The sequence below is a fragment of the Ezakiella massiliensis genome (assembly GCF_059862345.1).
Window position 1 is genome coordinate 173,014 of the sequence record NZ_JCBCEO010000003.1, and the last position, 57,671, is coordinate 230,684.

39 protein-coding genes, 1 pseudogene and 2 riboswitches (2 of these 42 only partly in view) are annotated in these 57,671 nt (G+C 37.6%); of the genes and pseudogenes, 33 read left to right on the plus strand and 7 right to left on the minus strand.

All coding sequences use genetic code 11. The annotated features are described in order from the left end of the window. A pseudogene (locus tag AC6FXG_RS05700) lies at window positions 1-583 on the minus strand (aminopeptidase) (it extends 784 nt beyond the left edge of the window). 78 nt (window positions 584-661) lie between these two features. Here AC6FXG_RS05700 and AC6FXG_RS05705 point away from each other — a divergent pair. Both AC6FXG_RS05705 and AC6FXG_RS05710 read left to right on the plus strand, forming a co-directional pair. Continuing rightward, the gene (locus AC6FXG_RS05705; protein WP_500571893.1) at window positions 662-1,909 is read left to right on the plus strand and encodes a dihydroorotase; all 1,248 of its coding nucleotides are present in this window, start codon (window positions 662-664) and stop codon (window positions 1,907-1,909) included. 1 nt (window position 1,910) lies between these two features. Then, complete coding sequence (locus AC6FXG_RS05710) at window positions 1,911-3,017, plus strand: ATP-NAD kinase family protein (protein WP_500571894.1); 1,107 nt, start codon at window positions 1,911-1,913, stop codon at window positions 3,015-3,017. Between the two features lie 449 nt (window positions 3,018-3,466). Here AC6FXG_RS05710 and AC6FXG_RS05715 read toward each other — a convergent pair whose 3' ends face one another. Next, on the minus strand, window positions 3,467-4,084 hold the full coding sequence (locus AC6FXG_RS05715; RefSeq protein WP_500571895.1) for an S-layer homology domain-containing protein: 618 nt from the start codon (window positions 4,082-4,084) through the stop codon (window positions 3,467-3,469). Window positions 4,085-4,298: 214 nt separating this feature from the next. On the opposite strand from AC6FXG_RS05715, the gene AC6FXG_RS05720 reads away from it, so the two are divergent. Further along, window positions 4,299-6,290, plus strand: coding sequence for an S-layer homology domain-containing protein (locus AC6FXG_RS05720; RefSeq protein WP_500571896.1), 1,992 nt, complete (start codon window positions 4,299-4,301; stop codon window positions 6,288-6,290). A 136-nt stretch (window positions 6,291-6,426) separates the two neighbouring features. Here the strand turns inward: AC6FXG_RS05720 and AC6FXG_RS05725 are convergent, their stop codons facing one another. Together AC6FXG_RS05725 and mscL are read right to left on the minus strand one after the other, a co-directional pair. Then, window positions 6,427-6,837, minus strand: coding sequence for a flavodoxin (locus tag AC6FXG_RS05725; RefSeq protein WP_500571897.1), 411 nt, complete (start codon window positions 6,835-6,837; stop codon window positions 6,427-6,429). 92 nt (window positions 6,838-6,929) lie between these two features. Continuing rightward, window positions 6,930-7,364, minus strand: a complete 435-nt coding sequence (mscL, locus tag AC6FXG_RS05730; protein WP_500571898.1) for a large conductance mechanosensitive channel protein MscL — start codon at window positions 7,362-7,364, stop codon at window positions 6,930-6,932. A gap of 87 nt (window positions 7,365-7,451) precedes the next feature. Between mscL and AC6FXG_RS05735 the strand changes: the two genes are divergently transcribed. Beyond that, the gene (locus AC6FXG_RS05735; protein WP_500571899.1) at window positions 7,452-8,042 is read left to right on the plus strand and encodes a ribonuclease H1 domain-containing protein; all 591 of its coding nucleotides are present in this window, start codon (window positions 7,452-7,454) and stop codon (window positions 8,040-8,042) included. Between the two features lie 70 nt (window positions 8,043-8,112). Here the strand turns inward: AC6FXG_RS05735 and AC6FXG_RS05740 are convergent, their stop codons facing one another. Next, a complete protein-coding gene (locus AC6FXG_RS05740) occupies window positions 8,113-8,253 on the minus strand; it encodes a hypothetical protein (protein WP_157884918.1) in 141 nt (46 codons plus the stop codon). Window positions 8,254-8,399: 146 nt separating this feature from the next. On the opposite strand from AC6FXG_RS05740, the gene AC6FXG_RS05745 reads away from it, so the two are divergent. From AC6FXG_RS05745 to AC6FXG_RS05755, 3 genes are read left to right on the plus strand one after another with little or no spacing between them, the layout of a single operon-like run. Next, window positions 8,400-9,572: a hypothetical protein gene (locus AC6FXG_RS05745; RefSeq protein ID WP_500571900.1), complete on the plus strand. Its 1,173-nt coding sequence runs from the start codon at window positions 8,400-8,402 to the stop codon at window positions 9,570-9,572. Continuing rightward, window positions 9,562-10,443: a diacylglycerol/lipid kinase family protein gene (locus tag AC6FXG_RS05750; RefSeq protein ID WP_500571901.1), complete on the plus strand. Its 882-nt coding sequence runs from the start codon at window positions 9,562-9,564 to the stop codon at window positions 10,441-10,443. Before AC6FXG_RS05745 ends, AC6FXG_RS05750 begins: the two co-directional genes overlap by 11 nt. A gap of 8 nt (window positions 10,444-10,451) precedes the next feature. Further along, a complete protein-coding gene (locus AC6FXG_RS05755) occupies window positions 10,452-10,898 on the plus strand; it encodes a MarR family winged helix-turn-helix transcriptional regulator (RefSeq protein WP_075574782.1) in 447 nt (148 codons plus the stop codon). Window positions 10,899-10,996: 98 nt separating this feature from the next. Here AC6FXG_RS05755 and AC6FXG_RS05760 read toward each other — a convergent pair whose 3' ends face one another. After that, entirely contained in the window at window positions 10,997-12,337 is a 1,341-nt protein-coding gene (locus AC6FXG_RS05760) for an MATE family efflux transporter (protein WP_500571902.1), read from the minus strand. Between the two features lie 189 nt (window positions 12,338-12,526). Here AC6FXG_RS05760 and AC6FXG_RS05765 point away from each other — a divergent pair, with 189 nt between their 5' ends. The 7 genes from AC6FXG_RS05765 to AC6FXG_RS05795 all read left to right on the plus strand — a co-directional run bounded on the left by AC6FXG_RS05765 (window position 12,527) and on the right by AC6FXG_RS05795 (window position 28,910). After that, window positions 12,527-13,696: a M20 metallopeptidase family protein gene (locus tag AC6FXG_RS05765; RefSeq protein WP_500571903.1), complete on the plus strand. Its 1,170-nt coding sequence runs from the start codon at window positions 12,527-12,529 to the stop codon at window positions 13,694-13,696. Window positions 13,697-13,773: 77 nt separating this feature from the next. Beyond that, window positions 13,774-13,866: riboswitch (SAM riboswitch) on the plus strand. 65 nt (window positions 13,867-13,931) lie between these two features. Continuing rightward, window positions 13,932-14,939: a methionine ABC transporter ATP-binding protein gene (locus AC6FXG_RS05770; RefSeq protein ID WP_500571904.1), complete on the plus strand. Its 1,008-nt coding sequence runs from the start codon at window positions 13,932-13,934 to the stop codon at window positions 14,937-14,939. Beyond that, window positions 14,932-15,570, plus strand: coding sequence for a methionine ABC transporter permease (locus AC6FXG_RS05775; RefSeq protein WP_075574786.1), 639 nt, complete (start codon window positions 14,932-14,934; stop codon window positions 15,568-15,570). The genes AC6FXG_RS05770 and AC6FXG_RS05775 overlap by 8 nt, the downstream gene beginning before the upstream one ends. 79 nt (window positions 15,571-15,649) lie before the next feature. Beyond that, the gene (locus AC6FXG_RS05780) at window positions 15,650-16,453 is read left to right on the plus strand and encodes a MetQ/NlpA family ABC transporter substrate-binding protein (RefSeq protein ID WP_500571905.1); all 804 of its coding nucleotides are present in this window, start codon (window positions 15,650-15,652) and stop codon (window positions 16,451-16,453) included. A gap of 326 nt (window positions 16,454-16,779) precedes the next feature. Continuing rightward, window positions 16,780-19,680 carry a Cna B-type domain-containing protein gene (locus AC6FXG_RS05785; protein WP_500571906.1) on the plus strand — a complete coding sequence of 967 codons (2,901 nt, stop codon included), beginning with the start codon at window positions 16,780-16,782 and terminating at the stop codon, window positions 19,678-19,680. 572 nt (window positions 19,681-20,252) lie between these two features. After that, complete coding sequence (locus tag AC6FXG_RS05790; protein WP_500571907.1) at window positions 20,253-28,109, plus strand: Cna B-type domain-containing protein; 7,857 nt, start codon at window positions 20,253-20,255, stop codon at window positions 28,107-28,109. A gap of 12 nt (window positions 28,110-28,121) precedes the next feature. Beyond that, window positions 28,122-28,910, plus strand: coding sequence for a class B sortase (locus tag AC6FXG_RS05795; RefSeq protein ID WP_500571908.1), 789 nt, complete (start codon window positions 28,122-28,124; stop codon window positions 28,908-28,910). 594 nt (window positions 28,911-29,504) lie between these two features. Here the strand turns inward: AC6FXG_RS05795 and thyX are convergent. Next, window positions 29,505-30,209, minus strand: coding sequence for an FAD-dependent thymidylate synthase (gene thyX / locus AC6FXG_RS05800; protein WP_500571909.1), 705 nt, complete (start codon window positions 30,207-30,209; stop codon window positions 29,505-29,507). A gap of 139 nt (window positions 30,210-30,348) precedes the next feature. On the opposite strand from thyX, the gene AC6FXG_RS05805 reads away from it, so the two are divergent. The 19 genes from AC6FXG_RS05805 to rnr all read left to right on the plus strand — a co-directional run. Beyond that, window positions 30,349-30,630, plus strand: a complete 282-nt coding sequence (locus tag AC6FXG_RS05805; protein WP_500571910.1) for a DUF503 domain-containing protein — start codon at window positions 30,349-30,351, stop codon at window positions 30,628-30,630. After that, window positions 30,627-31,283 (plus strand): endonuclease III, encoded by a 657-nt coding sequence (gene nth, locus AC6FXG_RS05810; protein ID WP_500571911.1) that lies wholly within the window; start codon window positions 30,627-30,629, stop codon window positions 31,281-31,283. The genes AC6FXG_RS05805 and nth overlap by 4 nt, the downstream gene beginning before the upstream one ends. An 8-nt stretch (window positions 31,284-31,291) precedes the next feature. After that, window positions 31,292-33,085: an oligoendopeptidase F gene (pepF, locus tag AC6FXG_RS05815; protein WP_500571912.1), complete on the plus strand. Its 1,794-nt coding sequence runs from the start codon at window positions 31,292-31,294 to the stop codon at window positions 33,083-33,085. Between the two features lie 9 nt (window positions 33,086-33,094). After that, window positions 33,095-33,997, plus strand: a complete 903-nt coding sequence (cdaA, locus tag AC6FXG_RS05820) for a diadenylate cyclase CdaA (protein ID WP_157884921.1) — start codon at window positions 33,095-33,097, stop codon at window positions 33,995-33,997. Further along, entirely contained in the window at window positions 33,936-35,303 is a 1,368-nt protein-coding gene (locus AC6FXG_RS05825; protein ID WP_500571913.1) for a CdaR family protein, read from the plus strand. Before cdaA ends, AC6FXG_RS05825 begins: the two co-directional genes overlap by 62 nt. A gap of 865 nt (window positions 35,304-36,168) precedes the next feature. Then, a riboswitch (FMN riboswitch) is annotated at window positions 36,169-36,288 on the plus strand. A gap of 52 nt (window positions 36,289-36,340) precedes the next feature. Continuing rightward, window positions 36,341-36,985, plus strand: a complete 645-nt coding sequence (locus tag AC6FXG_RS05830) for an ECF transporter S component (protein ID WP_500571914.1) — start codon at window positions 36,341-36,343, stop codon at window positions 36,983-36,985. A gap of 72 nt (window positions 36,986-37,057) precedes the next feature. After that, complete coding sequence (gene glmM, locus AC6FXG_RS05835; protein ID WP_500571915.1) at window positions 37,058-39,688, plus strand: phosphoglucosamine mutase; 2,631 nt, start codon at window positions 37,058-37,060, stop codon at window positions 39,686-39,688. A gap of 1 nt (window position 39,689) precedes the next feature. Next, complete coding sequence (locus tag AC6FXG_RS05840) at window positions 39,690-40,517, plus strand: DegV family protein (RefSeq protein ID WP_500571916.1); 828 nt, start codon at window positions 39,690-39,692, stop codon at window positions 40,515-40,517. Between the two features lie 26 nt (window positions 40,518-40,543). Further along, window positions 40,544-41,476, plus strand: a complete 933-nt coding sequence (locus AC6FXG_RS05845; protein ID WP_500571917.1) for an adenylyltransferase/cytidyltransferase family protein — start codon at window positions 40,544-40,546, stop codon at window positions 41,474-41,476. Then, on the plus strand, window positions 41,473-42,606 hold the full coding sequence (locus AC6FXG_RS05850) for a GNAT family N-acetyltransferase (RefSeq protein ID WP_500571918.1): 1,134 nt from the start codon (window positions 41,473-41,475) through the stop codon (window positions 42,604-42,606). The genes AC6FXG_RS05845 and AC6FXG_RS05850 overlap by 4 nt, the downstream gene beginning before the upstream one ends. A gap of 194 nt (window positions 42,607-42,800) precedes the next feature. Further along, entirely contained in the window at window positions 42,801-46,490 is a 3,690-nt protein-coding gene (gene rpoB / locus AC6FXG_RS05855; protein WP_500571919.1) for a DNA-directed RNA polymerase subunit beta, read from the plus strand. A gap of 11 nt (window positions 46,491-46,501) precedes the next feature. Further along, a complete protein-coding gene (gene rpoC / locus AC6FXG_RS05860; RefSeq protein ID WP_500571920.1) occupies window positions 46,502-50,107 on the plus strand; it encodes a DNA-directed RNA polymerase subunit beta' in 3,606 nt (1,201 codons plus the stop codon). Between the two features lie 104 nt (window positions 50,108-50,211). Then, window positions 50,212-50,883 carry a zinc-ribbon domain-containing protein gene (locus tag AC6FXG_RS05865; RefSeq protein ID WP_500571921.1) on the plus strand — a complete coding sequence of 224 codons (672 nt, stop codon included), beginning with the start codon at window positions 50,212-50,214 and terminating at the stop codon, window positions 50,881-50,883. A 118-nt stretch (window positions 50,884-51,001) separates the two neighbouring features. Further along, window positions 51,002-51,226 carry a preprotein translocase subunit SecG gene (gene secG, locus AC6FXG_RS05870; RefSeq protein ID WP_296255447.1) on the plus strand — a complete coding sequence of 75 codons (225 nt, stop codon included), beginning with the start codon at window positions 51,002-51,004 and terminating at the stop codon, window positions 51,224-51,226. Window positions 51,227-51,254: 28 nt separating this feature from the next. Next, entirely contained in the window at window positions 51,255-53,270 is a 2,016-nt protein-coding gene (locus AC6FXG_RS05875) for a sodium-translocating pyrophosphatase (RefSeq protein WP_500571922.1), read from the plus strand. A gap of 61 nt (window positions 53,271-53,331) precedes the next feature. Further along, window positions 53,332-54,084, plus strand: a complete 753-nt coding sequence (locus tag AC6FXG_RS05880) for an alpha/beta fold hydrolase (protein WP_500571923.1) — start codon at window positions 53,332-53,334, stop codon at window positions 54,082-54,084. Then, entirely contained in the window at window positions 54,085-55,605 is a 1,521-nt protein-coding gene (locus AC6FXG_RS05885; protein ID WP_500571924.1) for a UDP-N-acetylmuramoyl-tripeptide--D-alanyl-D-alanine ligase, read from the plus strand. Window positions 55,606-55,614: 9 nt separating this feature from the next. Continuing rightward, window positions 55,615-56,757: a D-alanine--D-alanine ligase gene (locus AC6FXG_RS05890; RefSeq protein ID WP_500571925.1), complete on the plus strand. Its 1,143-nt coding sequence runs from the start codon at window positions 55,615-55,617 to the stop codon at window positions 56,755-56,757. 46 nt (window positions 56,758-56,803) lie between these two features. Next, window positions 56,804-57,671: the start of a ribonuclease R gene (gene rnr, locus AC6FXG_RS05895; protein WP_500571926.1), read on the plus strand. Its footprint extends 1,223 nt past the window's final position; the window shows 868 of its 2,091 coding nt (coding positions 1-868); its start codon is at window positions 56,804-56,806; its stop codon lies off the right edge, out of view.

Here is a 57,671-nt window from a genome sequence, read left to right on the forward strand (position 1 = left end):
TGCCTATGATGACATTCATTTGTTCACCTGTCAGAGCTTCTCTGGCTGTCTTTGCCATTTGGTCTTTGGATAGGTGGATTAGAAGGTCTGATACGCAGAAAACTGGATCTTTGTCATCGTCCCCAATGTTGATTTCGATTCTGTCGCCGTCTTTGTTAAAGAGGACGCCGTGAATTGCTAGAGGAATTGTGCCGTATTGGTATTTTTTAACTCCACCATAATAGTGAGTTTTTAATTTTGCCATTCCGTCTGAATCTTCATAAAGTGGATTTGCCTTGACGTCTAAGCGTGGGCTGTCGATATGTGATCCAACAATGTGCAAGCCGTTTTCGATATTTTCTTTACCGATTACAAACATCAATACAGCCTTGCCCTTTTGGTCTACATAAACCTTGTCGCCAGCCTTTAAGCTGTCAACTTCTTCAATGTTTTTAAAGCCTTTAGCCTCTGCTTGACGAATGATTTCGATGTTGGCAAGTCTTTCTGTTCTTGCAACATTTAAAAAATCAATGTAGCCGTCACAAAAGCTGTGAACTTCTTTTCTTTCTGTTTCATTTAATTTTAACCATGCGTTTTTTGTCATAAGATACCTCCACTTGTTATTATAACATAATTTTAAAAATAATCCACTATGGGTATATGTCCTATAGGAGGTTTTGCAATGCTAATTAAAAATGCTCGTGTAATTGATCCCTTGCAAGGGCTTGATGAAGTTTTAGATATACAAATTTGTGGAAAGACCATCAAGGCCATGGCCAAGGATTTAGATGTTAAAGATGAAAATATATTTGATGCTGATGGACTGATTTTAGCCCCAAGTTTTTTTGACCCTCACACTCACTTGAGAGACTTTGGTGAGGAGGGAAAAGAAACTTTTGAAAGCGGATCTATGGCTGCTCTTTGCGGTGGCTTTACAGACCTTGTTGCAATGGCAAACACTGTGCCGCCGATTGATTCTAAGGAAATGGTGGCCGAGGCAATGGAGAAAGTTAAAAATTTGCCAGTAAATATTTATATTTCTGCAAATGTTTCCAAGGGCATGAAGGGCAAAGAGCTGGTTGATTTTGAAGTCCTAAAGGAAATGGGCGTAATCGGTTTTACTGACGACGGTTTCCCTCTGGCTGATGTAGATTTTATGCGTAAAGCTCTAGAGGCAAGCAAAAATCACGATTTTATTATTAGCTTGCATGAAGAAGATCCAACTTATATTAGCCATCCGGGCTATGATGATACGGCTCCAAGAGAAGCTGAGATTTCTATTATAAAAAGAGATATAGATTTATTAAGAGAGATTGGAGGCCACCTTCACGTACAACATCTTTCATCAAAAGAAGGGGTAGAACTAATCAGGCAGGCTAAAAAAGAAGGCTTGTATATTACGACTGAAGTCAATCCAAACCATATTTCCTTTAACAAGGAAGATGTGGAAAAGTACGGAACACTTTTAAAGGTCAATCCTCCTATTCGTGAAGAGGCGGACAGGTTGGCACTTATTGAAGGACTTAGAGATGGAACTATCGATATGATTGGCACTGACCACGCTCCGCACACAAAGGCTGATAAAGAGCTGGGCAAGTATAAATCAAAATCTGGAGTGATTTCACTAGAGATTGCTTTTTCTATGCTCAATATGAAATTGGTAGACGAATCTGGCTTTGAGATGAGGGATTTGATTAAGATTTTGAGCACAAATCCTCGTAAACTTTACAATAAATCTTTAAAGTTAGAAACAGGACAGAGGGCAAACTTGGTTTTAATCGACCCTGATTACGAGTATTGCTATTCAAATTCTTTTTCTAAATCAAAAAACACCCCACTTTTAGGAACAAAGCTAAAGGGCAAGGTGATGATGACAATCAAGGACGGTTCTGTTAAATATATAGATTTTAAAGTTAAAAAAGGAGATTAAAATGAAAATAGGATTAATTGTAAATCCCTTGGCTGGAATTGGTGGCAGCGCAGGTTTAAAGGGCAGCGATGGTGACAAAATCGTAGAGCTGGCCCTGGAACGCGGGGCAAAACCAAAGGCCAACCAAAGGGCGAAGACAGTTTTTGAAATATTAAAAAGAGATAATAAATTGCCAGAAATAATTTCAGCACCAGGAGTAATGGGCGGAGACATATTAAAAGAGCTCGGCATAGACCACAGGGAAGTGGATAAGCTGAGAGACAAAACTTCGGCTGATGACACCATTAGGATCGCCAAGGAAATTATGGATGAGGGCGTTGACCTATTAGTTTTTGCTGGAGGCGACGGGACTGCCAGAAATATTTACGATGCTATTGGTGACAAAATACCGGCCCTTGGCATACCGGCAGGGACCAAGATGCACTCGGCAGTCTTTGCCAATAAACCTGAATCTGCTGCCCTGGTTATAGAAAGATTTTTAAAGGGCGAGGGGTATGAACTTCTCTTGCAAGAGGTTATGGACATTGACGAAGAGGCCTTTAGAAATGAAATTTTAAGTACAAAGCTTTATGGCTATTTAAAAGTCCCCTTTGTAACCGCCCTTGTCCAGGCCTTAAAGTCCACCAGGTCCCAAGGCCAACAATCAGACATCGAATCCATCTGCCAATACGCAGTTGATACCATGGAAGAGAACACACTTTATTTGGTGGGAACTGGTTCAACTTTAAAGCCAATTATGGATATCATGGACCTAAACGGGTCCCTCCTTGGAGTAGATGCAGTTTACAATGGAGAACAAATTGGCAAGGACATAGATGAAAAAGAAATTTTAAAACTCCTGGACAAATACGACAAGGCCAAGATTATTATTACAGTTATTGGCGGCCAAGGCTATTTATTTGGCAGAGGCAACCAACAATTTTCACCAGAAGTTCTAAGGCGGGTGGGCAAGGACAATATAATAGTACTCGCCACAAAGACTAAATTAAATTCCGTTGGCGGACCATTACTGGTAGATACCGGAGATGTGGAATTAAATGAGGAGCTCAAGGGTTATTATAGGGTTGTAACGGATTATGACTTTTATACGCTGAAAAAAGTAGGCTAATTTATTATTAAAATAGCGAATTTTTTCAGTGTTCGACTTTTTTCTCCCTGCGTAGTACCATCTGTACACCTCGGTCGTAAAAAAGTCTCAGCCTAAAAAAATTCATCTATTTTTCTTAATAAATCCGTGCAATGTATAGAATTGAGAATATTAAAATCGACATGTTATGTATGTCGGTTTTTTATTGCGAATTTTATCTTTGCATCGTCAAAAAATTCGTCCCGTTCAAATCTCATCAAATTTACCTGCTAAATTCCCTGCAATGTTTGGAATAGAGAATAAAAGTTTTGTTTGATTGGTTGCAAGCAATAAGGAAAAATTCGGTCCACATAAAGTGGACCCTACACGCTTCGCTAGATTTTTTCTTATTAGATAATAGGTTATAATCTCATACAAAATAATATGTAAACAAAAAAGGGCTTGCTTCATTTTAACTTTGCAAGTCCTTTTTAGATGTTAATATTTAAGATATCTTTTAATTTTAGGGTTGAGCCCTTGCACTCGATTGAAAGTGCATTAACGATGAGTTTTGAAAGCTCACCGCGATTTAGCTCTGGGTTTTTGCCCGATTCAATATTTAGGCCATCACGCAAGCCAAGTGAAAGGCTTAGGGGCTCGATTAAATTCCAAGTCTTAGCCTCTTCTTCATAGCCTAGGGTCCGAAGCAATATTACCTCAACTTCCTTGATGGTTACATTTTCGTTGGCGCCAAACTCTTCATCGCTAATTCCCTTTATCAATTTTTTCTCAACAGCCCAAGCTACATAAGAATAGAAGTAGTCATCTTTTTTTATATCATTAAATGATATCTTGTAAGTGGATTTCTTGGCCTTATCTTCTTCGCTGTAAAGCCGGGAAATAATTATAGGCAGATCCTTGCGCTTGAGATTTGCTTCTAGCTGGAGATTTTTTTCCTTGTCTCCCTTGATAATGCCAACTTTTTCAAGCGTGCGGGCTTCATTTTCGAAATATTTACTTGTATCTTTTGAATTGTCTGTTGCATAGGAGTTTTGAACCAACAAGGTTAAAACTACTAGGACCAGAGCAAGAATTTTTCTTAATTTCATACATACCCTCACTTACTTTATATAATATATGTAAAGTTCAAGCTTTTCAAGGAATTTTAATAAATTTAATATAAATGTAACATAAAGACCATAATGTAAAACAAATGTAATACGAATCTGTTGCCTTTTTTAGTGCAATGATGTAAAATATTTATATAAAGAAGAATTTCGAACAATTATTAGATTTTTGATAATTAGAGATAAGGAGGAAATTATGAAAAAGCTATTATCGATAATATTAGCTGCTTTGATGGTTGTATCTTTTTTACCAGTAAATATTGAAGCGGCTAAATTTAAAGATGTCCCAGACAGTGAATGGTACGCACCTTATGTTAACAAGGCTGCATCGGCCGGAGTTATCAAGGGCTACGGAGACGGGACATTCAAACCAAAAGGAAATATTGCATTTACAGAAATCACAAGCTTGCTTGCAAATCTTGTAAATGTTTCTGAGGCTGATCTAAAAGTTGCAAACGCAACTTACGGTAAAGATCTTGATGCCCTATTAAATGTTGTTAAACAACAAGGAAACCCAGGCATTGATTGGGCCAGACCAGCTATTTTAAAATGCCTATACGCAGGTGTTTATTCAATGAAGGGCTTAGCCCTAGCTGTTGAAGGAAAGATGCTTTTGGACACAAAACCTGCGCAAAGAAAACCTGTTGATAGAACCAACACAGCTGGCTTTATAGCAAATGCTTTGAAGCTAGATACCAAACAAGCTGTATCCTTACCATACAAGGACACAAGCAAAATTTCTGTTGACGCTCACTCACGCATCCAAGCTCTAATCGACATTGGAGTTTTGAGCAAAGAAGGAGACGGCACAGGAAACTTTAGACCTAACGATCCAATCGATAGGGCAAGTATAGCTAAGATGATTACAGTTGCTATGGATTATCTTGAAAAGAATCCAGCAAAGCCTGTCACACCACCAGAACCACCAAAGCCAGTTACCACTACAATTGAAGGTACTGTTGTAGACGTTACAGAAAATGGCGATGAAGTTATTGCTCTTATTAATACAGGAGCAAAGACTCAATCAGTTTTAGTTGGCTATGCAGCAGAGCTAATTATTGATGGTTCACCAGCTCTATTTGATAAAATTACCAAGGGCATGAAGGGTACTTTCACATACACAACAGAAACAGCCAAGGTTACAAAGGCAACTTTAAAATCAACAGAAGAAACAATCGAAGGTAAGATTTCAGCTATCTATTCAACTTATAGGTTTGAAATTGAATACCAAAGAGGATCAATTCTAAATAACAAAGTTGAGCTAGACTTAAGAGATGCTGATATTTATCTGGACGGATCAAAGGCTAATCTATCCGACCTAGATGTAAATTACGAAGTAAAAATTACCAAACTTGGCGACAAGGTAACAAAAGTTGAAGCAAAACGTGGAGACGCTTATTCAGATGGTACTTTCTATCAATTCGGTTATAGTAATGGTAAATATTATATGGATCTATATCCAAATGGAAAGAATCATACAGAATCAGTTGAATTAGCAAGCTCTTATATTAGAATTAATAATGACAGAGTTTATGTAGAGGACCTTGTTAAAAGTTCCAATACAAATAAGTATATAATTCAAGGTACACCAATCAAATTAACGTTTGATAGAAGTAGATATCTTACAGATATAGATACAGTTTTTGGCAAAGTTGAAAATGGGGTTTTACAAGGCTATGTATTTACTAGACCATCTAGAAATGACAATTATATAACTTTATCTCTAAGAAAGTCAGCAGATTCATATACTAGAGATAAAGTGGACTTAAAAGTGGACAACTATACAAAAGTATACTATTATAATAATTCAAGTAATTATAGACTCGATGACTTAAGGGTTGATGACCTGGTTAGGGTTACTATGAGAAATGGGGTTGTCGATAAGATTGAAGTGGATAGATACAGCAGTAGTAGAGATTCCGTATATATGGAAGGAGAAGTCTCTAGCCAATCTTATGTAAGCACATCTGGTATTGAAATTTATATTACAACTACAAATTCTAGGGAATTTAATAGAGGCTCTAGATACAATTTCAAATTTGATAGCAATACAACCTATCTCGTTAGAGGCGTGAGAAAGACACAATCAGATTTCGTTGGCTATGCTAGGGATAATGACAAGCTACAATTTGAATATAAGAAAGTTGGCTCCACTTATTATATAACAAGAATAGATAATCTTAACTAGCCAAAATTGAATACTGAATAAATTAAAAGAGACTTATTGATTTAAGTCTCTTTTTTGATTAGGAAAATTCATTTACTCTTATTAATTTCCCCAATAAAAAAACTCGTATTAAAACGAGTTTTGTAAACTTATTAACTTAGAAGTTTTTGCCGAGTTCCTTGCATTCTTCAAGGGCGTCTGCATCTGGATAGTCGAAAGCTTTTAGTGCTTCTACAATTTCAACACCGTTTTCTTCCATTTCTTTTTTCCAGTTTTCAATCCATTCGCCATCGTTCCATGCGTATGAACCAAAGATTCCAACTTTCTTATCCTTTAAATCTTCCATAACTGATTCAAGGAAAGGTCTAAATTCAAGGTCTTCGATTTCTTCGTCGCCTTTTGCAGGGCATCCGAATAGAACTGCGTCTGCTTCTTTTACATCAGCTTCTGATGCATCGTCAACAGCTAGTAATCTAACTTCTTTGCCAGCTTCTTCTGCGCCGTCTTTAATAGCTTCGGCCATAGCTTCTGTATTGCCTGTTTCTGTGTAATAAATAATTGATAACATAATCATACCTCCTAAAATTCATATACCCATTAGTTCTAGAAATAAACTAATGGGTATTTTTTAATGAAATTTCTTTTATTCTTTAAGCTCTCTTATTTGCTTAAGTCAGCTGTACAATGTGGACATTTAACAGCATCGATTGCAATTTCGCTCTTGCAATATGGGCATGCTTTTGTGGTTGGAGCTGGAGCTGGTTCTTCTTTTTTAGTTTTGTTAAATGCTTTAACCATCAAGAAGATACAGAAAGCTATTATCAAAAAGTCGATAATATTTTGGATAAAAGCACCGTATTTAAATAGAGCTGCTCCTGCTTCTTCTGCAGCTGCAAGACTTGCGTAGTTGCCTCCATCAAGGGCGATAAACAAGTTGGTAAAATCAACTCCACCCAAGATTAAGCCGATAAGTGGCATTAGTAGGTCGTTTACTAGTGATGAAACGATTTTACCAAAGGCTCCACCCATGATAACACCTACGGCCATGTCCATGACATTGCCTTTTGCAATAAATTCCTTAAATTCTTTGATCATAATAAAAAATCCTCCTTAAGGTACATATACCCCAAATACTTCAAATTATACAGTAATTGTGTTAAAATAAATTTTGGAGGAGATTTTATGAAATACTATGCAATAAAAAATGGCAAGACTCCGGGCATTTATACATCGTGGGATCAAGCCAAGGCTCAAGTGCACGGTTACAAGGGCGCTGTATATAAGTCTTTTAAAACAAAAGAAGAAGCCGAAAATTATATGATAGATAATAATACAGAGGATAAAATAATTTCAGTTCATGAGGATGGAGAAGCAATTGTTTATGTAGACGGCAGCTATTCAAAAGACAAAACTTATTCTTATGGTTATGTAATTATAGATGGGGAAGAAGAAATTAAAGGCGCGAAGAGATTTGATGATCCAAGATACCAGGACTACAGAAATGTTGCTGGCGAAGTTTTGGGAACCATGGCGGCTATAGACAGGGCTATTGAACTCGGCTATGAGAAAATATATTTGCACTATGACTACACGGGCATCAGGCACTGGGCCCTCAAAGAATGGAAGGCCAACAATATTTTAACCCAGAGATATAGGGATTATTTTGATACCATAAAAGATAAAATTGAAGTCGTTTTTGTAAAGGTTGACGCTCACACAGGCATTAAATATAATGAAATGGTGGATAAACTCGCCAAGGATGCAAAGCTATAAGATATTAAAAAGATACATTAAAAAATAAGTCACAGAATTTGTGGCTTATTTTTGTTTAGAAATTAATTTTTTATTTGCCGGTCATATAATATCCACCGTCATCGTCTGCGTCGTCATCTGATTTGCCTTTGCCGATTGTCGCTTTTAAAAATTTTATTACATATCCGGCTAGGCCTAGAATTAAAATTATGCCTAGAATTTTTTCAATCATAATTCACCTCGATTTTATTATGGCACAAGTGTGACCTAAGTGCAAGCTGGTGGTTTGATTTTTTGTCGATTATTTGTTATTATTGTCCTATAGAGATGAGGTTGATTATAGTGAAAAAACGCTTTATTTTATTAATTATTTTTGCCATGTTATTTACTGGCTGTAGCCAATTGGTTAAGCCAAGAGAAGAAAAAGTTGAGGTAGTGGAGCCCGAGGATCAAGAAGAAGAAGTTTTTATGGGCGATGATACCATGGATAGATACAGACGCAAGTATGTAAACGATGCTGTCGTGATTGATAGCGAAGAGCTTACAGACTTGGTGGCTGATTTTTGGTCTCGGATTACCCTTGGCGATATGAATTTTACAAATTTGATTTATCTGCCAGAGGAAAAAATGGAATCACTAAAGGCTATGATGGATACCGAAGACGGCAGGAGGGCAATAGCAAAAATGCTTGCCAAGTCTACTATTGAGGCCGATGGTATAAATGAAGCTGTATTTTTAAAAATAAATCTTGACAGCGAGGGCAATTGTTTTAAAAATGAAAATATGTCCAACATTGTCTACACTGGCGTAAGCCACAAGTATTTTTATGATATCCTCTCCATCGAGAGCAAGGAGCCAAAGACAATTGCAGAGGATTTGATTAAATATATTGAAGATTACAATAACTCTTACAAGGCTGTTGACCAAAATGATACCGCCTTTAATTTTGTATATGTAGATGGCAAGCCAAAGATTGATGGGGAACTCTTCTTTGGAATGTTTGGACTCTTTGATAAATTAGGACCCAAGCAAGAATACATCACAGACCTTGTAAAGGACGCCTATTATGAGGACGCAGCCGGCATGGGCGACATGGATAAGATGTATGAGCATTTTTCAAATGGAGAATACATTTGGATGTATGAGCTTCTTAGAAAGTCTGAACTCTTGGATGTAATTCCTTATTCACCCAAGGATTCCATCAGAAAACTCTACAGCCTATCGTCTGATCAAAGGTCAGATTTTATGGCTGAGATGAGGAGGCTGCCAAAGCCAATTTTAAGATTTGTAAAAAAGAACAACAAAGATTGCTTGCTTGGAGTTTATTTTTACAAGGATATGTATGGAGAATTTCCGACAGGCAATATAGTTGATGATTATTTTGAGATGGATGGGATCAAGAAATTTGATGGCGTGGTTATAGATAATGTTATCAAAAACCTTCTTTTGGTCCAAGGTATAAATGTGGATATATTCGACGGATCTGAAGCCCAAGAAGACACACAAGAAGAGACAAAAGAAGATGAAAATGGTGGCAAGGATGAGAATTAGGTTTATTATTAATCCTTCAAGCGGCAGAGAAAAAAGCCGAGAGACCATGATTGCGGTTTCCAAATTTCTTCTGGAAGATGGCCACGAGATATCTGCTAGGTACACCAGCAAAAAAGATGACGCTTGTTTCTTTGCAATCGATGCGGTCAAGGACGAAGTTGACCGGATTGTGGTAATTGGCGGAGACGGAACTGTAAATGAAGTTGTGGCTGGCATAGTTAGCCAGGACTCCAAGATTCCACTGACTATAATCCCCTGCGGGACGACAAATGACTTTGCAAAGTATATGAAACTTTGTAAGTCCAATTATGAAACTTATGAATCCATTGTCGGAGATAATTTCAAGGACATAGACGTGGGTATCTGCAACAATAAATATTTTATAAATGTTGGAGCAGTGGGAATTTTAACAGACGTTGCCCACAACACGCCCAAGTCCTTGAAATCAGTTTTTGGCAGGAGTGCTTATGTTTTAAAGGCCCTATCAGAAATCAACCCAGAAAATTTAAAGCCAATGAATATGACTATTGAGTCTGAAGAATTTTCAGAAGAGCTCATGGCTTATTTGTTTTTAATATCAAATACACAAAGCATTGGCGGCTTTGATAAGATGGCTCCGCTTGCAAGCGTTTCAGACGGCAAGCTGGATTGCATAATTGTCAAGGAGATGCCAATAGTTGACCTCATATCATGCTTTATGAAGATTAGAGACGGAAAACACATTAATCATGACGGCGTTGTTTACTTCCAAAGCTCAGATGTAAAATTGTACTGTGACCAGGAAGTGGAACTTGATGTTGACGGAGAATACTTTGGCGACCTGCCAGCACATTTTTCCGTTTGCAAAGAAGCCCTTAGGATAACATTATAGGAGTAGTTATGAACGATAAAAAATTTAATGATGACATTGTGGAAATAGAAGAATATATTAGGTATTTAGACTGGAAGATTAGACTAAAAGGTAGAACTATCCTGGCTGATGAAGATATAACTCCTCTGCAGTTTTATGCCCTGCAGATGATTAAGTACCAAAACGGCAAAGCTACTCCGAAATATCTGACCAATCTTTTAAAAATTGCCCCATCCACCGTTTCGGATATGATTAGAAAAATGGAGGAAACGGGTTACATCAAAAAAGAAGTTACAGAGTATGATAAACGTTCTTTTTATATTGATGTAACTGACAAGGGCAACAGGGTTATAGATGATGTTATCGAGGAAAGACACAAGTTTTTGCAAAAGTGTTTGGCTGATGAAAGTGACCAAGAAATTGAAAAAATAAGAGAGGGCCTCAAGCACCTCTACGAAGTTTTGAAGAAACAATAAAAACTATTAACTCCCAGAAATAATCTGGGAGTTTTTTGTTGGAAAAATAATTTTTTGCAAATAAAAATCCAAGGATAAAATATCCTTGGATAATAAATTTAAATTTCAATTTTGATCCAGCGCTTGGATTTAAATCTCAAGCTATTAAAAATAAATCTTGAGAATTGGTCTGAGAAAACGCCGATCCAAATTCCCGTTAGGCCGAGGCCCATAACTTTTACTAGGACATAGGTAACAACAGTTCTAATAATAGTAACACTGACTATTGTACTTAGAAGTGTATATTTTACGTCGCCTGCTGCCCTCAAAACTCCGCCGTAAATAATTTGTGAAATCTGCAAGAGGACTATGACCGTTATGAATTTTATAATTAAGAGTCCGTATTCAATTATATGGGCTTCGTCAAAGAAGAGTCCATAGAGCTTGTCGCCAAAGGTAAATAATAAAAGGGAAAGTATTACTGATATACCAAGGCCGATTTTTTGGCAGGCGTGGCCATACATGATTGCCTCGTCAGGTTTTTTGGCTCCAAGTGCTTGACCCGAAAGCGAAACTGCAGCTACCTGCATGCCATCAGCAAAGGCGAAACCCAAACTCAAAAACTGCATGCCTACATTGTGGGCAGCGAATTGTTCTGTGCCAAGACTTGCGGCTAGCATGGCTGTTGTTAAAAAACCAACCCTCATGGCAAAGTTTTCTATTAGCAGATTTGATCCCAAGAGGGAAATGCTTTTAAGAGCGTCCTTGCTTGGCTTTATTTTATTTTTAATAATAAATGGAATACTTACATAACTATTTTTCTTAAAGAGCGAGCGAATTGACATTAAAGCTGCCACAAAAGCACCGATAACTGTTGCGATTGCAGCACCTCTAATGCCGAGAGCTGGGAAACCAAAGCGGCCCTTGATGAGCAAAAAGTTAAAAGTAATATTTACAATTGTCGAAACAAAGTTGGTTGTAAAAGCGATTTTTGTGTTCCCGCTCCCGCGTTGGGCAGCGTTTATAGTAATGCTAATGGTATTAAAAATACAAAAGCCCATAATGATTAAGAAATATTCGTGGGCGATTTGGTGGGTGTCGGCATTTGATCCAGCTGCTCTTAAAATAGGATCGGCCCACACGCACATAACAGTGGTAATAATTACCGTTAAAATTAAAACAACTGTAAAGGCGGTTACCAAAATCTGGTTGGCGCCTTCTTTATTTTCCTGACCCTTTCGCCTGGCGACCAGGGCGGACACAGCTATACTTATAGAAAAAAATACAGCCAGTCCAATAAATTTTGGCTGGTTGGTCAGACCGACCGCAGCAATTGCCGCAGGTCCTAGGGCAGAAACCATAAGTGTATCAATCATGCCGGCCAGGGACAGGAAAAAACTTTCCAAGACAGAAGGCCAGGCCATCTTTAATGCTTTTTTATAAAAATTTTTCTTATCCAATTAATCATCTCCAGTTCATCTATATAAATTTCGTTCGATTTTCGTATAAGAACTATTGTATCATAATTAATTTAAACTTGCAAAACTGAGATAGACAGAAAATCCTTTATAAAAATGTTAAAAACCATGTAAATTATGGTATCTATAATATAAGAAAACAAATGGGAATAAATTCTTAAGGAGGATTTTATGAATAAATATTATGAACAAGCTAAGAAACTTCAAGCAAAAATGATTGAACAAAGAAGAGAGCTTCATCAAATGCCAGAGCTTGGACTGGACTTGCCAAAGACCAGCGCCTATGTAGTAGAAAAATTAAAGGCCTTGGGTCTAGAAGTTAAAAGATACGGGACTTCTGGTTTAAGTGCTACTATTAAAGGAGGCAAGGGCGAAGGCAAAACTATTTTGCTAAGAGCAGACATGGACGCCCTACCCATGGAAGAAATAAATGATTTGGATTTTAAAGCTGAAGGCACCTGTGCTCATACATGCGGCCACGACCTTCACACAGCCATGCTTTTGGCAGCAGCCGAGATTATTAACGACAACAAGGACGACTTCAAGGGCAATGTTAAACTTATGTTCCAACCTGCAGAAGAAATTTTCAAGGGCTCACGGATGATGATTGAGGAGGGGCTTTTGGAAGATCCAAAGGTAGACGTTGCCTTTGCCATGCATACAGGTCTTGACCATTTACCAGGTTCCATTTCATACAACACTGGATACATGACAACCTCTTGTGACAATTTCAAAATCGAAATCAAGGGCAAGGGGGCTCATGGGGCTTATCCACACACAGGTATTGACCCAATAAACGCTGGCGTCTTAATTTACCAACAATTCGCACAACTCATTAGCCGCGACAACACCCCACAAGCCACAACGACTTTAACCTTTGGTCAATTTTCAGCGGGCAGCAATTCAAATATTATTCCTGACACAGCTGTCATGCAAGGGACCATGAGGACTTATGATCCAGAAGTTCGCGATAGGTTAAAGAAAAGAATGATCGAAATAATTGAAGGCGCAGAAAAAGTTACAGGCACAAAAATTGATTTGGACTTTTTCTCTGGCGTTCCATCCACTTATTCAAATCCAGAACTCACAGGAGAATTTGTAGACATAATTAAAAATTCAAACCCAGATATAGAGATGATCGACGGCCTCCTCATAATGGCATCTGAAGACTTTGCTGTTATTGCAGAAAAAGTTCCTTCAGTCTATATTATGTGCAACTGCAAGGTCGAAGGCAATAATTTCTCCCACCACAATCCAGGAGTTTTATTTAACGAAGACGCCATGCCAATCGGTGCTGGGACTTTTGCTAGCTTAGCAATTGAATGGCTAAATAAAAATTAATTTTAAAAATCTTAATTAAGTGATTAAAATCACTTGACAGAAGATAAAATTTAATATATGATAGTGTACAAATCAAATATTCATCGAGAGAGGTGGAGGGACTGGCCCTATGAAACCCGGCAACCTATTTAATTAGGTGCTAATTCCAGCGGATAACCGAGAGATGAGTCAGATTAGTGCGATCGCTATTTTTTTAAACCCTCTCGAGAGGGTTTTTTGTTTTATGAGGAGAAAAATGATTAAAGTAAGTAATTTAAAAAAAGTTTATCAGATTGACGGTAAAAATTTTAACGCCGTGGATGATGTGAGCTTTGAAGTCGACAAAGGAGAAATATTTGGAATAATTGGTCTAAGCGGAGCCGGCAAGTCAACTGTTATTAGGTGTATCAACAGACTTGACGAGCCGACCGATGGCAAGATTGAAATTGATGGAGTCGAGATGACAAGTCTTAACAAAAATGAACTCTTGTCAAAGAGAAAAGACATAGCCATGATCTTCCAACATTTCAATTTGTTCAATCAAATGACAGTTTTTGAAAACGTGGCCTATCCACTGAGGCTTGCCAAGTGGACCAAGGCGGATATAGAAAAAAGAGTAGACGAGATGCTGGACTTTGTAGAATTAAAAAATAGAAAAAATTCTTACCCAGCAGAATTATCCGGAGGACAAAAGCAAAGAGTTGCAATTGCCAGGGCCCTGGCCACCAACCCCAAGATACTCTTGAGTGACGAAGCAACTTCAGCTCTTGATCCAAGTACGACCAAGGACATTTGCGACCTGATCAAACGCTCAGCCAAAGTCTACGGAACGACAGTAATAATTATCACCCACCAAATGGAAGTGGCCAAGGATATTTGCAATCGTATAGCTGTAATGGAAAACGGCAAAATCATAGAAGAAAACGAAGCCGAAGAGCTCTTTAGAAATCCACGGGAAAAAGTAACCCGGGCTTTTATCGAAGCAATTCCAATTTCTGAGGAAGCTAAGTACCACGACTATGAGAGCAAAGGCAGATTGGTCAGACTGACCTACGATGGAGCGACTGCGGATACGCCAATTATTTCGCAAATCTCCAAGGACTTTGATGTTAAGATAAATATTTTATCAGGCAACATCAACAAGCTTGTGGACACCAGCGTGGGCTACTTGATAGTAGAATTTATTGGCGAAGATGCAGAGATTGATAGGACTCTTAAGTATTGCAAGGACGGAGGAATTAATTTGGAGGTGCTAAATGTTTGATATATTAAAAACAGCCACATGGGAAACACTTGCCATGGTGAGTGTATCATCGTTTTTTGCAGTTCTAATAGGACTTCCAATCGGACTAGTCCTCTTTGCCACAAAGAAAGATTCCATAGCAGAAAATAAAGCATTTTATAAAATTTTAGATGTAATAATAAATATATTTAGATCAATGCCTTTTGTCATCTTGATGATTGTGGTCTTTCCACTGGCAAAACTTATCGTCGGCAAAAAAATCGGCATGGTCGCAGCCATGGTTCCACTTTCAGTTGCAGCTGCACCCTTTGTAGCTCGTATGATGGAAAATGTTTTCTCGGAAATCGATAAGGGCATCATAGAAGCTCTAAAAAGTATGGGGGCGACCAATTTTCAAATATTAAAAGTTGTTTTAAAGGAGAGTAAACCCGGCGTAATCGACGCCGTAACCATGACCATTATAAATTTGATTGGCTACTCAGCAATGGCAGGCGCCCTTGGCGGCGGAGGCCTGGGAGACATAGCCATCAGATACGGTTGGAATATGAACCAAACCGACATGCTCATGGCCGCAGTAGTAATAATAGTAATAATAGTACAAATAGTTCAACGCTTAGGAACCAACCTAGCAGAAAAATCAAATAAAAAATAAAAATGAAAATGACAATCGGTTTGGCCGAAATAAATCGGCTGCTACATGACCGATTGTCACAAAAATTAGGAGGAAGAAAATGAAAAGAACATTAACAATTTTAGCAATAACAATCGCACTCGCATTCACATTCGTAGGATGCAAAAAAGAAAGCGGAGACCTGACCAAAATTAAAGTTGGCGTATCTCCAGTACCACACGCAGAAATCGTAGAAGCACTCAAAGACGAATTCAAAGCCCAAGGCCTAGATGTAGAAGTAGTTACATTTACAGACTATGTACAACCAAACATTGCCCTAGCAGAAGGCGACCTAGACCTAAACTACTTCCAACACGAACCATATCTAAAAGAATTCTGTGAATCCAGAAATCTTGATCTAACAAGTATCGGTGCAATCCACCTAGAACCAATGGGTTTATATTCAAACAAAGTAAAATCTCTTGATGAATTCAAAGATGGTGACGAAATTGTAATTCCAAATGACCCATCAAATGGAGCACGTGCTTTGAGACTCTTGGAAGACGCAGGACTTATCAAACTATCTGACTATAATTCAGAAAGCATTACAGAAAAAGACATCGTTGAAAATCCAAAGAATTTAAAAATCACAGCAGTAGATGCAGCTACAGTTGCCAAAGCTTACGCAGACGTAGCAGGCGGAGTTATCAACTCAAACTTTGCACTTGGCGTTGGCCTAAACCCAAAGACTGACCCACTATTAATTGAAAAAACAGAAGGAAATCCAAATGCAAATATCATTGTAGCCAGAACAGCTGACAAAGACAACGAAGCTTACAAAAAATTCGTCCAAGTCTTAAAATCAGACAAAGCTAAAGAGTTTATCAACGAAAAATACGACGGATCAGTAATCCCAGTAGAATAAAATAAAGATTATAATGAAGACGCTAGCACAAAATTGTGCTGGCGTCTTTTTTGTGAAAAAATTGTATAATGTATAATTTAAAAAAATTTGTTTTCTACTATATGTAAATTATAATTAAAAAATTTTTGCAAAATTTTTTATGTTGCTTATCAAGGGTATTTTTACTTTCAATTAAATAAAACCACTATATATTGTTGGTGCAAGAAAATAGCTGCAGGGCAACTTGTGATTTTTCCTTGACTTTTAATATAATAAGAGTATAATAAGGTCAATATAGATATTAATGACCTATATTATAAATTTATGAAGGAAAGGAGGTGAAAATAGTGAAAAAAAGAGTTACATTAATTTTTTTAACTTTGCTTTTTACTATTCTAGCATTTGGTAAAGTTAACCTATATGCAGAAACAACAGATGAAGGAACAAATTTGGAGGAAAGTGCTCTAAGCGTTCAAGCATCAGAAACAAATGAAGAGCAAGAGGAAGCACCTCAAGAAGAAAATATAGAAGAGCAAGATGAAGAAGAAACAACAAAAGAAACTGAAAACCTAGAAGAAACTGAAGAAAAAATATCTGAGGGAGAAGAAGCTACAAAAGAAACTACACAAGTAGAAGAAACAAGAAAAGAAAAATCAGTAGAAGAGTCAGAAGATCAACAAACAGTCTCTGATGCAAAAGAAAACACTGTTGATCAAGAAAGCAAAGAAGAAATTACAAAAGACCAAGAAAGCGAAGAAAAATCTAAAGAAGAAGTCGAAGTTGAAAAAGAAACTGAAGTTGAAGAAAAAGCGGAAGTTGATGAAAAAAACGAAAGCGAAGAAAAAGCCGAAGATTCAGAAGAAACTAAAGAAGCAGAAAATGAAGAAAAAACTGATGAAGAAGTTGAAAAAGAAACTAATTTAGAGATTGGCGAAGAAAAAATATTTGAACAGTTGGCTGAAGGAGGCCAAGCACCTGACACCCTATATATTAATGGGGAAAAGGGTAGCGATAACAACGATGGATTGAGTGCTGAAGAGGCATTTAAGACTTTTGGTCATGCAAAAAACAGTATTACCGATATGATTAAAAATATTGTTGTAACTGGTACTATTTCTGTAGAAGGTGAAGTCAGTCTTGATGGTAAGAATGTTAAGCTGATTCGCTCTAAAGACTTTAATGGTTATTTGCTCAAGGTAGAAGAAGGTAAAAAGGCCACTCTTAAAAACATTATCATTGACGGAAATTCAGAGAATAATAAAAATATTGAAAAGTCATTGGTTTATGTGGATGGTGGTACCTTAAATATCGAAGAAGGCGCTATTTTAAGAAATAATGATATAAGCCCTGATCCTAAACTCAATCCAACTCATGGTGGTGCCATTAGAGCTAAAGATTCCACAGTCAATATGACTGGAGGAAGCATTGAAAACAACCAAGCAACTTACGGTGGCGGAATCCAACTTGATAATTCAACCATGTATTTCACAGGCGGTGCAGTTCAAAATAATCGATCAAATCTAGTATATGATAAGCCATATAATCAATACTATTCTGCTGGTGCTGGCATTATCCTAAGAAATGGCTCCGAATTATATATGTCTGGGGATGCCAAGGTATTAAATAATTTTGCGGCAGAAATTGGCGGTGGTATTTCAATAGGATCCAACAACCCTGAAAAAGGAAGTGTACTATATATGAACGGCGGCATAGTCGACGGCAATACTGCAGGATCTTCCGGCGGCGGAATTTTTATTCAGGCCAAGTATTATAGTGGCACTCAAGGAAAAGCTTACATTACAGCTGGAATGATTACCAACAATAAAATGGACGGAAGTGGAGTAACTAATAAGGCTTTTGGCGGCGCTGGCATTTATGTTAATGGTGCCAAAGAGACCATTAGATATATAGACAAGAATGGTAAAATTCAAGAACTTACTGTATATGGTGCTAATGCTGAACTATACATTAAAAATGTTTTGATTACAGACAACAAGTCCGAATGGGAAGGCGCTGGATATGCTAGCTGTCCTATTGGAAAAACTACTATTTATGTCAACAATGGAGTAGCTTTTAATAACAATAAAGCTGGAATGCCAGGAAATGATTTGTATATATACTCTAAAGAATACTATGATTTACATGGGGGATATGCCAAATATGATTTATCCAAGCGTATGCTAGGCGGCGGTCTCTTTAATTGGACCACACCAGATGGCAAAGCCTTAGCAGATGATAAACATAAAGGAACATTATTGATAGCTGAAGGCGATGAAGATGCAAAACTCGCTGTGAATTCTAAACCAGAGGATATTGAACTTGCAAAGGCTTTAGCTAAGGTTATTATCTCCGGCAACGTTTCTGCAACACGCGGTGGCGGCATAGGTAGTAACGGAACTGTTGTTTTTGGAACTGAAGATGATAAGACAGAAATAGATGTTGAAAAGAGATGGGATGATAACGACAATGCTTATAATAAACGTCCAGATACTATCGAAATTCAACTTTTAGCTAAAATTGGCGACAATGAATATCTTGTAGAAACCAAACAAGTAAAAGCTAAAGAAGACTGGAAGGCATATTTTAAAGATCTTCCAACTCTATTTGAAGGTGCAAACGTAAGCTACACTATCAAAGAAAAAGCTGTAGGCGGTTATAATTCTGAAATAACTGGTAATCCAAAAGATGGATTTATAATTACAAATAAGATTATTCCGCCAGAAACTCCACCTGAAGAACCAAAAACTCATATCAGAGTTAATAAGGTTTGGGAAGCTCTTGGTGAAACAGAGGTTATTCGAGTTCAACTCTATGTAAATGGTAAGGCTACCAATAAATTCTTAACATTAAGTGAAGAAAATGGATGGACTGCGACCTTCTATGATCTTGACATTGAAGATGGATTTGGTAATTACTATGTTTACACAGTTAGAGAAGTTGGCGACTCAAATGGTATTTACAAAATAGGGGACAGGGAATTTGAAGTTTCCTATGCAGGTAATATGGACAGAGGATTTACCATTACAAATAAGGAAGTCCCACCAGAAGAACCTGAAGAACCAGAAGAACCTGAAGAACCAGAAACTCCAGAACCAGAAGAACCAGAAGAAACAGAAACACCTGAAGACGAAGGTGGCGGAAGAAATATTATTCCAAAGACTGGAGTAAGAACAGATATTAAATCTCTATACCTGAGCTTGATTGCCTTAATAGCTTTGGTAATTTTGAGAAAAAAGAAATATAGTTAAAGGCCTAAATCAAATTTAAAATAAAAGTGTGCGAATGTTTTAGATTTGATTAGCTTAAAATTAATTTTATGAAATGACCTCCGGGCAAGTGCGAATGCCTGGGGGTTATTTTTATTTACAATAAAATGTGAATGGGAAAAAATTATTTGAATCAAAAAAATGTGATGCGATAAAAAAATCGGTCAAAACATTTCGCCAAAAATTATCAATCCGATGAAAATTGCCGTCAAAAAATTTTTTCATCGTGGCAAAAAAATGTTGATAAAAAATAAAAAATATAATTTAATGGACAAAATTTTTTGTTTGTTTAACAATCGATTAATATTTTTAAAAAACTTCTAAGTATTGCTATTATGCGAAAAAATTTAAAAAATATTTTAAATTAGCTCATCGGGCACTTTTTGCAAAATAAAAAGCAAAACACCACTACATATTGTTGTCCGACTTTAGGACTTGCAAAATAAATAGTAGATATTAGCTTGAATTTTAAATACAAATAGATATAATATTAGTATGTACAACTATTGCTTTATGGTTGTGCAAATATAATAATGAAAGGAGGGGAGAAAAAGATGAACAGAATTAATAAAGCAGCTGCATGGGCAGTGCTGTTGATCTTATTTGTACTTAGTGGAGTTATAGTTCACGCACAAGATGAAACTATGTCTACAAATACTCCCGAAAGTATATTAGAAGAAGCTTCGAAAGAAGCAATTATTGAAGAAGGTGGCAAAAGCGTAGAAGTACTCTTTGATACATCAAAAGATTTAGTAAATGAGGCAGTGCAAGCTGATGCAGCTAATGAAGGTGACAAAAACGCTGAAGGAAATGGAGAACAAGCAGAAGCACCTGCAGAGAAAGATGCACAAGGACAAACAGGAGACCAAACAGAAGAACCTGAAGCAAATGCTGAAGGAGAAGCTGAAATAAAACCTGTAGATCCAGCAGAAATTCCTGCAGAAGGTGAACAAGCTGATTCAGAAGTTAAAACTGCTGAAGGAAAAGAAACTCCAACACAAAAGGCAGAGGATCCAAAAACTGAAGAAGATAAAAAAGCTTTAGAAGATAGCGGAGACAAAAAACCAGAAGCTGTAGGAGAAGGAAATCCAGAAGGCGGTGCTACTGGAGAACCAAAACCAGGAGATCCACAACCAGCTCAACCTGAAGAAGGTGCTGGTGATAATCCAGAATATGATCCAAGCGGAAATGATGATCTGAATGAATTGCAAAAGCAAATTGACGAAGCGGAAAAAGCCAAAGATGAAAAGGCAAAGGCAGACCTGCAAGCTCAGTACAATAAAAAATACTGGGAAGAGCTCGGTAAATCTGAAAAGTTAGGCGATGAAATTTTAAATCGCATCACTGATGAAGATAAGACCAAACAATATTATGAACTCAAAGAAGAATATGAAGCTCTTAATAAAAAAGGTGCAGCGGGTACTCTTACAAAAAAAGAAATCGATGCATTTAACAAAAAACTTGGTGAATACAAGGTTCCGCGTTTGCTAGATGACGATGAAAAAGCGGCTGCAGAAAAGGTGCATGAAGCTCCGTCATTAAATGGACTTCAAGAAGGTGCCACTGAAGATGCCAAAAAAATTTATGATGATTATGTTAAGGCAAAAGAAGCACTTGAAGCTGTACTAAATCCTGACAATGATCGTACAACGACACCAGAGAAACTTGCAGAGTTAGTAAAAGCATTTAATGAGGCTGAAGCAAAATTCAAAGCTGGACTAGGAGATGGCTCAATAAAACCAAATTATACAAAAGATGGCACTCCAGAGATAAGACTTTATCCTTTCACAGGATCAGGTCAAGTTGGAAAAGAGCTTGATGAGGAAACTTACTATATACCTGACGGCACAGATTTAAATTTGTTAGTTCAAGTAAATAAGGACAAGGGTACGCCTGAAGGGGATTTTACCTTTAAAATCAAGACACTTGCTGATGAAGGACAAAGAATTCCAAAGGAAAATTTATCAAAGATAGCTTTTCTAAACGGCAAACCAGTAGACCTCGAATTTGATGAAGATGGTGGTTTCTATTATTTCAAAACTACCGCAGACCAAGATTTTGGTGTAGCACAAATCAAGTTCAACATGAAAGGTTTTAAGGGAGCTTTCCACAAGGGCTTTTCTATTACCATGTCAGCTGATGGAACGAAAGATGTTACCAAGAAATTTTGGTTGACCAAAAAAGGTTATGAAAATGATGCTGACATAAGTGGAATAGGAAACAAAGATGAAAAGAACCCACAAAAAGATGTTGACGCTGGAGATACAGAAAACGGTATCGTTAAAGAAGATACAGACAAGGTATTTGATTTCTTTGCATATCTGAAAAAGTCAAATATCTATATTGATAAGGTTCTTGTAAACTCTTCAAATGGGGAATCACTACCATTATCTTCTGTGGAGATTACAATCACGCTTCCAAAGTATAATGATACTGTTGCTGAATATATCCACAAGTCAGATTTGAAATACCATGACAACGGAAATGGAACTTACACTTTGAAACTTGATGCCAAAACATTCGAAGGCAATAAAGATTTTGAAGTTAAAGAAGGAAAACTTTATTATAAAGATACAGAACTAACCAATGAGAATATAACCAATGCCATACTTGAAGGCACAGACAAAAAAGTTTACATTGGAAAAGATTACAAAGAATATACAGTCTTAGATAAAAATATCTTAGAAGATAAAAATTCGGATTTTAAGGTAAAAGATAATCAACTTTATAAGAAAAATGCTGAGGGAACCTACGAAGAACTAGGCACTTTTGACAAAGATAAAAAAGTAACAACAAAAGACGGCATAACCTATGAACTTCGAGGCAATACACTTTTAAAATACACAGATGTTAAGGATGTATATAAAGGCAAGGTAACCAATGAAGGCAGTGGTGATACTGCAGTTGCTAGACCTGATATCAATGAAACTTATGACGGCAAGCAAGTAAAAGTTATTACAGAAGAAACAGATTCCGAAGGTAAAAAGACTACAAAAACTTCTTACGGTGGAACTATTGTAAAAGATAAAATCTTTGAAAATATTGCCGACAAGAAAGTTTACTTGATTGACCAAGGTAAAAAGAATTATACAGGTAAAGCTTTAGCATTAATTTCATCTGATGGTAAAAGGTTTGACACGACAGAAGAAATAACAGCTGAAGATATTCAAGCTGGCAAAAAAGATATCGGTGGTGTTGAATACAAGGTTGTTGAGAATGCAGTATTTAATCAAGCTGGTTATATCTTAGAAGGTCTAAGCTTTAGAGAAGGTTTAGCTCTTATTGATAAGTTTGGTAGACTAATGCCAGATATCAAGGTTACACATGATGAAGGCACTGGTAAATACACATTTGAAAAAGGTAAAGACAAAAAGACATCCGATGACTCAAAAATCAAAGTTGAAGAAGGCAAAGTTTTTGTAGACGGTAAAAATGAAGTTGTAACTGGTGATTATCATACATTTGTTGGTAAATACTATTACGATGGCAAAAAATTTGTTAAGGCTGAAGACGATAAAGTTAAAGATGGTAAGTTATATACTGGTCTAGAAGAGAAAGCCCTAATCAAGAAAATCGTTGAATACTATAAAAACGCAGATCAAGAAATTGAGTTGCCTAAAGGCGCAAAAAGATATTACGGCGGAACAAATAAAGCCAATATCTACAAAATTGGTGATAATTATTACTACAAAGTAGAAGATGGTCAAGGCACTTATCTGGTCGAGGCTGATGGAAAGGGAAAATTAGAAGTAATATCCGAAAATGGAGTTACAAAAATTATCCAAACTAAAGGTGATGACGAGTTCCTTACAAAAGAAACCGATATCTTTGAAGCTATTAAAAAAGCTCAATTTTCTCTAAAATTCCCAGGCTTCTTGGCAGGTAAAGATGTTGTATACCACTTAGATGCTAAGGTTGAAGCTAAGTATTTAGCACCAGGAAAAGATGAAGACGGCAATGAAACACTTGTGCCAACATCTATTTTCAAAAATGAAAAAGATGAATTAGTTGACTCAAAAGAGTTTAAAAAATACTTTACTCTTAAGAGAACTGACTTTAGTCTTGGTGATTTCTTTAAGAATGCACCTGATGAATTAAAGCAAAAGCTTGACTATAACTTCTTTAATATTTTCTTTAGAGATGATGAACATCAAAGCGAAAGAGATGAGTATGTTAAAGAATTGCTAAAGAAAGAAGAAAAAGGCAAATATGAAGACAAAAATCTTAATGATGAGTCTTTAAGTAAAGAAGATAAAGCTGAACTTGAAAAAGAAAAACACTTCTTGGACATTTTGAAAAAAGCACTTCAAAAAATTAAGCCTAATGCAAGATTCAAATATGATGATGATAAACTTTGGGCTGAATACGAAGATAAAGAAGGCAATGTTGTTAAAATCGATCGTTCACTTCTTTGGGAAATCGGCTTTAAAAATGAAGGCGGAATCTTGTTCCCAGAAGATACTGATACAGAAATCATTGTCGAAGACCATAGCATGGACAATCGTTTAGTATATGATGAAATCATCGTAAACGATACAAAAGAAAAATGGAATGAGCTAGAAGAAAAATTTAAAAAAGACGAAGGAAACAAAGACAAAAAATTTGGTAACAAAGAATACTTCTTCTTAGATCAAATTAAGGATATTCGCTTTGGTGTAAGCCCTGCTTATATCGACGGTCGTTTTGTTCCATTGGGAGCAGACTTCAAGATTACAAGTGACGAAATACTCGCTGCACTTGATGCTACAGCTACTGGTGAAATATCTTATGATAAAACTGATACTACTAAAAAGGTTAGTGTTGTTGTAGATGAAAAAGGCAGAAAATTCATCAAAAAAGGCGACATTCAATTTGAAGTAAGCCGTGATGAAACAAAGGGCCAAGTCAGAATTAAGGTCATGAACGCTTTCTATGCAAAAGCTGATGATGACGCTGCAAGCAAGTTCTTTAGCCCAGTCCAAAAAGCTTATCAAGACAAAATGAAGACTGTTTTGACCGAACTAGAAAAACTAGATTCAAGTAGTGATACAAAAGAACTTTCTAGTACAATGAAAAAGGTCATTGAAGGTCTGCATGCAGAAAAAACTGAATGCCATGGTATTTTAGTTGAGAGATTTGAAAAGCTTATTAAAGAAATTGATGAAATTTCAGATGAAACTGAAAAGGCAAAAAGACTTAATGAAGTTAAAGATAAGCTTCAAGAGGAAATCAAAAAGCTAAATCTAGAATATCTTGATAATTCAAAACCAACATATAATAACGATGATATGCGCTTCAACGCAATCCGTATTGGATTAAAACCAAATTTGGCAATTGGTGGAGCCATTGAGCCTATCAAAACCAAGAAATTTGGTCTGACATCAGTTATAGTTCCAGATGTGGATATTCCTTATACAGATGAATTTGGCAATGCTCTTACAAACAAAGACATGTATGTCAAAGAAGAGATTGAAAAAATTATTAGAGATAAAAAATTCATAGAAGCTAATAACATCACACCATTTGATAAAGACGGAAAACCAATTTGGGACAAATCCGAAGAAAGCTTTGTCAAGGTTATGAAAGAGGCCTACAGAAGAGTTAACGGAAGTAAAAATACTATCAAAGATCTTGTAGAAATTGCTACAAATAAAAAATATGGCCACGGCAAGTTTAAAGTTAAACAAGGCAGCGCCTTTGAATACAGAGATCTAGCTGTAGATGGTAAAGAAAGCATCAAAGACAGCAATGGTAATCCTATTAATCCATGGTGGATTGGTGAAGGAGATAAAGCTACAAAGTTAAGTGACAAAATCTCCAAGGATCTACAAGATAAAGACGAATACAAGAAATTAGCAGAAAGTCCAATTGATCTTGCAGCATACTATATGTCAAATAAAGGTTATGATAGAGCAAAATATGCAAACTTTGCTAACTATAAGTTGGATAAAGAAGAACAACTTCCTGGCATATTTGAAAAAGATAATTCTTGGAAGCAAAAGAAATGTTATCCATCAATTGGTTTCTGTATAGATCAAGCTGATGGTGGAGATAGCTCAACTGGCAATAAAGACGGTGGCAAATTTGGTGCTCAAGGCGAAACAAATAAGGATTTTGAATTGACCTATGAACCAACACCAAAAACTCCAGATGAAGAACATCCAGGATTAGATAAGAAATCTGAAACCAAGAGCATTGACCTGTCTGAAAAAGAAAAAGCCAAAGAAGGTGAAGAAGCCAAAGAAGGCGAAGAAAAATATAAAGAACATGACGTAAACTTTGAAATTGATATTACTGTTGACAAGAAAACCTATGATCAAAAGAGATTAGAACAACAACTAAAACCTGATGGTGAAGAAGTCAATGAAAAAGATTATAAAGATGGTTATTATATTTATAAAGATGCCTTAATTTTGGATATTCTACCAGATATCTTTAAAGTTACAGATAAGTTCACTTATGAATTAAATATTGATAAGGCTGGACTTATGAAAAATGGTGCCAATGCAGGCTTTAATAAAGATGAAACTTTCAACACTTGGAAAGATGGTATTGAATATCTATATACTGAAGATGTTCTTAAATATTTGGAAGGACTTAAAAAATCTAATCCAGATAGAGCTGCAGTCCTTGAAAAAGCTTTAGAAGCAAGAGGCGTAAAGGGTAAACAACAAGTTATTTTAGCTTGGCTACCTGAATTCCAAGCTCCACATGGTTCTAAGAATCAATTTAAGTTTAAGTTGAACAACTTACGTGTTGATAGGAAGAAATACAAAGAAGCTGAAGACCTAGCAAATGCAGGTCAGCCTTATACAAATCATGCAGTTTTTGGAAATAAAGCAGAATTCTTCTTTGGAAAGCATGACATCACAATAACTGATGGTCACAAGGGCAGGATTAACAAATATCTACAAATCCTTGATAAGGACGGCAAGGTTATAACTGATGATGAAGAAGCCCAAAAATATTACAAGGGTGGATATGAGCTTAAGTTTGGCGATAAGTTTAATTACAAGATTAAATACTATCAAGACAAAGGCTTGATTCAAACTCCAGCAAACCCATTTGCAGTAGATCAAAGTTGGTCTCTTGAAGATATATTTGCTAAAGTTGGCGATAAGGGATTAAGACCAGTTCTATTTGACTTTGTAAAAGTACCTGATGGTTTTGAGGTTATTTACACAGTTGGTAAAACAAACTATACTGAAAAAGAACTTAAAGATGCCATTGAAAAAGGAGAAGCAAGTCTCGATAAGGTTGAAAAAATCAATATAAAGGGTGATTATCCAGATAAAACTTATCAAGAATTTATTCTTCCAATGATGATTCCAGAGCTTGATGCTAAGATTGTAGACGATAAAGTTGTTTACATCGGAACAGATGGCAAGGAACATGAACTTGGTGATGCTAAAGATTTCTTTAACCTAAAGGATCTAACGGATAAAGAAAAGGATCTAATCGCTGAAAATACTGTTGAAGGCTCAAATACTGTTACTGTATATCTTGAAAAAGAAAGATTTATCAAAGTATTCAAGAAATTCCTTGAATCTGATGGTAAGACTGAAATCAAGAAAGACAGACCAGAAATTAGGTTTGACGTATATCAAATTATTGACAAAGATGGTAAGAAGACACGCGTTAAACTTAAAGATCAATTAATAGTTAACGAAGACAATAATTTTGAAGCTAAAATTGACAAGCTACCAATTTATAAAGAAACAAAAACTTTAAAAGATGGTAAGGCAGTAGTGGAAATTACTAATTATGAATACGAGCTTGAAGAAGTTGTTCCAGCTGGTTATGAATCTGAAGTCAAAAAGTTTGAAGATAAAGATGGACTTGGTTTTGTATGGAAGGCTACTAACACAGAAAAGCCAGATAAGCCTGAAAATCCAGGAGACAATCCTAAGGAAGAACCTAAGGAAGTTAGAGTAACTATTAAGGTTAACAAGGTTTGGAAAGTTCTAAATGGTGGTTCAACACCAAGCATTCAAGTTGAACTTTATGCTAACGGCAAGGCTACTGGCAAGATCATTACTTTAGGTGATGGCAACTGGAGCGCAAGCTTTAAAGATCTGCCAGCTAAGGATAAGGATGGTAAAGAAATCGTCTATACTGTAAAAGAAGTTGGCGAAGCTGATTATATTACCAAGATTGATGATAGAAAATTCGAAGTTTCCTATGTAGGAGATATTAAAAATGGATTTACTATTACTAACGAGGAAGTTCCACCAGAAAAACCTGAAGAACCTGAGGAAGAAGAACCTGACGAGCCAGACGAACCTGAAACTCCAGAAACACCTGAAGATCAAGGTGGCGGAAGAAATACAATTCCAAAGACTGGTGTAAGAACTGATATTGGATCAATTTTATTTAGCGGTATTTTGTTACTAGCACTTTTCTTTTTCAAAAGAAAATTTTTTAAAAACTAATGAGAGGTCGTTATGAAGAAGGGTAAGCTTTTATTAAATATTTTAATAATCGTAGTTGCAATATTTTTTGCCTACAAGCTTTACGACTTTCTTCATACCAAGGCCGATCAAAAGGAATCAATACAGATTTATTCTTCTTTGAAGGATTTAAAACCTGTCAAAGAGGAGGCCGCCGTCAAGGTGGACGAGGATGTTGAGGAAGAAGACGATGATTTTGACATCGACTTTGGCCAACTCAAATCTGTCAACGAAGATATAATTGCGTGGATATCTGACGGCGGTAGTATTGATTATCCGATTGTGCAGGGAAAAGATAATTATAAATATCTTTACACTGCTGCAACGGGTAAGAGAAATGTAGCGGGGGCAATATTTATGGATTACAGAAACATGAGTATTGCCGATCCGCTTGTACTTATTTACGGGCACGAGATGGATAACAAGACCATGTTTGGGACTCTCCATGAATTTAAGAGAGAGCCTGAGCATTTGGATTTTACTTTTACAACAGAGGATGGAGTCTTTGAGTCAAAGGCTGTAGTGGCGGGGATAATCTCGGGCGAAACATATATTAATCCAAAGGATTATGATTCTTTTGAAAAATTGAAAAGATTTTATAAACTGATCAAGGACAATGCGGTTTACGATTCTGGCTATGAGTTAGAGGAGGACGATAAGATAATCGCCCTTATAACCTGCACCTACGAAAGGAAAAACGTAAGGTTGGTTGTAGTGACAGTGTATAAGGATAAAGATGAGGACGATAAGTCGAAAGAAATCCAAGTCGAAGATGATATGTAGAGAGAGGGGGGGAGAGATAGAACCCCTCTTTTTTTATATTTAGGGATATTTAGGGTGTAAATTGCGATATTCTTGTGAAAATAATTTTCCTCTCCTCGATGTACATTTGAGTACACCTGCGTCGCTGAAAATTATATTTCACTTCGAATCTCATCAATTTATCCTCCTAAATATTATTTATATTGGGTTTAAATCGCGAAATGGTTGGGGAAATAATTTTCTCTCCTCGATTATGTTTGCGTTGTTCCGCAATCCCTCACCCCGTAAAGGGGATCGTGATTGTGGCGGTCCACATTCTCCTCAGATTGTTGCAACCAATCAAACAAAATTTTTAGGTAGCGTCCGATTTATTTCGGACAAAAATTTTGTTTTCTTGGGCAACAAGTTGCGTGAGTCACTGCTAGCCAATCGAGCGTCGTTATTACTCGCTCTCTTGGGCAGGGCTGCAAGTAGCCCCTACAGCCGCAGAGCGATTTTAAAACAAATGCCATTGGTAACAATAATATATTCAAAAAAATAATTCTCACACAAAATTATTACACACAAAAAGAGACAGCACATTATGTACTGCCTCTTTCTTTTACTTTTTCTATTTTATTTGTCCATGTCCAAGAAGGCTTGGATGCCGAGGGGGAATTTTTCCAAGGCGAGTTCTTTGACTGCTTCTGCGTAGAGTCTGATTTCGTATTGACTGTGGGAGTCTGTGCGTTGCTTGATAAAATGTGCAACTGATTGGAGACTGGCTGTCCAATACCAGGATACGTACATGCCGTAAGCTGGCAAAAATAGTCTGGCTTCTTCAGCGCAGATACCGCGTTCCATGGCTTCTTCGTAGAGGTCAACGCCTTCTTTGATGTATTTGTTTAATTTTTCTGTGAATTCTGCTCCGAGTTCATCATCGACTGGGCCAAGTGATCCCTGTTTGTTGTTGTCGGGTTTGCCCCTCCATTCGTTCTTGGTAGGCACATAGAAGGTTGGCTCCATGGTTACGTAGCGTCTGGAGGATTCGTTCCAAGCATTCATGGTGTCGCCGATGCCTTCTAAATGTGAGCTGCCAATAATATATTTCCACCATTGACGGGCCACCATTAGTGGGGCGTAGACTTCAAATTGCAACATGGCGTGTCTAAATGGTGATGTGTGGTCGTGTTTGGCCAAGTAGGCAATCAGCCTTTCGTCTTTTTCGTCTAGTTCTTTGCTTTCTTTGGCGAAGCTGGCTCTGGCTGCGTTTACAACAGTTAGGTCTGAGCCCATTGTATCAACTAAACGTACATAGCCTTTATCTAAAACATTAATCATATTAACCTCCAAGTCTTTTATTTTCTAACTTAATTGTATTATATATATATTTAAAAATCAAGGCAGAATTTTTTTGAAAAACTTGGTCTCTTGCTAGATTTTTTTTTGCCTTGATGTTATACTTATTATAGGGATAATTATGAAGGTTCTTGCAAGCGAAATTATTATTAGGCTTACGGATGTTCATTCTTTGAAAGAAAAGAGGAGTATTCGCGAGTCTCTAATAAGGAAGGTTCAAAACAAATTTAAGATTTCAATTGCCGAGTGTGATAGTCAGGATGATTTAAATTTTTTGACTATTGGTTTTGCGGCTGTGTCGAATTCGAACACGCATTTGAATTCTGTGAATGAAAATGTTATCAATTTTATTGAGATTTATTATGGTCTGGATATTGTATCAAAGGAGACTTATTGGTTATGAGGAGAAAATTAAAAAAAGCTGAGATCCAAGAGGTCACAGATATTTTGATGGACTTCCACGCTGACGCCGAGTGCGAGCTGGTCCATGAGTCGCCATTTGAACTTTTGATTGCGACGATTTTGTCGGCCCAGTGTACGGACGTCCGAGTCAACATGATTACCCAGGAGCTTTTTAAGGAGGCGAACACGCCCCAGGCTATTATCGACATGGGCATGGACAAGCTCAAAGATTATATCAAGACGGCAGGATTTTTTAATTCAAAATCCAAAAATATTATGGAGACCTGTCATATTTTGGTTGACGATTATGATTCTAAAGTGCCAGACACCATGGAAGAGCTGACCAAGCTGCCGGGTGTTGGGAGGAAGACGGCCAATGTTGTTTTGTCAAACTGTTTTGGTCTGCCGGCCATTGCAGTGGATACGCACGTCTTTCGAGTTTCAAATCGGATTGGTATGGTCCACGAGAAGGACGTTGAAAAGACTGAAGAGGCTCTGATGAAAGCTCTGCCAAAAGAAATTTGGACCAAGATGCACCATGTTTTAATTTTTCATGGTCGTTATATTTGCAAGGCCAGAAAGCCCATGTGTCACGAGTGCCCCAGTAGTCACTTGTGCCTTTATAATCAGAATAATATTAACAAAAGGAAGTAGGAGGAAGTATGGATTACAATTTTAAATCAAGAGATGAGATTGATCAAAAGTATAAGTGGAGTTTGGAAAAATTATTTACAAATGACGAGGACTTGGACAAAAAATTAAAGGAAATCGAAGGCAAGATAGAAGATTTTAAAAAGTTCAAGGGCCGAGTAGCTGAATCCGCAGATACATTTTTGGAAATGCTTAAGCTATACGAAGATATTGGGACAAATTTTGGCCTGGTATCAACTTATATTTCAAATAGATTTAACGAGGACAACCGCGATGCCAAGTATCAGGCCCTAAGTGATAGGCTATCAGCCTTATACACTAGCTATGGTGCTGGTTCATCATTCCTAGTGCCAGAAATTTTATCCTCAGACGTGGATAAGCTAAGGAGCTTTGTAGAAAAAGATGAGCTTAAAATTTATAAGCGTTGGCTGGATAATATTTTAAGATTTAAAGACCACACCTTAACAGAAGCTGAAGAGAGAATTATCGCAAGCTTTACTCCAGTTATCGATGCAGGGTCCAAGTCATTCTCAATGCTTACAGTTGCAGATATGAAATTCCCTGTGGTAAATGTTGATGGCAAGGATGTGGAACTCACAAGCGGCAACTTTGTTCCGTTACTAACAGAAGCAAATTTGGAAGACCGCAAGAATGTTTACGAAGCTTATTATAATGTTTACAAGGACCACATAAACACTCTGGCAAGCACACTAGATGCCAATACCAAGGCTATTGCTATTGAAGCATCTTTAAGAAAATACAAGTCAGCCAGGGAAGCAGCTTTATATGACAACACAATTCCTGTTTCAGTTTATGATAAATTGATAGAAACTGTAAATAAAGGCTTGGTAGAACTCCACGATTATGTTGATGTTCGCAAAAAAGTTTTGGGACTGGATGAAATTCACATGTACGACGTTTACAAAAACTTAGTCGAAGATATGGATGTGAAATTTACATTTGAAGAAGCCAAGGAAATTATCTTGGATGCATTAAAGCCACTTGGTGACAAGTACATTGCAGATTTGACCAAGGGTTTTGAAGACAGATGGTGCGACGTATTTGAAACACCAGGCAAACGCGGCGGCGCTTACTCAAGCGGATCATATATGACAGATCCTTATGTGCTCCTCAATTATCACGGAACCCTTGATGATGTCTTTACAGTTGCTCACGAAATGGGCCACTCTATGCACTCATTTTATTCTAGAGGCAACCAACCATATATCTACTCCGGCTATTCGATTTTTGTAGCTGAAGTTGCGTCGACCATGAATGAATCCCTTCTCACTTTTTATCTATTAGACAAGTGGAAGGACGATCCAAAGAAAAAGAAATTTATCTTGAACCACTTTATGGATTCAATCAAGGGAACACTCTTTAGGCAAACACAATTTGCTGAATTTGAAATGGAAATCTACAAGGCTTACGAAAGTGGACAAGCTTTGACACCAGATTTCTTATCCAGCAAATACGAAGAGATTAACCAAAAATACTACGGACCAAGCATGGAAAAGGATGACTTCATCAAATACGAATGGGCAAGGATTCCACACTTCTATTACAATTTCTATGTTTACCAATATGCAACAGGAATTTCTGCAGCTCTTTCATTTGCAAAGAGGGTTTTAAATGGGGGAGAAAAGGAAAGAGATATGTATCTTGAATTCTTGAGATCAGGCTCATCCTTGGATCCAATCGATGTTTTAAAACGCGCAGGAGTGGATATGAATTCACCTCAACCAATAGAAGATGCTATTGAACTCTTCAAAGAATTTAAGGATGAATTTAAAAAACTAATTTAGGAGATTACTATGGGTTTTTCATTAGAAAATACACTCTTGTCAATGAGAGAATCTATTAGAAATTTTAGATTCAATAATGTTATTGACATTTTGATAATAGCTTTTATCGTCTACCAGCTCTATGAGCTCGTCAAGCAAACGCGTGCCGAACAGTTGGCCAAGGGACTTGTAATTCTCTTGGTGGTGACCAAGCTATCAGAGTGGTTTAAACTTTATACTTTACGGTGGTTACTAAACTGGCTCTTGGGAGCTGGTTTGATAGCTATCGTTGTTATATTCCAACCGGAAATCAGGCGGGCTTTTGAGTCTATCGGTAGGAGCAAGATTATTGGCAAACGCTTTGGGACCAACAGTGACAACCAGTACGACGGAGTTATCGAAGAGATTGTCCAAGCTTGCAATTCTCTGTCCAGGCAAAAGATTGGAGCCCTGATTGTCTTTCAAAGGCAAATTGGTTTTGAGGATATTATTGAAACGGGGACCAAGATTGACGGCCTTGTTTCAATGGGACTTTTGATTAATATTTTTATTCCAAACACGCCACTTCATGATGGGGCTGTTATTGTGGATAGGGATATTGTAAAGGCAGCTGCATGTTTCTTGCCGATTACTGATAACAATAGACTGTCCAAGGAACTTGGAACAAGGCACAGGGCAGCACTGGGTATATCGGAGAGGTCAGACTGCATGGTTATAGTTGTCAGTGAAGAGACAGGTGGCATTTCTTGCTGCGAAAACGGAGAGATTGCAAGATATTTGGACGAAGAGACTTTGCGCAAAAAATTGCGTGAGGTTTATAATCCAAAGGAAGAAAAGCTAGGCTTTATTGCAAAGATAAAGGGTGAGTTTAATGAAGCTAAAGAAAAAGAAGAACAATCAAAAGAATCACAAGAATCAGAATCTGGTCGCTAAAATAATGTCCCTTGTCATTGCAGTTTTGCTTTGGTCCTATGTAATGACAATCGAAAATCCAGATGAGAGAAGGGTTATTAGAAATGTTCGCGTTAAGTTTTTAAACGCAGACTTGTTGAGGGACAGCGACAACCAACTCATGACCCAGGAAGACCAATTTGTAAATATTACCTTGCGTGGTAAAAAGAATGAGCTGGAAAAAGTTCGCGCTGATATGATAAATGCAAGTGTTGATTTGGAAGGCTACGGAGCTGGCAACACCAGGATTCCAATTGATGTTAACCTGGAAGGGGTCAGCAGCTTGGTTAGTGTTGATACTATTAGTCCGCCATCCATAATTGTTAATATCGATAAGATTGTTTCCAGAGATTTTGAAGTTCAAGTTGACACCAAGGGCAATCCAAAGGAAAATTATATGAAGGGTGACAATCAGTTGTCATCGCCAAAAGTTCAGGTAACTGGTGCTGCAAGTCAAATTGGAATTATTGATAGCATAAGGACAAATATAGATGTTGATGGCAAGGAAAAGGGCTTTACAGTTACAAATCCTCTTTACGCAGTGGATGCAAATGGCAACCGCTTATCTAATGTAAGTATCAAGCCAGATGTAGTTACAATTAGCGTGCCAATTTATAAGACGGCGGTTCTGGTAATCGAGCCGAGCACCGTTGGCAATTTGCCAGTGGATTTTGAAACTACGCTTATGCACGTCAACCCACCGACAATTGCGGTAAAGATTATAGATGAAAATGCTGTGGTGCCAAAGACCATTAAGACCGAGCCGATTAATATGGAAGAGTTGGTTTCAAGCGACGAAAAGATGCTCACTCCAATTATTCCTGAGGGCATGGAGGCCATTGATCCAAGTATCACATACTCATTGACCTACCAGATTCAAAAGTATACAACTAAACGCTTCGCTGTGGATAAGTCTCAAATAAAATTTGAAAATCTTCCAGAGCATTTAAACGTAGACCTTGGTTCACTTCCAACAATTGTGGATATAACTGTTCGTGGTTATGAAAAAGAACTCAAAGCTTTAAACACTGGCGATGTTGTATTGGCAGTTAACTTGGAGAATGCAGAACTTGGTGAGGATTCATACAATCTTAAATTGCAAATCAAGGATAAACCTTCGCTCAGCTTGATAGGGGCGCCAAAGATCAAATTAAATATCATAGGCAAAGAAAACTCTGAAGAAACGCCAGATGAAAACCCAAGTGATAAACCGGGTGATGAAAATGGAGAGGAAACAGAGGAAAATAACGAAAACAAAGATAATGAAAAACCTGATGAAAAACAATAAGTAAAAATATTAAAGGGCTTCTTGGCCCTTTTCTCATATTTAGGCATATTTAGGGTCTAATTTGCGGTTAAAATTGCGAATTTTTGCAGTGTTCGACATTTTGCTCATTCCGACGTACCCTTTAGTACGCCTCATTCGACAAAATGTCTCAAGCTACAAAAATTCATCATTTTTTCCTCGCAAATTCATTTCCAGCGTCCTAAAAAATTGTTTCACTTCGAATCTCATCGATTTATCCTCCTAAATATTATTATGCTAGGGTGTAAGTTGCGGTTAAAATTACGAATTTTTGTGAAATAAAATTTCGCGTAGCGTGTAGCGTCCGATTTATTTCGGACAAAAATTTTTATTTAACGTCGAAGCCCTAGCCCAAGAGGTCAATTTTCTGTAGAGGTCACCTTTATGGTGACCAAAAAAATGACCGATTGGATAGCAGGTCTCGTGTCAGAGGTTCCCAAGAGAGCGAGTTATAACGATGCTCGATTGGTGAATCTTACGGCACTCATCAATTTATCCTCCTAAATATGTTTTGCAATGGTGCGTAAATTGCGACATTCTCGTGAAACAAATTTTTCTTTATAAATATTTTTTAAAAGATTATTGAATTTGATTATTTTTAATTTATACTTTAATTACATAGACCATTTGAAACTGTTCAAGAGAGGAAGAAGAACAGGGTGGCCGAAATTCTATTTGAGATTGTTGCAGCCAATCAAACAAAATTTTTTGGCCGAAATAAATCGGCCGCTACCTGAAAAATTTGTTTGATGGAACATAAGAGTTTGAAGAATAATTTAAAGAGAAAAATAAATTTTACAATCCACCTTTTTTGCCTTGACATATGGACTCGTGAGTGCTATACTCAAATCATCTTCAGGGGGAGGTGCAATTCCTTTACCGGTGGTATAGTCCACGAGCGTCAGCTGACGCAGAACAGGTTAGATTCCTGTACCGACGGTTATAGTCCGGATGTGAGAAGAGGTCCCCTTGTATTTTGGGGCTTTTTTTATGCCCTCAATCAAAAGGAGGAAATGAAGATGAAAATGTCAACTAAAAAAATGACTGCACTTGCTATGTGTGCAGCAATCAGCTATCTTGTAATGGTTTTTGGTAGGATTCCAATTGTACTTTTTTTAAAGTTCGATCCTAAGGACGCGGTCCTTGCTATTACAACTCTAATTTTTGGCTTGGTTCCATCACTCTTGGTGACCGCTGTTGTGTGTTTGGTAGAATTTTTTACGGTTTCGGACACAGGCTTTTGGGGTTTACTCATGAACTTTGTAGGCTCAGCTGCCTTTATCGTTCCGCTTGCAACTATGGTTAATCGTAAGGACGACACCAAGTGGACAGCTTTAGCCCTACTTGTAAGTACTCTTGTGATGACTTTCATAATGCTTGCATGGAATATTGTTATCACACCAATTTATATGAAGGTCCCATTTGCAGAAGTTAAAAATTTATTGCTACCAGCTATACTTCCATTTAATATTTTTAAAGGACTTTTAAACTCTGCGCTTACATTTGTGGCTCTGCCAATTGTTCCGAGATTAAAAAAGACCTTGGACTTGCAGGACGAAGAGGCAAATCACATTGGCATTGGTCAAGTTGCTTGGATTTCATCCCTGCTTCTTGTATCAGCTCTCATAATTTATTATGCTTTAAACAGCCCTATGGGAAAATAATATATACCGATCGAAGATCCGCTTATTTTTTAAGCGGGTCTTTTTTTATGCACAGATGGGTATAAATTCATTATGATGGATGGATATGTATATAAAATTTTAAATAAAATTGAAGATACTGGAAATACAGCCTACGTAGTTGGTGGGGCAGTCCGTGATTATCTACTTAAAAGAAAAATTCATGACTACGATATCACCACGTCTTTAAATCCCAATGAGCTACAAAAACTTTTTCCAAATTCCATTATGGTAAATAAAAAGATGGGAACGGTAACTGTAAAGGGAATTGAGATTACCCCTTATAGGATTGAGTCGGCCTACGAGGATGGCAGGCGGCCAAGCAAAGTCCGTTTTTCAAGATTGCTCGAGGATGATCTGGTGAGAAGGGACTTTACTATTAATGCCATTGCAATGGATAAGGATGGCAATATTGTAGATAAGCTTTCTGGCAGAGATGATATGGATAAAAAAATAATCCGCTGCGTGGGAAATCCCGATCGGCGTTTTAGGGAAGACGCTCTTCGGATGCTAAGGGCCATTCGTTTTGCCTGTCAACTGGACTTTAGGATTGAGGGCAAAACTCTTAGGTCAATTCGTCGAAATGCAGATTTGATTTATAAACTTTCGACGGAGAGGATTAGGGATGAATTTAATAAAATTTTGCTGTCCGACAATGTTATCTTGGGCCTGGATCTTTTGAGGTCGACTGGACTTTTGGAGAGGATTATTCCAGAGTATAGAAATACTTACGATTATGACCAGCTCAACCACCACCACAAATATGACTTGTACAATCACATGATAAGGGTGGTAAAGTTTTCTAATAAGGATTTGCCGACCAGGCTGGCGGCCCTCTTGCACGATATTGAAAAGCCTTCCTGTCAAGAGGTTTTTGAGGATGGGAGTGCCCATTACTATGGCCACGATAAAAGATCAGCTGAAACTGCTAGGAGGATTTTAAAGGATTTAAAATATCCAAAGGCGACAGTTGATAAGGCAGGCAAGTATATTGAAAACCACATGAACGCCGACCCCAACATTGGCCTACGCGGCGTTAGACGGATGAGAAATAAATTTGGCGACGATATTTATAATTTTTTGTCCTTGCTCTATGCCGATTCGATGTCGGCGAGTGGCGAGGACCTTGAAAAAATTGACAAATTGCACAAAATGTTAGATAATATTAGCCAAGAAGAAGATTTTAATAAAGGGAATGAAATTTGCATTAACGGCAATGATTTAATAAATATTGGATACAAAGAGGGAGTTAAAATCGGCGAGGCTTTGTGTAAACTCAAAGACCTTGTTGAGCTGGGTTTAAAAAACAACAGAGAGACCCTTCTGAGTATTGCAAAGGAATTCCAAAGTGGAGGGAATATGAAAAAATATTTTGGCACAGATGGAGTTAGGGGAATAGCAAACACTGAACTTACAAATGAATTTGCATACAAACTGGCTAGAGCTGTTGGTAAGTTTATAGAAGGAAACAAGAGGGTTGTGCTTGGTATGGACACCAGGCTTTCATCGCCTATGTTTATGGCTTCTATTACCGCAGGGCTTATGGCTGAGGGTGTTGAAGTCGACCAGGTGGGAGTTATATCTACACCGGGTGTCGCTTACATTACAAAGACACATGGGTATGGTATGGGGATTATGATTTCCGCATCCCACAATCCATATATGTATAATGGAATAAAATTAATTGGCGCTGACGGCTACAAGCTGAGTGACGATGAAGAAATCGTAATTGAAAATATGATCGACAACCTGGAAGCTGAGACCTATGATGGCGATAAGCTGGGCAAAGTTTCAATTGCTAAAGATTTATTTAACGATTACTTGATCCATCTGGAAGGCCTGGCAGGCGATGGCTTTAAGGGTATGAAGATTGCAATCGACGCAGGTAATGGAGTTATGAGTGAGATCGCACCAAAAGTTTTTAGGGAACTGGGCGCAGAAGTTATAAAAATAAATTGCGATTCAAATGGCAGGTATATAAACGACAATACTGGGTCAACCGCTCCTGAAAAGATTGCTAAGCTCACCAAAGATGAAGGCTGTGATATTGGTGTCGCCTTTGATGGTGATGCAGACAGAGTTATTTTTGCAGATGAAGATGGCAATGTCCTTGATGGCGACCACATCATTTGCTATGGAGCCCTTTGCCTCAAAGAAGAGGGCAGGCTTTCAAACAATGGAGTTGTTACCACGAGCATGAGTAACGGGGCCTTTGAAAAGTATTTAAAAGGCCACGAAATAGAACTCATTAGGGCAGATGTTGGCGATAAGTATGTAATGGAGGCTATGAGAAAAAATGGCATGGTCTTGGGTGGAGAAAAGTCGGGCCACATTATATTTTTAGACCATCTTACAATGGGCGACGGCTTGCAAACTGCTATTATTATTTTAAATATGCTTAAAAAACGCGGTGAGAAGGCTTCGACTATTGGCAAGCTCTACCAAGATTATCCACAAGTGCTCGTCAATGCAGATGCCAGTGATGAAATTAAAAAAACTTACAAGGAAAATCAAAATATTAGCAAGGCCATTGATAATTTACTGGAAAAACACCCTGACTATAGGATTCTAATTAGGCCTTCAGGAACTGAAAAGTTTGTGAGAATTATGATAGAAGGCAGTCCGATTGGAGAAATAATTGTAGAAGCTAATAATTTAAAGGCTATTATTGAAAAGGAGAACTAGTATGAAACAATTGATAGTTGATTCATCATGCGAACTGACTGATGACATGATCAAGTCAATGGAATGTTCTATGGTGCCTTTTATAATTACGATGGACGGTAAAGATTTTATAGACGACGAGAATTTGACCATGGAAACTTTTTTTGAAACCATGGACAATTCTTCAGATGTTATTAGAACGGCTTGTCCTTCTCCTGATGAATTTTTGAAGAGGATGAAGGGGGACGAGATATACGTTATTACAATTACCAGCAAGCTAAGTGGGGCTTATCAGTCCGCCATGATTGCCAAACAAATGTATTTGGAAAAACATCCAGATGCATTAGTTCACATCTTTGATTCCAAGTCTGCGACTGCAGGTGAATCTGGAGTTGCCTTGATAGTGGATGAACTTGTGGGAATGGGCAAGAGCTTTGAAGAGGTGGTTGCAGAGACTGAAAAGAAAATTGATGAGTCCATCACTCTAATTGCTCTGTCATCGCTAAATAATTTAGCTAGAAATGGCAGGTTGCCAAAAATTGTGGGCAAGCTTTCCAAAGTTTTAAATATTAGGTTAATAGCTAGGAACAAGGATGGAGAAATTTCTCCGCTCTCAATCGAGAGGGGATTAAAGAGGACTTTAAATAGTCTTATAAAAAAATGTGAGGAATATGGCAACAAGGTTTGCGAGTACGCAATTGTAATTTCTCAGGCAAATGCAGTTGAAGTTGCTGTAGAATTAAAAAATAGGCTGATGGAAATGTTCCCATCAAGACCAATTGAGATTACAAGTATGAAGGGACTTTCGTCGACCTACGCTGAAGAAGGAGGGGTGGTAGTATTTCTATAATAGCTATTGATAAAATAAGTATGGATTTGGACTTTGAAAAAAGGGCCTTTGAAGAATTTTTAGAAAGCCAAGGAATCCATTTTGAGGATGCGGATGAGTTTTTTGTTATGAGGGACCAGGGCAAAATTATTGCAAGTGGTGCCTACAAAGACAGCGTTATAAAACTTTTGGCCGTGGATAACAAATACCGTGAAGAAGGCTATTTGCCAAAGATGACAACTCATATAAAGGACCAGCTTTATAAAAATGGGGTGGAGACCACTTATATTTTTACCAAGCCTGAGTACGAATCAATGTTTAAGTCTCTGGGCTACGAAGTTTTTGCAAAAACTGACCAGATTGTTTTGCTCCTCGATAATTTTCACGAGTATGACGATTTTATCCAAAGGGTAAATGATTCGGGCAAGTTTAATGCCTGCATAGTTATGAATGCCAACCCATTTACCTGGGGACACAGGAAGCTTGTTGAGTACGCAGCCAGGAATATATCAAATGTAATTATATTTGTAGTTGAAGAAAACAAGAGTAAGTATTCTTTTGAAGATAGGTTCAAGATGGTTGAAGATGGGCTCACTGATATTTGGTGCGAGGTAATGCCAGGGGGCAAGTTTATTATTTCAGATATGACCTTCCCAAGCTATTTTCTAAAGGACGACACAGATATTGCTCGTGCTCATGCAAGCTTAGATGCAGAAATATTTGTTTCGCGTATTGCCAAGGACTTAGGACTAAGGCAAAGATATGTTGCCAAGGAACCTTTTGACAATATGACTGCAATATATAATGAAGAATTAAAGAAGCGTCAACATCCACTTTTTGAAGTGATAGAAATCGACCGTTATGCAATTGATGGAGAAATAGTTTCAGCTTCAAAGGTTAGAGAGTTGGAGGCTGAGGGCAAGGATTATTCCAAATATGTCCCTGAGACCACCAGAGAGATTATGGAGAAAGTAAAATGATAGAGATATATGAGGTAAAGACCAAAAAGGATATTGATGACTTTACCATGTTGCCCTTTGACCTTTATAAGGCTGAGGACAACTGGGTACCGCCTTTAATTAGTGACTACAAAAAATATATTACAGGAAAGACTAGCTCGGTAAATGAAGTTGGCGAAAGTATTATGTATCTAGCAAAAAAAGATGGTAAACTCGCCGGTAGAATTTTGGTTGGCTTAAACGAAGAGTTAAATGAATATCATGAGGTTAAGGATTCATATTTTTCACAATACGAATGCATAGATGACCCAGAAGTTTCCAAGGCCTTGTTTGATCAAGCTTCCAAATGGGCAAAGGCTCAGGGCTCAAATTTATTGAAGGGACCTATGTCACTTCCAGGTGGAGACGACAATCGCGGATTTTTATTGGATAATTTTAATGAGCCGCCTATGATACAAAATGTCTACAATTTTAAATACTACAATGACCAGGTCTTGGATGCGGGCTTTAGCAAATACCATGATTGCTATGCCTTTGATGGGAATCCTGACAAGAAAAGTGTTGAGAGATATGAAAAAATTATTCCCTATGCTATGAAAAAATATAAGTATAGGCTGGATAAGTTCAGACTGGACAAAGAGGGCATAAAAAAAGACGCCTTGGATGTGCTCGAGGTTATGAAAAAAGGCATGCCAAACAATGAAGATTGGGTAGACCTTATGCCACCAAGTCTGGAGGAAATAGACAATATTGTCGCAGCGGCTGCACCAATAGCCGATGCTGATTTTATTTATATAGCAAGAAATGAAAACGACGAGCCAATTGCTTTTAATATTGCTGTTCCAGATTACAATCAAGTCCTTAAAAAGATGAATGGAAAGAAAAATCCTTTTGCAATTTTAAAATTTTTATATCATAAGAGAAAAATCAATCAGATGAGGGTTTTTGTTTTATTCGTAGTTCCGGAATACAGAAACAAAGGCGTCACCCAAGCAATATATTTCAAAATTATGGAAAACGCCATAAAAAAAGGCTACAAAAAAATAGAAGGCAGCACAATTTGGGATTACAATATGCCCATGCTAAATGATATCCTAAAGGCTGGCGCAAAGATATCAAAGACCTATAGGGTCTATCAAAAAGAAATTTAAAATTTTTTTAATAAAAATAAATTAAAAAATTGCAAGAGTTTATAAAATAACTATTGCAATTTTTTTTTGAATATGTTATCATGAATAGATGATACATTAAAAGTGGATTCGTATCGCCATTTTTAGATGTCCGCGACGAGTTAATCTTAAAGAGTTGTCTTTTTGATATGTTTTTGTTGAGAGGTGAGGTTCATATGGTACATCCTGTTAAATACGGCAAGAGAACAAGGATGAGTTATTCTAGAATTCAGGAAGCTTTAGACTTACCTGATTTACTAGAGGTTCAAACTTCTTCTTTTAAATGGTTTTTAGAAGAAGGAATTAAGGAAGTTTTTCAAGATATTAGTCCAATCGAAGACTATGCAGGAAATCTTATTTTGGAGTTTGTGGACTACAAGATTGATGATGAGTTTAAGTATTCACAAACTGAAGCTAGGCTTAGAGATGCCAGCTACTCTGCAGGTCTAAGAGCAAAGGTTAGGCTAATTAACAAAGAAACTGGAGAAGTTAAAGAGCAAGAGGTCTTTATGGGTGACATTCCTATAATGACTGATACAGGTTCATTTATCATTAACGGGGCTGAACGTGTTATCGTTAGCCAATTGGTAAGGAGCCCTGGTGCTTATTTTTCCAGCGAATTTGACAAGAATGGTAATGTTTTAATTTCAGGACAAATGATTCCTAACAGGGGTGCATGGCTGGAATTTGAAACCGATACAACTGGGACACTTAGCGTAAGGGTCGATAGGACCAGGAAGGTTCCTATTACAACTTTATTAAGAGCTTTTGAAGTCGAGACTGATGAGGATATCATCGAAGCTGTCGGCGATTTTGAAGTGCTCAGAAAGACTTTGGAAAAAGACGTTGCTGAAAACAAGTCTGACGCTGTCCTTGAAATTTATAAAAAATTGAGACCTGGTGAACCAGCTACAGAGGAATCTGCAACAAGTCTCTTGTACAATATGTTCTTTGATTACAAGAGGTACGACTTAGCCAAGGTTGGAAGATACACTTTCAACAAAAAGTTGGGACTTGCCAATAGGATTAAAGGATGCAATCTCGCTAGAGATGTCGTGGATTTAAACACTGGAGAAATTTTATTCGAAGCAGGAGAAGCTCTTGACTTTGAAAAAGCTAAAAAAATAGAAGATGCAGGAATTAACTTCTGCTATATTATGCATAATGGCAAAGAATTAAAGGTTGTCGGCAACCACTTTGTCGATGTTAACGTATATAAAGATAGGGTTGACCTGGAAGCTTTGGGCGTAAAGGAAAAAGTTAACTATCCTGTAATGGAAGCCCTACTTGCTGATGAATCAATCAAGACCAAGGAAGATTTGGAAGATGCTGTTAGGAAAAATATCAGAATGCTCTATCCAAAACATATCGAAGTTCAAGACGTTATTGCAGCCGTAAACTATGCCTGCTTGCTTTTTGATGACTTCGGTTTTGTAGATGATATTGACCACCTTGGCAATAGACGCATTAGATCAGTTGGTGAGCTTTTACAAAACCAATTTAGAATTGGTCTTGCCAGGATGGAAAGAGTTGTAAGAGAACGTATGACTATCCAAGATATGGATTACGCCACACCACAAGCTCTTATCAATATAAGACCTGTTGTAGCAGCTATGAAAGAATTCTTTGGTTCTTCACAGCTCTCACAATTCATGGACCAAACCAACCCTCTATCAGAACTCACTCACAAGAGAAAGATGTCAGCTCTAGGACCTGGTGGTTTATCCAGAGATAGGGCAGGCTTTGAAGTTCGTGACGTTCACAACTCCCACTATGGCAGGATGTGTCCGATTGAAACACCTGAAGGACCAAACATTGGTCTGATGACATCACTTACGACTTTTGCTCGCATCAATGAATACGGTTTTATCGAAGCTCCTTATAGAAAGGTTAAGAAGCCTGAGGGAATTGTAACAGATGAAATCGATTACCTGATGGCAGATGTTGAAGACAAGATGATTATCGCTCAATCAAATGAAGAGCTTGACAAGGACAATAGATTTGTAAATGACAGAATTGTTGCCAGAGGAATCAAGGGTGCAATCGACGTATTTAAACGCGAAGATATCGATTACATGGACGTTTCACCAAGGCAGATTGTAGCTGTTGGTACAGCTTCAATTCCTTTCCTAGAAAACGACGACGCTAACCGTGCGCTGATGGGTGCAAACATGCAACGTCAAGCAGTTCCACTAATTACAACTGAAGCTCCTGTAATCGGCACAGGTATTGAATACAAGGCCGCTGTTGATTCAGGCGTTGTAGTTGTAGCTAAGGAAGACGGTGTCGTTGAATCCGTTGATGCAAAGACAATTGTTATTAAGAATAAAAATAAGAAAACAGATACCTATGAATTAGACAAATTTAGAAGGTCTAACTCTGGAACTACAATCAACCAAAGACCGATTGTAGCAGAAGGAGAAAAGGTAAAGAAGGGCGATGTTATAGCTGATGGTCCATCTACTGATATGGGTGAAATGGCTATTGGTAAAAATATTTTGATTGCCTTTATGACTTGGGAAGGCTATAACTACGAAGACGCTATTCTAATTAATGAAAAATTGGTAGTTGATGACGTATTTACTTCAGTTCACATTGAAGAGTACGAAATTGATTCACGCGATACAAAATTAGGACCAGAAGAAATTACCAGAGATATTCCAAACGTTGGCGACGATATGCTAAAAGACCTTGACGAAGAAGGTATTATTAGAGTCGGTGCTGAAGTTACAAGTGGAGATATTTTGGTCGGTAAGGTTACACCTAAGGGGGAAACTGAACTCGTTCCTGAAGAAAGGCTCTTAAGGGCAATTTTCGGTGAAAAAGCCAGGGAAGTTAGAGATACATCTCTAAAGGTTCCTCATGGTGAAACTGGTATCGTAGTTGACGTTCGCAGCTACACAAGGGCTGCTGGAGACGAGCTGCCACCAGGAGTAAACAGAACTGTTAGGGTTTATGTCGCAACCAAGAGAAAGATTATGGTTGGGGACAAGATGTGCGGTCGTCACGGTAACAAGGGTGTTATCTCCAGAATTTTACCTGAAGAGGACATGCCATTCCTACCAGACGGTACACCTATTCAAATCGTATTAAATCCTCAAGGTATTCCTTCACGTATGAACCTGGGACAAGTATTGGAAGTTCACTTGGGACTTGCAGCCAAGAAGCTTGGTCTTCATATTGCAACACCTGTTTTTGATGGGGCTAATGAAGAAGACATTATGAAAGCACTGGACGAAGCTGGTTATCCAAGAAGTGGTATGATTAAGCTAAGAGACGGTAGAACTGGGGAAGAATTTGATAACCCTGCAACAGTCGGCTACATGTACATGCTTAAACTCCACCACATGGTCGATGAAAAGATTCACGCTCGTTCAACTGGTCCATACTCACTGGTTACTCAACAACCTCTTGGAGGTAAGGCACAGTTTGGTGGACAAAGATTCGGTGAAATGGAAGTTTGGGCCCTCGAAGGTTACGGCGCCAGCCATGTCCTTCAAGAAATGCTCACAGTTAAGTCAGACGACATCGTTGGTCGTGTAAAGACTTATGAAGCAATTGTTAAGGGTGAAAATATTCCTAAGCCAGGAGTACCTGAATCCTTCAAAGTTTTGATTAAAGAACTACAATCTTTGGCACTTGATGTCAAAGTCTTAGATGAAAATAAAAATGAAGTTGAACTTAAGGATGACTTGGAAGACGAACCATCAGACTTAAATTCAATTACAAAAGAAATGAGCACTCTTGGAATTGACTACGATGAAAACGATGTCAACGAAGAAGGGGAATACAGCCTCGATAATTTGAGAGAGACTGAAAGCTTAGAAGACGAAGAATACGACGACATAGAGTTTAATGAAGAATAGGGGGATTTTATATGTACGAAAATGAAAATTTTGAATCAATTAAAATTGGTTTAGCATCTCCCGAGATGATTAGGTCGTGGTCTTATGGTGAGGTTAAAAAACCCGAAACCATCAACTACCGTACCTTAAAGCCAGAAAAGGAAGGACTTTTCTGCGAAAGAATCTTCGGACCTACAAAGGACTGGGAATGTCATTGTGGGAAATACAAAAGGATCAGATACAAGGGTGTAGTTTGTGATCGTTGCGGCGTTGAAGTTACAAAGGCTAAAGTCCGTCGTGAAAGAATGGGCCACATTGAACTCGCTTGCCCTTGCTCACACATTTGGTATTTCAAGGGAATTCCTTCAAGGATGGGACTTATACTTGATATTAGTCCTCGTGCCTTGGAAAAAGTTCTGTACTTTGCCAGCTATATTGTAATTGATCCGGGCAATACACCACTTCTGAAGAAGGATTTGCTCACCGAAGCTGAATATCAACAAATGCAAAGCGAGTATCCAAACGAATTTAGAGCAGGAATGGGTGCTGAAGCTATCAAGGAACTTTTACAAGAAGTTGATACAGAAGCAATTTCAAAGGAAATTAAAAAAGAGTTGGAAGATGCCACAGGACAAAAACGCGTCAGACTTATCAGAAGGCTGGAAGTTGTAGAAGCATTTAGACTGAGCGGCAACCGTCCAGAATGGATGATTTTGGATGCTCTCCCAGTTATTCCACCAGATCTTAGACCTATGGTTGAATTAGATGGTGGTAGATTTGCAACTTCTGACTTGAATGATTTGTATCGTAGGGTTATAAATAGAAACAACCGTCTAAAGAGACTACTTGAATTGGGCGCTCCTGAAATTATAGTTAGAAACGAAAAGAGGATGCTCCAAGAATCAGTAGATGCCCTTATCGATAACGGTAGACGCGGCAGAGCTGTTACAGGCGCAGGCAACAGGCCACTTAAGAGTTTGAACGATCTCTTAAAGGGTAAGCAAGGTAGGTTCCGTCAAAACTTACTTGGTAAGCGTGTTGACTATTCAGGCCGTTCAGTTATCGTTGTTGGTCCAGATTTAAAATTCTACCAATGCGGTATTCCTAAAAACATGGCTCTTGAACTTTTCAAACCTCATGTTATGCATGAGCTTGTTGCAAATGGCAAGGCTCATAATATTAAAAATGCAAAACGCATGATTGATAGGATGGAGCCAGAAGTTTGGGATGAATTGGAAAAAGTAATTAAAGATCATCCAGTTCTTTTAAACCGTGCACCTACACTTCATAGGCTAGGGATTCAAGCATTTGAACCTATTCTTGTAGAGGGCAAGGCAATCAAACTTCATCCGCTAGTATGTACGCCATACAATGCTGACTTCGACGGTGACCAAATGGCTGTTCACCTTCCATTATCAGTAGAAGCTCAAGCTGAAGCAAGGCTACTCATGCTTTCAACAAACAATATCTTGGCTCCAAAAGATGGTAAACCAATTACAGTTCCATCTCAAGATATGGTTTTGGGTTGCTACTATTTAACCATGGACGCAACATACGAACAAGAAAATATTCATACCTTTAAAGACTTCGATGAAATGATGCTGGCCTTTGATACCAAACAAATCAAACTTCAAGATAGGGTTAAGGTAAGAGTAACTCTAGATGATGGTTCACACAAAATTGTAGAATCAACTGCTGGTAGATTTGTCTTTAACCAAAAAATCCCACAAAATCTTGGATTTGTAGATAGGGAAAAGGATAAGTTCTCACTTGAAATAGATAAAACAGTCGACAAGAAGACCTTAGGTCGGATTATCGAAAGATGCTATGATAAATATGGCAATAATATAACTGCAGAGCTTTTGGATAATATTAAATCCATGGGTTACTATTACTCAACTATTGGTGCAATTTCAATCTCAATGCAAGACGTTGTTGTTCCAAAAAACAAGCAAGAGATTTTGGATAAGTCACAAAAAGAAGTTGATAAATACGAAAAGGCCTTTAGAAAAGGTTTGATTAGTGAAGAAGAAAGATACGAACATGTAATTAACATTTGGAACGACTCAACAGACGAAGTTACAGATGCACTTATGGAATCGCTTGATCATGATAATAATATTTATATCATGGCTACATCAGGTGCTCGTGGTTCCAAGAACCAAATTCGTCAGCTGGGTGGTATGCGTGGTCTGATGGCTTCATCAACAGGTAAGACTGTAGAAATTCCTATTAAGTCAAACTTCCGTGAAGGCCTCAGCGTTCTCGAATTTTTCTTATCAAGCCACGGATCCAGAAAGGGTCTATCAGATACTGCTCTTAAGACTGCAGACTCAGGTTACTTGACCAGGAGACTCGTTGACGTCAGCCAAGATGTTATCGTTCGTGAAGAAGATTGTGGTACAACAGATTATCTGGAAATTTCAGCTTTTAAAGATGGCAATGAAGTCATTGAAGAACTCAAAGACAGACTCGAAGGCAGATATCCATTTGAAGATATAGTTGATCCTAATACAGGCGAATTGATCTGTTCAAAAGATGAATTGATTTCAGAAGATATAGCAACAAAGATCCAAAATCTTGGTTTTGAAAGCGTAAAGGTTAGATCTGTTCTCCACTGTAATGCAAGACACGGCGTATGCAGAAAGTGCTACGGCAAGAACTTGGCAAATGGTAGGGAAGTAGACATCGGTGAAGCAGTTGGTATTATCGCCGCTCAATCTATCGGTGAACCTGGTACACAGCTTACAATGAGAACCTTCCACACAGGTGGTGTTGCTAAGGCAGAAGATATTACTCAAGGTTTGCCACGTGTTGAAGAACTCTTTGAAGCCAGAAAGCCAAAAGGGGTCGCAGTTATATCTGAAATCGACGGTAAGGTTACTATTGTTGAATCAGACAAGAAGAGGGAAGTTGTTGTTGAAAATAAAGACGCAACTGAAATCTACCCAATCGTGTTTGGTTCAAGGATTAAAGTTAAGGATGGCCAAGAAATTAAGGCCGGTGATCCTCTAACAGAAGGTTCAATTAACCCACACGAAATCTTTAAGGTTAAGGGTGTTCAAGGCGTTGAATCTTATATAGTAAAAGAAGTTCAAAGGGCTTACAGGATGTCAGGTGTTGATATTAACGACAAGCACGTTGAAATTATTATGAGACAAATGCTTTCAAAGGTTAGAATCGAAAGCGCAGGTGACTCAGACTTTATACCTGGCACCTTGGTTGGAATTACAGACTTCAAAGCAGTAAATGCTGAATTAGAAGCTGCAGGCAAAACTCCTGCAAGTGCAAAGAGAGTTTTACTGGGAATTACAAAGGCAGCTTTGGCTACAGATTCATTCTTGTCAGCAGCATCATTCCAAGAAACCACAAGAATCTTGGCTGATGCAGCAATCAAGGGCAAGGAAGACCACTTACTAGGACTCAAAGAAAATGTAATTATCGGTATGACAATTCCTGCAGGTACAGGCGTCAAGAGATATCTAAACATTGATGTTCCTCTATCAGATGACGATCCTCTAAAGAAAAAACTTGAGGAAAAACCTGTCGTTGAAAAAGAAGAACCACAAATCCTTGGCGACTTGCCAATGAATGAAATTCTAAAAGAACTTCAAAGACAAGAAAACGAAAACTTTTAAATCAGAGAGGGCATGCCCTCTCTTTTTTGTTGAATTTTATATCATAATGTGCTATTATTAAATAAAATGAAAGTAACATTTATGTTATAAACAAGGAGGATAATATGAAAGTATGTAAAAACTGCAACAACATAGTTGATGACAGTGCAAAGTTTTGCAACAAATGCGGAGCTGCCTTTGAAGAAGTTGGCGGAGAAAATCAAGCAGATAACCGTGGGAACGTAAACAACTACCAAGGTCATACTAAAGTAAATATCGATTTTAGTAATTTCTTTGCTTGGTTTAAAAAGAGATTACTTAACCAAAATTTTGAGCAAGCAGATGATAATTTTAAATATTCATTAATTACTCTTGGGATAATTATTGTTATTTATTTCTTTATATTAATTGCAAATTCAGGCTTGTTTACTTTTGGCTTCTTTGCATTTGCTGTTTCTACAGGCCTAATAGCATTGATGAATTACTTGGGAAATGGGGATATCAAGAAATTTATAAACGGTCTTGCCAATAAAACTGTAATTTGTGCACCATTTTTGTTGTTGGCACTTTTCTTAGGTTTAATCCCTTACTTTAATAGTCATCCAGATTTTCCTTTATTGCTCCTAGGTCTATCTTTCATTCAATACAATATGGCTCTTTTTGATATTATGTTTAATGACAATTTTGGAAAGAGAATTAAGGTTTATATTGCTATGATATATTTTATCATTCTGGGAGTAATGATAACAAAATTTATTGAAAACGCAATAAGCTCAGCTTTAATGGGTATATTTTAAAATAAATTAGATGCCTCTTTTTAGGGGCATTTTTTTGTTTAAATAGGGCTTTTAATGCTTGAAAAAAACATTCTTTTATGTTAGAATTAATCTGTTATAGATTAGATGGAGGTGTAATATGATGTATGTACTTTATGCACTTGTACTTATTAGTTCAATTGCTTTAATCACACTCATGATGGTACAAGAAGGTAGCGACCAAAGCTCAGTAATTATGGGGGTTGCACCAGAAGCATTGTGGGGTAAAGATCGCGGAGTATCCCGTGACGCAACATTAAAGAGAATGACTATTGTAGCAGCTGCAGTATTTTTTGTAACTGCATTTTTGCTATCAGTTTTTTAGTCGAAAATAATATTTTTAGGAGGACAAAGTGGATTATATTTTGTATTGTGCACCGGTAGTAGCGGTGCTAGGACTGGTATATGCTTTAATAAAAGCTTCTTTTATTAAAAAGCAACCAGTTGGAAATGCTAGAATGGATGAATTATCAACCTACATTTCCGAAGGTGCTATGGCATTTTTAAAAAGGGAATATCGTTCAATGGCGATATTTGTTGTTGCAGTTTTTGTAATACTTGGTCTTGCAATTGACTGGCTAACAGCTATTTGCTTTATAGTTGGTGCAATTTTCTCAGTATTAGCTGGACTTATTGGTATGAAGGTTGCTACAAAGGCTAATGTTAGAACTGCAAATGCAGCCAACACAGATGGAATGAGCAAGGCTCTTAGCGTAGCTTTCTCAGGCGGAACTGTAATGGGTATGTGTGTTGTTGGTCTTGGTTTATTAGGAACAACAGTATTTTATTTAATTTTTAAAGACCACGCAGATGTATTTAATATCATTACAGGTTTTGGTTTTGGTGCTTCATCAATCGCTCTATTTGCTAGAGTTGGTGGTGGTATCTATACCAAAGCTGCAGACGTTGGTGCAGACCTTGTTGGTAAGGTTGAAGCTGGTATCCCAGAAGACGACCCAAGAAACCCTGCTGTTATCGCTGATAACGTAGGAGATAATGTTGGTGACGTTGCAGGTATGGGAGCTGACTTATTTGAATCATATGTTGGTGCTATTATTTCAGCATTTACACTTGGATATTTTGCTTATGAAGACAAGGGCGTTCTATTTGTAGCTGCTCTTGCATCAGTTGGTTTAATTGCAAGTATTCTAGGTACTCTGTTTGTTAAGGGTGATAAAGACCCACAAAAAGCACTAAACTCAGGTACACTTGTAGGTTCAATTATTACAGTTGTGGCTTCATATTTCCTATCAGCAAATATTATTGGTAGCACAAAACCATTTATCGCTACTGTAGCAGGTTTAGCAGTTGGTTTGATTATCGCTAAGATTACAGAATACTTCACTTCAGAAAAATATGCTCCTGTTCAAAAGATTGCTGAAGAATCAGAAACAGGTGAATCTACAAATATTATCTCTGGTTTATCAGTAGGTATGATGTCTACTGCTGTTCCAATTATTACAATTGCTATTGGTATTATCGTTGCTTTCTACCTTGCTGGTGGAATGACAGATCCAAAGCTAGGATTATTTGGTATTTCTCTTGCAGCTGTTGGTATGCTTGCAAACTCAGCTATGACAATTGCTGTTGACGCTTATGGTCCAATCGCTGATAATGCTGGTGGTATTGCTGAAATGGCTGAACTTCCAGAAAGTGTTAGAGAAATTACAGATACACTTGATGCTGTTGGTAACACAACTGCAGCTGTTGGTAAGGGTTTTGCTATCGGAAGTGCCGCTCTAACTGCACTTGCACTTTTCTCAAGCTATACTCAAGCTGTTGCTCTAGAATCTATTGACCTTACAAAACCATCAACAATTGCTGGTTTATTCATCGGTGGTATGCTACCATTCCTATTCAGTGCTATGACTATGGAAGCTGTTGGTAAGGCTGCTAACCAAATGATTGAAGAAGTAAGACGTCAATTTAGAGAAATTCCTGGAATTATGGAAGGAACAGGCAAACCAGAATATGGTAAGTGTGTTGAAATTTCAACAGGCGCTGCTCTAAAGGAAATGATTATTCCTGGACTAATGGCAGTTCTTACACCAATTTTAGTAGGTGTTCTACTTGGCACAGAAGCACTTGGCGGTCTACTTGCTGGTGGACTTGTAACAGGTGTACTCATGGCTATCTTCATGTCAAATGCTGGTGGCGCATGGGATAATGCTAAAAAATATATTGAATCAGGCGTTCACGGTGGAAAAGGTAGCCCAGCTCACAAAGCTGCTGTTACTGGAGACACAGTAGGTGACCCATTCAAAGACACATCAGGACCTTCACTAAACATTCTAATCAAACTTATGACAATCGTCAGCCTTGTATTTGCACCATTATTTGTGAAAATCGGCGGATTAATTTTAAAATAATTTGAAGGGGTGGGCAGCCACCCCTTTTAAATTATACTTACATATTTAAGATGAGGTGACTATGTATATAGATATTGATGGTATAAAAATTTATTATGAAGAGGAGAATGCAAATTGCGACCAAGTTGCCTTTGTCGTCCATGGTTGGGGGGCTTCAATTGCCGCCATGAAACCCGTTATAAATTCCCTCAAACATAAATATAGGGTTATAGCCATGGCTCTTCCCGGACATGATAAAAGTGATCAGCCCAAAGATGTCATAGGCACGAGCGATTATGCGGATATAATTTTAAAATTTATGGACCAATTAAATTTAACCAATGTTTTTTATCTTGGTCACTCTTACGGGGGCAAGTGTGGGATTGAAATCGCATCTAGGCCATCTCATCCAATTAAAAAACTAGTCTTGATTGACGCATCTGGGATCAAAGCACCACTAGACTTTAAAAGCAAATTTAGAATCAGATATTTTAAATTTATGAAAAAGCTTTATGTCTTATTTAAGGGCGAAAAAAATCTGGAAAAGTTTTACAAAAAACACGGGTCAGCTGATTATAAGAGTGCAGACGGCCTTATGAGAAAGATTTTGGTTAGGGTTGTAAACGAAGACTTAACAGAAAAGCTAGAAAAAATTGATGTTCCAACTCTTGCCATATGGGGTAAGAATGATATGGACACACCACTTTGGATGGGCCAGATGATGGAAGAGAAGATTGCTTCTTGCAAGCTGGAGGTTCTTGACGGTGGACATTACTCTTACTTAGATGATATAATAGGATTTAGAAATGTGGTAGAACCATTTTTGGAGGATTAGATGTTTGAAACTTTACAAGTAATTTTGATAATATTATTGGTTGGACTATTTAATATTCTTTTGTATATTAGAAGCACATATTTTTTGCAAATGGTCCAACAACTTGGCTATATTCCATCTGAATACAAGGAGTGGATAGCAAGTAATAGGGACAAGGCCTATTCTTTTTCCAAAGACAAGACCAAGATGAGCGATTCTAAAAAGCCTCTGGTCTACACTGATAGGGCCAAGAGGCTCTTAATAACAAATACTATTATAAATGCTGTTATCTTGCTTGCCTTGCTATCGATTTCATTCTTTGTAAAGATGGATTCAATGGCCTACGTCCTTTATATTTCACTGATTATATTTGTAGCAATTTTACTTTATTTTTATCAATCAAGGATAATGATGTTGGCCCTCTATATTATTAATCCCCATGAAAAAAGGGTTAATAATAAGTTTTACAAGATGGCTCAAGATAAAATCAAAGACCTGAAAATAAATGGTCTAACTGTTATCGCTATTACTGGTTCTTACGGCAAGACTTCTACCAAGACGATTTTGGCACAAATCTTGTCTAATCATAAAAGAGTTTACAGTTCGCCATCGAGTTTTAACACACCAATGGGCCTATCCAAGATTATCAACAACGAATTAAACGAAAGTCACCAAATTTTCATTGCTGAAATGGGGGCCAGGTATACTGGAGAAATCAAGGAGTTAGTTGACCTTGTCTTCCCAGATATAGGTATTATTACAAATATCGGTCCCTGCCATTTGGAAACTTTTGGCTCTATTGAAAATATTATTAAGACGAAGTTTGAACTTGCAGATGGCCTGAAAAACAAAGCCATAATTGTAAATGCAGATAGTGAGTTGGTCTTAGATGAAGCCAACAGAAGAAACCTGGACTGCTACAAGGTTGGCATTGATAATGGTGATCTGACAGCTACAATTAAAACTATAAATGAAAACGGTACGGTTTTTGATATCAATTTTGCCGACGGGCCAATGGAAGCCCATACAAAGCTTTTGGGCAGGCACAATATTTTAAATATAATAATGGCAACCCAAGCTGCTATTGAAGTTGGCATGCAAAAGGAAGACATTATAAAGGCCATTGCAAACTTAGAACAAGTTGAGCACAGGCTAAATATTATCAAAAATCCAGGCGGAGCCATTGTAATTGATGACGCATTTAATTCGAATCCAGATGGAGCTAGGGCTGCACTTGAGGTTTTAAATCTTTTTGAAGGCGGCAAAAAAATTATTGTCACACCTGGCATGGTTGAACTCGGTGACTTGCAAGAAACCGAGAACTTTAAACTGGGCGAGGAAATTGCCAAGATGACTGACATTTCGATTTTAGTTGGCAAAAAAATTGCAGACGATGTTCATAGGGGAGTTGAAGCGACTCAAGTTGTCGACCACAAGAATTATAGTGTTGATAATTTGGATGATGCGACCAAGCTCTTGGGCGAAATTTTATCGCCTGGCGATGTAGTTTTATTTGAAAATGATCTTACAGATATTTATTAGAGGTGAAAGATGAAAAATATTGTTGTTATCTATGGGGGCAGGGCCGTTGAACACGAAGTAAGTGTTATTACAGGTATCCAAGCTATAGAAAATTTAGATAAAAATAAATACAATGTCATTCCTGTTTTTATAGACAAGGACGGGCAAATGTTTACTGGCGAATGCTACAAAGACTTTAGGTGTTTCAAGACCAATGAGTTTAAGGATAAAAAGTCAGTTAGATTTGCAACAAATTATGGCGACCACAATTTATATATCGAAAAGACTGGCCTCTTTGCCAAGGAGGAAAAAATCGAAATTGACTGTGTCTTAAACGGCCTCCACGGTTCGCACGGAGAAGACGGGGCCATCCAAGGGATTTTTGAAACAAATGGAATTCCTTTTACTGGGCCATCTCTCATGTCTTCGTCTCTAGGTATGGACAAGATTATTATGAAGGATGTCTTTAAGGCAAACGATATTCCTGTAGTTAAGCACATGTGGTTTTATAGGTCAGACTATGAAAAGCATGAAAGTGATATTATCCAAGGGCTCATGGCCAAGCTTCAATTCCCAATGTATGTTAAGCCAGCAAGCCTGGGTTCAAGCATTGGCATCAAGGAAGCGACTGACGAGATCAGTCTAAGAGATGCAATTGCAATCGCCAAGGAATTTGACAGAAAAATTATCGTTGAAGAATCAGTTGTGGACGCAGTTGAATTTAATGTCGGTGTAATGGGAATGAAGAGCGATGTCGAAGTATCCAGAGTCGAGGTGCCTGAAGGCGTTGGCGAATTTTATTCCTTTGAGAAAAAATACGAAGCCGGTTCAAAGTCAAAGATAACTGGCGGCAAGCATAAATTTTTGGAAGACGAAGAATTGGCAGCCCAAGCTCAAAGGCTGGCCAAGGAAGCATTTATTTGCTTGGATACCAGGGGCAATGCTCGTATAGATATTCTTTGCAACAAGGACAAGGAACTCTTTGTAAATGAAATTAATACACTCCCGGGTTCCTACGGATTTTATCTGTGGGAGGACATGGGATATACATTCAAGGCCGTCCTTGACAAGATGATTGACATAGCCATTCAGGCTAACGAAGAAGAAAAAGAAACTAATTATAGGTTTGATGCAGACTTATTTAATAAGACAAGTTTTGGATCCAAACTGTAAGATGAAAAACTCTAGACTTTGTTTAGAGTTTTTTTAGGAGGTTCATATGAAGATAAAAGAAAAAATTAAAATGGTCGTATCTGAGCTAAAGTCTGTTGACAAGGACAAGCTGCAAAAAATCCTCGGCATCAGCAAAAAGGACAAGAGAAAATTTAACAAGACCCTTGACCAAATGGTTTCCGAGGGGACTATTCATATGGATCAAAAGGGCAATGTTAAGATTGGCCCTGCCAAAGTTTACAAGGGGACCTTTATGGCTACCAGGCAAAACTATGGCTTTATAGAAAACAAGGACGGAGACGATTACTTTGTGCCGGCTGGCAAAACCATGGGAGCCATGGATAGAGATATAGTTGAATATGAAATCATCGGCAAGGAAAGGGGTAGAGAGATTGCTTTTGTAAGGGCAGTTGATTTTACAAACAAGTCTTTGGTTGGCATGGCCATTAAAAGGCGGAAGAAATTAATTATCCAAGCTGAAAGGGAACTCTCATATCCTCTTAAGATTTTAAACTATGATGAATATTCCTTAAGGGAAGGCGGACTCTATAGGGTCGAAATAATTTCCTTTGACGAAGGCAGGGGAGTTTATCGTGCCAAGATAAAAGAATTTATAGGCTTCAAAGGCGAAAAACATGTGGACCTAATGTCTCTGGTTGTTGATGCAAGTGTACCTGCAACTTTTACCGACGAAGTTTTAAGAGAAGCTGATGAGGTCTCAAAGGAAGAGATTTTACCTAAGGGCAGAAAAGATTATAGGGATATGCTCACTGTAACTATAGACGGCAAGGATGCCAAGGACTTTGACGACGCAATTTCAATTGAGACAGACGGAGATTCTTATATACTCACGGTCCACATTGCAGATGTCAGCCACTATGTAAAATCTTATTCCAAGCTTGACCGTGAATGCT

Bases quoted from the DNA above. Each gene is read 5' to 3' on its own strand.
- AC6FXG_RS05705 (WP_500571893.1), top strand. From the start codon at position 662: ATGCTAATTAAAAATGCTCGTGTAATTGATCCCTTGCAAGGGCTTGAT.
- AC6FXG_RS05710 (WP_500571894.1), top strand. From the start codon at position 1,911: ATGAAAATAGGATTAATTGTAAATCCCTTGGCTGGAATTGGTGGCAGC.
- AC6FXG_RS05715 (WP_500571895.1), bottom strand. From the start codon at position 4,084: ATGAAATTAAGAAAAATTCTTGCTCTGGTCCTAGTAGTTTTAACCTTG.
- AC6FXG_RS05720 (WP_500571896.1), top strand. From the start codon at position 4,299: ATGAAAAAGCTATTATCGATAATATTAGCTGCTTTGATGGTTGTATCT.
- AC6FXG_RS05725 (WP_500571897.1), bottom strand. From the start codon at position 6,837: ATGTTATCAATTATTTATTACACAGAAACAGGCAATACAGAAGCTATG.
- mscL (WP_500571898.1), bottom strand. From the start codon at position 7,364: ATGATCAAAGAATTTAAGGAATTTATTGCAAAAGGCAATGTCATGGAC.
- AC6FXG_RS05735 (WP_500571899.1), top strand. From the start codon at position 7,452: ATGAAATACTATGCAATAAAAAATGGCAAGACTCCGGGCATTTATACA.
- AC6FXG_RS05740 (WP_157884918.1), bottom strand. From the start codon at position 8,253: ATGATTGAAAAAATTCTAGGCATAATTTTAATTCTAGGCCTAGCCGGA.
- AC6FXG_RS05745 (WP_500571900.1), top strand. From the start codon at position 8,400: ATGTTATTTACTGGCTGTAGCCAATTGGTTAAGCCAAGAGAAGAAAAA.
- AC6FXG_RS05750 (WP_500571901.1), top strand. From the start codon at position 9,562: ATGAGAATTAGGTTTATTATTAATCCTTCAAGCGGCAGAGAAAAAAGC.
- AC6FXG_RS05755 (WP_075574782.1), top strand. From the start codon at position 10,452: ATGAACGATAAAAAATTTAATGATGACATTGTGGAAATAGAAGAATAT.
- AC6FXG_RS05765 (WP_500571903.1), top strand. From the start codon at position 12,527: ATGAATAAATATTATGAACAAGCTAAGAAACTTCAAGCAAAAATGATT.
- AC6FXG_RS05770 (WP_500571904.1), top strand. From the start codon at position 13,932: ATGATTAAAGTAAGTAATTTAAAAAAAGTTTATCAGATTGACGGTAAA.
- AC6FXG_RS05775 (WP_075574786.1), top strand. From the start codon at position 14,932: ATGTTTGATATATTAAAAACAGCCACATGGGAAACACTTGCCATGGTG.
- AC6FXG_RS05780 (WP_500571905.1), top strand. From the start codon at position 15,650: ATGAAAAGAACATTAACAATTTTAGCAATAACAATCGCACTCGCATTC.
- AC6FXG_RS05790 (WP_500571907.1), top strand. From the start codon at position 20,253: ATGAACAGAATTAATAAAGCAGCTGCATGGGCAGTGCTGTTGATCTTA.
- AC6FXG_RS05795 (WP_500571908.1), top strand. From the start codon at position 28,122: ATGAAGAAGGGTAAGCTTTTATTAAATATTTTAATAATCGTAGTTGCA.
- thyX (WP_500571909.1), bottom strand. From the start codon at position 30,209: ATGATTAATGTTTTAGATAAAGGCTATGTACGTTTAGTTGATACAATG.
- AC6FXG_RS05805 (WP_500571910.1), top strand. From the start codon at position 30,349: ATGAAGGTTCTTGCAAGCGAAATTATTATTAGGCTTACGGATGTTCAT.
- nth (WP_500571911.1), top strand. From the start codon at position 30,627: ATGAGGAGAAAATTAAAAAAAGCTGAGATCCAAGAGGTCACAGATATT.
- pepF (WP_500571912.1), top strand. From the start codon at position 31,292: ATGGATTACAATTTTAAATCAAGAGATGAGATTGATCAAAAGTATAAG.
- cdaA (WP_157884921.1), top strand. From the start codon at position 33,095: ATGGGTTTTTCATTAGAAAATACACTCTTGTCAATGAGAGAATCTATT.
- AC6FXG_RS05825 (WP_500571913.1), top strand. From the start codon at position 33,936: ATGAAGCTAAAGAAAAAGAAGAACAATCAAAAGAATCACAAGAATCAG.
- AC6FXG_RS05830 (WP_500571914.1), top strand. From the start codon at position 36,341: ATGAAAATGTCAACTAAAAAAATGACTGCACTTGCTATGTGTGCAGCA.
- glmM (WP_500571915.1), top strand. From the start codon at position 37,058: ATGATGGATGGATATGTATATAAAATTTTAAATAAAATTGAAGATACT.
- AC6FXG_RS05840 (WP_500571916.1), top strand. From the start codon at position 39,690: ATGAAACAATTGATAGTTGATTCATCATGCGAACTGACTGATGACATG.
- AC6FXG_RS05850 (WP_500571918.1), top strand. From the start codon at position 41,473: ATGATAGAGATATATGAGGTAAAGACCAAAAAGGATATTGATGACTTT.
- rpoB (WP_500571919.1), top strand. From the start codon at position 42,801: ATGGTACATCCTGTTAAATACGGCAAGAGAACAAGGATGAGTTATTCT.
- rpoC (WP_500571920.1), top strand. From the start codon at position 46,502: ATGTACGAAAATGAAAATTTTGAATCAATTAAAATTGGTTTAGCATCT.
- AC6FXG_RS05865 (WP_500571921.1), top strand. From the start codon at position 50,212: ATGAAAGTATGTAAAAACTGCAACAACATAGTTGATGACAGTGCAAAG.
- secG (WP_296255447.1), top strand. From the start codon at position 51,002: ATGATGTATGTACTTTATGCACTTGTACTTATTAGTTCAATTGCTTTA.
- AC6FXG_RS05880 (WP_500571923.1), top strand. From the start codon at position 53,332: ATGTATATAGATATTGATGGTATAAAAATTTATTATGAAGAGGAGAAT.
- AC6FXG_RS05885 (WP_500571924.1), top strand. From the start codon at position 54,085: ATGTTTGAAACTTTACAAGTAATTTTGATAATATTATTGGTTGGACTA.
- AC6FXG_RS05890 (WP_500571925.1), top strand. From the start codon at position 55,615: ATGAAAAATATTGTTGTTATCTATGGGGGCAGGGCCGTTGAACACGAA.